Below are 55,922 nucleotides of genomic sequence, written 5' to 3'. Positions count from 1 at the left end.
GCCGTCAGGGATGCCGCATCTCCAGATGACCCATCCCTGACTGCCTATTGGGCCGAGCGTCGGAGACGTAAACCGCCGCCCCCGCTCAGCAAGACCGAGCTGGCGCTGGCGGCGAAGCAGAAGGGCCTGTGCCCTCTGTGCGATCAGCCCCTGATCTCGGGGGCTGAATACGAGCCAGACAGCGTCCGTGAATGGATCGACTGGTTCGACGCAGTGAGGAGAACGCTACACAAGCACCACTTCCTCACCTTCCGCCGGGACGGTGGCGGCAACGAACGAACCAACCTCCGCCTCGTACACGCCGATTGTCACCGCCGACTCCACGCAACAGAGGATGTCGGACGAGGACAGACCGCCGGGGGCCAATCAGCCACTGGCGACAACTCGAAGCCCTCGCGGCTTGCTTGAGCCGTGTGCCGTGACGAGCGGCACGCACGGTTCTGAGGGGGGTGCGGCGCAGCGATGCGCCGCACCTACCCAGAGGCCGTGAATGCATCAGTGATCAGCTCGGTCAACCGCTCGGTGAAGGTCGCTTCGGCGGCGTCGACCAACTGCAGGCCGCCGTCGGTCAGGGCGAGCAGCGACGACCGGCGGTCCGACGGGTTCGGCTGGCGTGCGACCCATCCCTGCCGTTCCAGGCGGTCGACGCCCTTGCTGGTGGCTCCGATACCGATGGCGAACTCCGCAGCCAGGTCCGCCACCCGAGCCCCGGGGTGGTCACGGAGGTGGCGCAGGAACTCGAACTGCGAGGTGACGATCCCGTGCCGCTCGCGAAGACGGTCATTGAGGGCGTTGTACAGACGTGTCTCGCAGCGGACGAGGTCGGCGAAGAAGTCCGAGAGATCGACAGACGAGTTAGATGCCATGGCATATAGAGCAGTGGAAGTTACTTTTGACAGGAGCACCCACGTGAGCAAGGAACAGCGGGCCAGGATCGACGCGCTGCTGCGGCAGCCCCGCCCTGAGGCCTCAGTCGGTCGAGGTGATCCGCGCCGGATTCAAGGCGCTGATGGCTCAGATGATCGTGCGGCGACGCCATCCGCACCACGCGGACCACGCGGACCACGCTGGGCAGCCGACCTGCACTGCATGTCGAGCCGGACAAGGGCCCGCGCAGCGGGACGATCCTGTACTTCCACGGCGGCGGCTGGGTGTTCGGATCTCCCGAGACCGCACTGTCGCTGACCGGGCAGCTCGTGGTCAGGACCGGCTTCAGGTCGTACTCGCTGGACTACCGGCTCGCTCCCGAGCACCCTTTCCCAGCCGCGATTGAAGACGCCCTGAGCGCCTACCGAGCCCTGCTCGACAGCGGTGAGGACCCTTCGGCCATCGCATTCGTCGGGGACTCTGCGGGCGGCGGCCTCACTGTCACCACCTGCCTCGCCGCCCGCGATGCCGGGCTGCCGATGCCCGCTGCGATCGTGGCGTTCTCCCCCGGCCTGGACGCCACCCGGTCGGGTGAGACCTTGGACACCAAGGCGGGCGTCGACCCGTTCTTCACCCGCGAGCGCCTGGAACACACCGGAGCCATGTACCTCGCCGGAGCCGACCCGCATCAGCCCATGCTCAGCCCGGCCGTCCTCGCCGACCTGACCGGCTTCCCGCCGATGCTGCTTCAGGCGGGCAGCAACGAAGTGCTCCTGGACGACTCCACCCGCATGGCCGCCCGTGCCCGCGCGGCCGGAGTGGACGTGATCCTCGACATCACCGCCGACGTGCCCCACGTGTTCCAGTCCTTCGCCGGCGTTCTCGATGAGGCCGACCAGGCGCTGGACCGCGCAGCTCTCTTTCTTGCCCAGCAGGTTCGCACCCCCGCCGCAGCGGCCGCATAGGCTCGTCACTATCCGCCCGCACAGCAGGTCGCGCAGCTTCGAGTACCGCCTCATCGCGACCGCCCGTCCCCGATCCAACCAGGTCAGCGGGTCAGTTGGCGGCCGTGGCCGGTGAATCCGCCGAGTGCGGACCAGATCAGCTGAAACGACTGCACCGCATCCGTTCGCAGCGGCCCGGACCGCCTTGTGTCACTAGATGATCAATTCCAAGGGGTCAGTCACCTGAGTCCAGTGCCCTCATAGCTGGCTGGCTCCTTCGGCAAGGGTGCGGCGAACGCCGACGTGCTTGGTCAGTGCGGTCGGAGTCCGTCGAAGACCACATTGAAGATTCGTTGCCGGGCCTCCGGGTTTGCTTCGAGATGCTCCATCGTCGTGCTGGTGCCGGCCAGCAGGGCGAGCAGTTCCGGCAGGCCGAAGTCCGTGCGGACGGCTCCGGAGCGCTGCGCCTGGCCCAGGAGTGCGGCAAGCTGGCCCTGGATCATCTCGGTGGAATCCTGTAGGGCCGCATGTGCGTCTACGCCTGCTGTGGCGAGTGCCTGGACGAACTCGTTCTTGCCGGCGGACTGTTCGACAATCAGCTGGAAGCAGGCGAAGAGGGCCTGGGAGGGTTTCGTCTCGGCGGCCAGACGTGCGGTCTGGGCGGCGATCTCCTCAAGCCTGCGCACCATCACGGCTTCCAGCAGCGCTTCCTTGGTCGGGAAATGTCGGAAGAGTGTGCCGACCCCGACCCCGGCGGTCCGGGCGATCTCCTCGGTCGGCACGCCGACGCCCCGGGTGGTGAACACCTCCGTGGCGACGTCCAGCAGCCTGGCCCGGTTACGGGCCGCGTCCGCCCGCAGCGGGCGCCCCTCGGCAGCACTCATCCCCTTCAACCTTCCTGCACCGGTTCGCGCAGCCTCGCTAGACAAGCGGAGTAGCCAGTCCGTATCGTCGAAGCGGACTCGCTAGTCCGATTCTAGCGACGGATCCCGCCGGAGGTTGACCATGCCCGAAACGCTGACGCCACGTGAGGTCTTCACCAAGCTGCTCGACAACATCGCCGCAGGCAGATACGCCAAACTGGCCGGGCTCTACGCCGCGGACGCCGTGGTGGAGACCGTCTTCGAACCGGTCGGCCCGCGCCGCACCGAGGGGCGGGCCGCACTCGAGGAGCGGTTCGCGCAGGTCGCCGCAGTCAGTCCGGTGGAGCTGACGCCCGCGAACGTGGTCATCCGGGAGACCGACGATCCGGAGGTGATCGTCGCCGAATGGGACTACCAGGTGCACCACCGGCCGACCGGGAAGACCTTCCAGTCCGCCAACATCCAGGTACTGAAGGTCCGCGACGGCCTGATCGTCCACAGCAGGGACTTCCACGACCACCTGGCCCTCATCGCAGCCACCGGCGCATTGCCGCAGCTGGTGGCCGCGCTGGACGGCAAGTAACGCAGTCAGTGATCGTAGGCGGTCAGCGAGCGCAGGACGGGTCGGCCGGTGTGGTGGTTGTGCCAGATGGCGGCGGTCATCGCGAGGATGCGCTGGAGCACGCGGACCATCACCCCACCAGGAGTGCGGGCACGGTGGCGCTCCAGGTCGAGCTGCCCCTTGAACGTCTCGTTGATCGACTCGATGACCTGCCGCAGCGGCTTGAACAGGCGTGCCCCGGCCCGCTCAGCCTCACCCTTGCGGGCCGGACGCAGTAGTTCAACGCCCAGCTCGGCCAGCTGAGTCTCGAAGTCGCGGCCGAAGTAGTTCTTGTCGCCGATCAGTGTCTGCCCGGGCCGTTCGGCTGTGAGCGTCGGCTCGGTGGCGAGGATGTCGAGCAGGGTCTCGCGCTCGTCGGCCTTCGCCCCGGTGAGCGCGTAGGCGATCGGCAGCCCGCCGAGGGTGCACACCAGGTGCAGCCGCAGTCCCCAGAAGTAGCGCGAATGGCTGGCGCAGTAGCCGTACTGGGCCCAGCCCGCGAGGTCGGACCGCTTGACGGTCTCGCGGGACCGGCCGCACTCGACCGGTGTGGAGTCCACAACCCACACGTCGTCGGTCCACAGCGCGGTGTCCATGGCCAGCACCCGGCTGGTGTGCCGGATGAGTCCGGCTGCCTTGCGCAGGCGCTTGTTGTAGCCGGGCTGTTTCGGCAGGTACGGGAACAGACGCCGCAGATGAGCGTGCGCATGACGCAGCCACCTGGCCTCGGAGGTGAAGCCCGCAACGCCTGCATCATCGCCAGCGTCACTAGCTCGGCATCGCTGAGCCGCGGCGATTTTCCGACCGCCGGACGCCTCGGGGCGAGCTGCGGCGATTCCTTCAACAGGTCGTCGGTCTTCACATAGAGTGCGGTCGCGAGGGAGTCCAAGTCTGGCGTCACATCCTGACCTTGGCCTCCCTCCTCTCACGTCCGCAGCCACCCCTTGGAATCGTTCATCTAGCCGTTGCTCTATCGAGCCTGGTGATCGTGAGTTCGAGCCTGCCGACTCGGTCGGGTGATCTTCTGGTCAGCTGGGCATGAAAATGGGCCTCCCGCACAGCTCGCGGGTGTCGAATCCAACCGAGCAACAGGAGGCTCTTGGTGCTGCAGTCTTCCGTGTCTGCGCCGTCGACGTCCACCTCGACCGCTCTGTCGTGTGATTGCCTCGCTCACCGATTCGGGAACGCCTGGAGCCGGCCGCACAGGCGTCCGAGGTACCCCTCCGACATGAGCGACGCGGAGTGGGCGGTGGTGCGCGACGCGATGCCCGTCCCCGCCTGGCTGGAGGGAAGGGCGGGCAGCCCGAGGGCTGCTGCCACCGGCAAATGGTCGATGCTGTGCACTACCTGATCGCGGGCGGCATCGCCCGGAGGGCGTTGCCCGCGGACGTCCCCGCGTGGGACCGCGTCTACGCCACTCCGACGCTGGCGCGACAACCTGACTTCCGCAGTTAGCAGGCATGCGGGAGCGTCGATTAGATGGTCTGATCTGCGGAAACGCCAAGAGCGCGACCGTGCGGGTGTGTGCCCACGCGGTCGCGTTCTGGCTGGTCAGGACGGTTCTGCGGCGGTGATCCTGGGTGGCGGCTTGATGCCGCAGTCGCGGTAGATGGCGGCCTGCTCGCCGGTGAGCGGGGTGGTCTGGATCAGCTGTCCGACGTCGCCGGTGAGTGTGACCTCGTGGACGCGGCCGAGCTCGGCGCTGATCCGGTTCCAGGTCTGGCCGGCGCGGCGTTCGGCGACGCGGATCAGCAACAGCGCGAGCCAGCACAGCAGCACGTGCGCGCGGATGCGGTGCTCGAGGCGGTGGAAGACCGGCCGCAGCTCCAGCACCGTCTTCAGGTCACGGAATCCGCGCTCGGCTTCCAGGAGAGCCTTATAGCCGACCGCGATCTCCTCGGCGGTCAGGTGCGGGTCGAAGCTGGTCAGCAGGTACTTGCCGTCCAGGCGTTCCTCGGCTTTCACCTTGGCACGGTCGATGGCCAGGCGCCCGTTCTTCGAAGTCCTCAACCACCTTTTCAGGGTGGGGTGTTCGATAAGTGCGCACTCGGCGCGCACGTGGGCGGCCTCCGCCTTCTCCCGCGCCTTGGCGGTGGTCGCGCGCTTGGCGTCGCGTTCGCGCTCGGCGCGGATCCGCTCGAGTTCGGCCTCGATCCTCTCCCCGGAGCTCGTCGCGATCGAGGCCCGCAAGGCACTCGCCGCGGCGGGCGGTCCGCCTCCCGTCGTCATCGCCCCGCCCGCGGCCACTGCGGACGACGGCGAGGACATCGTGGCGGCCCGGGTGCTCTCGCTGGCAGACAGACGTCCCACCCTCCCGCCGGACACTCGTCCGGCGCCGTCGCTGGCCGCCTACGGCCAGCTTCTGACACTTACCTCGAAAGGCTCAGCATGACGCAGAGCACTGCCCAGGCCCCCCGCCAGCAGGGGTCGTGGGCTCCCTCCGGGCTGCCCGGACAGCGGTCCCAGGACGCGGCCACGATCATCGACACCACCTGCCGCACCCTCGGCCTGACCACGATCCGTGGCCGCTGGGAGGGGATGGCCCAGCAGGCCCTGCGCGAGCACGCCTCCTACACCGACTTCCTCGCCGAGCTGCTGGAGAGCGAGTGCGAGGACCGCGACGAACGCCGCAAGGTCCGCCGGGTCAAGGAGGCGGGCTTCCCACGTCAGAAGCGCATCGAGGACTTCGACTTCTCGAAGAACCCGAACGTCCTGCCGGAGGTGGTGAACAGTCTGGCCACGACCGGCTGGGTGAACGCCGGGCAGCCGCTCTGCCTGATCGGCGACTCCGGCACCGGCAAGTCACACCTGCTGATCGGCATCGGCACCGCCGTCGCCGAGGCCGGCGGCAGGGTCCGTTACACGACGGCGGCGAACCTGGTCAACGAGCTTGCCGAGGCCGCCGACGACAAGCAGCTCGGACGCACCATCAAGAAGTACGGGCGCATCGACCTCCTCTGCCTGGACGAGCTGGGATACATCAAGCTCGACCGGCACGGAGCCGAGCTGCTGTTCCAGATTTTCACCGAGCGGGAGGAGCGGCACGCGATCGCGGTCGCCTCCAACCGGCCGTTCACCGAGTGGGACCAGACCTTCACCGACAAGCGCCTCTGCCAGGCGATCGTCGACCGCCTCACCTTTGAGGCCCACATCATCGAGACCGGCAGCGACTCCTTCCGCCTGGCCAGCACCACAGCCAAGCGCAAGGCCGCCGCATCGTGATCCGGGCGGTCCCCGCCGAACAGGCCGAACTCGCCGAGTTCCTCCGCGGCCTGGCCGTTTTCTTCACGGCAGCCGACGAGCACATCGACCATGCTCTGAACACCCACTACGGCTTCGACACCGCCGTCGACTGGGTCATCTGCTCGTTGGAGCTCCATGCCGACCAGTTGACCTGACGCACCGGCACACCCTCTCGGGCGGGTGCCATTCGGGCACCCGCCGCGATCCTGTGTCCGATCCCTAGGAGATGGCGGCTTTCCAGACCCACGAGGTGACGCGCGGGCGGTCGTCGAGCTCACCCCGGCCGGTGGACCAGAGAAGAACCTGGACAGGGTCACCAGGCGGAGCACCGGGGAACAGCCGACTGAGTACCTCGGCGCAGAGGTCCGCTGGGGGGCGCCACGCGATCCCCAGCCCCTGGGTGATGTCGTGCGTGTGAAGGAGGGTCTCAGCGACTCCCATCGCGGCGAATCCCGCCGGATCACACGGTCCCCAGTGCCAAGCGCGATCAGCGGGTGCGGCTGCGGCGACCGCAGTACTCAGGAGTCTTCCGCAGGCGGTTACGACCCTGAGCACCTCGCGCGCCGGTGCATCGGCGTTGACGGTGAGGTCAAAGGGCAGGTATGCGTCCGCCGGACGAGCCGCCAGCTGCCCCGCATAGGCGAGCAGGTCGTGCGCAACGTGGGCGGCGGTCTGCCAGCAGCTCCAGTCCAGCGACCCGGCTCGGGCCTGCCAGTCCTCGGAATCGTGCGGGCTGAGCACCCGAACCATCTCGTCTACGGCCTGGTCGACGTCTCGACTGTCGATGCGATGCATCCCGTGATCGTCGCAGCGTTAACGACCATCAACAAGTGCGATCCGACCGCAGACGAAAACCGCCCGGACGCATCCTGTCGGGGGCGCAGTCCGGGCGGGCTCACGACTGGACTTGCCGGCCGCACGCCACACGCTACCGGTCACACCCGCGCCACCGACGATGCCGCCGCTCCAATGCACGGCAGGCCGTGAAAGCTCACCCGATCGAGGGGTGGGGCCACACGAACCCGGAACTTTCCAGACCTCTCCCACCCCGTCACCCGGACAGAGCAGAAGTGGGGCCACCGAAACCCGGACAGGTGGGGCCAAAAGAACCCGTTAAAGACATCCCCGGCAAACCCGGGGAGGTACTCGGTGAGCGTGGTGCCGGCGGCACCCGACGCCCCAACCGCACGGCCCGGCGGCTCAGCGGGTCGGTGGGTGGGTCAGCAGGTCCGCGTGGCGGACCGTGAAGCCGCCCTGCAGGACCGGGGCGAACGGCGCGGGGCCATGCAGGTGCCGACCACCGGCTGCACGGGGTGGCCGTCAGCGTCCACGTCGAGGTTGGCGACACCCCAGGAGAAACCGAGGCGGTCCCCGCTGCGGCCAGGGGCGGCCTTGGTCGCGCCGTCGTAGACGCTCAATCCGATCCGCTTGCCCACATCGCCGACGTCGGACTTGGTGACCACGGCGGTCAGGGTGGCGACCCGGTCGCCGGTCACCAGGCAGTCCACCGCGGCCTCGGCGTAGTGCGTGCTACCAGTGGCGGCGTTGTGGTGCGAGAAGCGGACGGTGCCACGCGCGTCGGTGGGCAGACCGTCCTTGAGGACGGGATTGCCCGGGAAAATTGCGCCGGGTGTAGGGGGCCGCCTGGGCGTCGATGCTGAACCGGATCTCGTCATTAGTGGGCCCAGACGCCTTCGCCGACCCGGATCCCGACGGGGACGGCCTCGTCGTTGACGCCGATGCGGGCCGGGCGGGCGCCCGCCTCTCCCGCCGGCTGGCCTGCGCGATCTCCCGCTCGACCGCCCTGCACATGCTCATGCGCAGGGCGCCACCGCCGCTGCGCGTCCCGCGCGTGCTCGGCATCGACGACTTCGCCCTCAAGCGCCGGCACCGCTACGCCACCGTGATCATCGACACCCAGACCGGCAAGCGGATCGACGTCCTGCCCGACCGCACCGCCCAGACCCTGGTCGCGTGGCTGCGCGAGCATCCCGGCGCCCAGTACGTCTGCCGGGACGGAGCCGGCTCCTAACAGCGTCGCAGCGCCGGTTGCGCAGCGCTGCGCAACCGCCCTTGCGCATGCGCATCGCTGCCCTGCGCATGCGCATGCGGCGCTGCCACCGGCCGTTGCGCATGTGCAGCGGGCCGGGTCGCTGCGCAGCGAGCCCCAGTGGTGGCGTCGACGGCCGGGGCGGCGGGCCGCGCCGGAGGCCTGCGGCGGCCGCGCGTGCAACCCCGGTCGCACCGCCTCCGACCTGCCGCGGGGAGTTTTCCGCGGGGCGGAACTCACCAGAGCGCGGCGAAGCTCACCGGTCCGGCGAGCCGTCGCACTGTCGCGCCGCACCTCGCGGCCGAGCACTGCGACGGCCATCGCAATCGCAGCCCGCCCGGGCCCCGCCGGGTGCGATGGCCGTCGCCGTCGCACCCGAGGACCCGCGACGCGCTGCAACCGAGTGCAGCGGCCGACCCCGCTGCGCAGCAGCGGCTGGGGTGTAGCAAGGGTCGCCTTGCTACACCCCAGCAGCGGCGGTCCGCCGTGCAGCAAGGCGACCCTTGCCGCACGGCTTTACCCGTGACCGGTCGGGGCCGTAGCCGGTTGCACCGGTATGACGCTCTCCCAGCCGCCCACTCTGACGACGAGGCCGACGCCGACGACCGGGAGGAGCAGCGGCAGCGCGCAGCCCTGGTCCAGGCAGCCGGGGCCGGGGAGCGGGCGGCCTTGTGGGTGCGCCGTCTGGCGCTGCGTCAGCACGAACAGTGCCAGCGCCGGGCTCTGGACGCCTTCGCCGACACCGTGCAGCGGGCCATGGCCGAGATCGACACGGTCGGCGACGGCGAGGTGAGCACCGAGATCCGCCACCGCCTGGACGCCTACGTGCTCATCGGCGACGCCGGCGCTCGCGGTCGGCTCCATCGCCTGCACCGCGCCGGGCACCGTCCTGGGCGATCTCTCCGACCACCTGCTGGTGCTGTGCGGCGCCCTCGACGCGGCCCTCGCCTCCGCCCGACCCCGCCGACCGACCCGCTCGCACGCCCGAAACGGCCCCGCCCCGCTGAGCCGTCCCAGTTCCAGCCCCTCGACAGCTACCCGAAGCGGCCGAAACGGTCCCAGCCGGTCGAGCCCTTCGTGTTCCGCGAGCCACCTACACCGGCCCTGGCGGCCGACACCCCACCGAAGGCGTAGCCGAGCGCGGGCCGCGCCGCCGCCCGGCCTACGCTTCCTGACATGGCGCCAGAGCTGATCCGCAGCCGGGAGAATGGTCCGATGACCAGCCCGTCGCTGCCGCCTCGCGGCCTCAACTCCCTGATCCCCACCTCCCGGGCCGCCACGCCCAGCGAACGGGCCGCCGCCCAGCTGCTCCACCTGCGCGAGGCATCCCTGCCGGTGCCGGTCATCGCAGCCGCCGCCGAGCTGATCGCCGAGCGCCTGGACGACCCGGACCCTGTCGCCCGAGACGTCGCCGCCACCGTCCACGCCCGCCTGCTGGCCGCCCTGGACGATGGAGCCCCACGCCCGTGAACCTCGCGTCACAAGTGACCTTGACCGGTCGGAAGGACGCAAGCGGGTCAGACGGTGACTCCTCGCGGCTCACCTGAAAGTCGTCCGGCCGATCGCGGCGGAGCTCCTCGTACCGCGCTCCGAAGATGCAGGCCATCATCGAACCGGTCGGCCGACAGCAAGCCCCGCCGCGCATGGTCAAACCCTGCCCATCCCCGGCCGACTGCGCCCGTACCCACCGGCAGCGCCTCTTCCCTGGCGGGTGGTGAACTGTTACTGCTGCCCGGAGGGCACGGGCGGCACTGTGGGCACAGCGAGCATTGGTCCCCTGCCCGCCCGGCGGCGGGGATGTCCGGCTCCGGCCACAAGTCGGTCGGCGTGATCGATGAGGCGCAGTCGTGCGCGGGCTGCCGACGGCGCGGTTCGGAGAGTTCGGTGCCCGTCCGGGTTGTGGGTGCTTCCCTCCGGCCGGGCGGGATCCACGGCCCGCGCTTCGGGCGACCGCACTACGGCCTGGGTGCGGCCAGAGTGTCGAGGTGACGGTGGAGCACCGCGCGCAGCTCGTGCGGGCCGACCAGGTCGGGGTGCTGGACCGCCTGGAGGGTGAGGCCGTCCAACAGGGCGGAGAGGCGGCGGGTCTCGACGGCGAGGTCGAGGCCGGAAGTCAGGGTGCCGGAGCGTTCGGCCTCGATCAGGACGCGCCGGATCAGGTCGTCCAGCCCGGCTTGCATCTCGGCGGCCCGAGGCTGGAGTTCGGGTCGGGTGCGGGCAGCGGCGACGAAGGAGAGCCAGAGTGCGGATTCCTCTCGGCGCTCGGCGTCCAGCGGGAGGGTCTCGGCGAGTAGGCGTGCGGTCTGTTCGCGCCGGTCGGCGCCGGGAGCCGGGTCGAGCAGGGCGCGGGCGCGGGTGTGGATCCGCGCGTCGATCCGGCGGCCTAGCTCCTGCATCGCGAAGATCATCAGCTCGGAGCTGTCCGCGAGGTAGTGCCGCACCGAGCCGATGGCGAGTCCGGCCTCCTCGGCGACGTTGCGCAGCGAGGCGCGCTCCAGGCCCTCCCTGGCTGCGACGCGCAAGACGGCGTCGGCGACGGCCTGACGGCGTTCCACGGGGTCGACGATCTTCGGCACGTTGCCTTTATAGCACAGTTGAGCTAAGTTGCCGATTTAGCATAGTCGAGCTATAAAAAGCGGGAGCAGGGATGAACAACTGGGTTTACGTGGCACTGATCGCCGCCGTGGTCGTAGTGGTGGTTCGGCGGCTGCGCGGCGAACCGCTCAACGCCCGGGACCTCTTCGCGCCGCCGGTGGTGCTCACCGGGCTCGGTCTCTGGACGCTCTCGCAGCACCATGGCCTCGGCGCGGGCGACTACGCATGGGTGGCCGGGGGTGCCGCACTCGGTGCCACGCTCGGGGCGGTTCGCGGTGCCACGATCCGGCTCTACGAGCGGGAAGGGGTTCTGTGGCAGCGCTACACCGGCCGGACCTTCCTGGTGGCGCTCCTCTCACTGGTCGTCATGGCCGGCTTCACCCGGGCCGCCGAGCATTTCGGGCTCGATTCGGATGCCCGTCCGGTCCAGCTGTCGATTGGTGTCGGCTTCCTGGGGGAGGCGCTGGCGGTGGGCCGTCGCGCATTGTCCTCCAGTACCCCGTTCGCGCCCGAGCGGCGAGGCGTCGAGCCCTGGAACGACTCGGGCCGGCCCGGTCGGTAACGACGGTTGGCGGCATCAGCACCCTCGGGTACCCGACGCCGGGTCACAGCCCTGGTCTCGGACGGACCTGGGCCTGTCGGCCGTGATAGCCGGACCCGCTGCGCGCTGGAAACAACGCCCAGCAGCCCGCCCTCGCCCAGCAGGGCCGCACCCGACGCGTCGGCGCGGTCCATCAACCGCTCAACGACCTCGTCCACCAGCCGCTCATCGACCGGCTCGACGTCCGGGTTCGCCTTGTCCGTCATGACTCGTCCGTTCCGCCTGGCCAGAGAGCCCGTGGCCGAGCCCTCGGCCAGACTGTCACGGCACGGACTTACACGATCTTTCGGACACTCTCGACCGGGTCGGCGACAACGGATCCGGTTGAAGCTGGCGCGCTATGCAGGTCGGTCAGGCGGGCGGAGGCCTTGGCGGTGCGGCCACGCAGGCCGTGCTGGTAGTCAGGGCCCCGAGTGCCCAATCCCGCGCGGCCCGGTGGGCAGACCGCGCGGGCGGAGGCCGGTTACCTGCGCCCGGCGGGTGGGGGCGGGCAGCCTCGCATGTACTCGGTGACGGCCCAGGGGTAGCGGTAGTGAGCCTTGCTGAAGGGCCAGATCGTCCGCTGATCTGCAGTTTGGGGGCGGGGCGGCCCGACCGGGAGCGGGGCTTGGGTGGCTGGGGTGGGCGCAGTTTGCAGGTGTCGGCGAGGTCGAAGAGGTGGGGCAGGGAGTTGCCGGTGAAGGGGGCGGTGAACAGCGGGGTGTCGCCGGCTTCGGCGATGGCGTGCTGGTAGGCGGCGGCGAGGAGCAGGGGGCGTGCCCAGGGCGGCACGGAGTGGGAGAGGCAGCCGAAGCGCAGGCCGTCGGGATCGTGGAGGGCGATGGTGGCCGCGCCGTCGGTGAGGTCGGTGGGGCGGGCGGTGAGGAGCTGGGCGTCGGACGCGGCGGTGAAGATCGCGGTAGCGAGCTGGGCCGCGAGATGGGGGTGGGCGGTCGCGGTGTGGAGACGGCGGGCGACTTCGGTGGCGGTGGCGGGGGGCGTCTGGGGCGGGTGGAAGCCTCGGTCGTGGGCGAGCGGCGCAGTGCAGCGGCAGCGGCGCTGGGTACCGTCGCCGGAGCAGTAGGTGGTCAGGGCGGGCAGGTTGAGCCAGCGGTCATGGATCGGGACGGGGCGGGACGGGCGGCCCCGCGGGAGGTCGGCGTCGTCGGTGCCGGGCAGGCGGGCGGCCGCGTCGGCGAAACGGTGCTCCACCTGACGCAGGGCCTGTTCGAGAGCGGGGGTAGGACGGCGGCGGTGGCAGACCAGGACCAGGTGGACGCCAGTGCGCTCGCGCAGGGTGATCAGGTCGTGGATGCGGCGGCGGCCGAGCAGGTGGGCGCGCAGCAGGGTGAGGTGGGTGATGGAGTGGCGAGGATCCAGGCGGCGGTCATCGCCCAGGGCGGGTCGGGGTCGAGCTTCGGGGTAGCCGGTGACGGGGACGGGTTTACCGAGGGCGGCGAGGATGTCGTAGGCGAGGCAGATCGTGGAGTCGGTGCCGATGGTGGGGTGGACGGTGACCCGTCCTGTGGTGGGGTTGTGGGCGGCCTGCGCGGCGCGGGTGTGGGGCAGGTCGTCGTGGGGATCGAGGACGACTGTGACCGGCGGCGGGTCGGGGCAGGTCAGCATGGTGCGCCTGCCTGTCGTCGGCCGAGTTTTCTGTAGGCCCAGCGCACCAGGTCCTCGTCCACCCGGGTGCGCCCGGACTCCTTCATTCCGGCGGCGAGGTGGTGGGTGATCTTCGCCCAGGCCCCGTGGGCGGCCTCCCGGTCGCACAGGGCGATGAGTTCGGGGTCTGCGTCGGTCCAGATCGGGTGGAAGGCCGGGATGGTTTCCAGGACTTCCTCCAGCGTCAGGGGATCGATCTCCTGCCAGCAGTAGACCCTCGACTCGAGCATCGGCTCGCTTTGCAGCATCTCGAAGCAGCCGTTGCCGCCGGTGAAGACGATCGTCAGGTCGGTGCCGGTGTCGTCCCACAGGTAGCGCAGGTACTCGAAGCACAGTTTCGACAGCCATTGGGCTTCGTCGCAAACCAGCACCCGGGTTTCCTCGAGCACTCCACGCAGCATGCGGTCGAACTCGATCGCGTGGGAGGGCGGACGGCCGGGGAGCCCGAGGGCGTAGAACAGTTCGTGGCGCAGGTCCCGGGTTGAGGGGCGGGCGCGGAACTGGATGCGGTGGGTGATCTGGGGGGCGAGGTCGCGCAGCGAGGCGTTCACCGCGAACGACTTCCCGTGCCCGGTCCGGCCGTAGATGCAGATCATCGCTCTGGCCTCGATCGCGGCGCGGATGTTCTCCCGCACGGCCAACAGGGCCCGGGTACCGACCACTTGGGCGCCGCGCAGGCGCATGTAGTGGTCCTCGCGTTCGGCCGGCAGCCGGCCCAGTCGGTCCGCGGTCGTCACGGGCGTCCTCCCTCTTCCGCTTCTTCGTCCGCCCCGTCCACGGCGCCACCGCCGCAGCCCGGGGCGTGTGCCCCGTCTGGCGCCGGCGGGCCGGCGCCAGTGCCGGTACCGGCTGCCGCCGGGCGGGGACGGCGGATCGGGCGGGCCCACGAGGCGGGTGCCTCGCGCGGCGGGATCAGATCCGGCAGCGCCCGCTTTGCCATGGCGCTGCCAGCGGCCGCGGCGAGTTGTTCCTCGGCCTCGGCCGCGGTCAGCGCCGCCAGCGGCTCGGGCCGGGCCGGCTCGGTGACCGCGTCATAGCGGCCCAGCCGGCGGCGCTGGCGGTCCGCGGAGGCCAGCGCTCGCACCATCGTGCGCCGCTGGGCGTCCTTGGCCCGGCGCACCCCAGCCCGCTGGACCGCGGTAGCGGCGTTGGCGAGGTGCGCCGGCCCGAGGTGACTGCCGGTGGCGGCATCGAACACCTCGATCTCGTGGTCGTGGTGGGGGACGAACCGCACCCGCGCCCTGGTCCCGTCCATCCCGTGCATCCACGGACCGACGTAGTAACTCCCCCGCCAGTACACGCCCTTCGTGGACAGGACCCTGTCGCCTCCCGCGTCCTCGAGGGTGAAGGAGCGCAGCAGGGCGGGCGGGACGTCCTCGATCGGGGTGGGGTCGTCCTGCCACGCCTGGAGCGGTGTGCGGCCGCCAAGCGGCTGCGGGCGGTGCTCGGTGTTCCACCACCGCACCCATCCCAGAAGCCGTGCAGTGAACTCAGTGAGGGAACTGCAGCACGCTGAGGGCATCGGCTACCACGACGCGCTCAACCGGGTACGCAAAACCAAACAGCACGGGCCGGAGATCAACTCCAGCGTCGTCCTGACCGACTCCACCCTCATCGCCGTCGAAGCGGCCAACGGCGTGCGCTGCATGGCGTGCCACAAGAGCATGGGCTTCGACGAGTGGGGGCTGCACCTGGTCGACGTGAGCAGCCACGGATACTTCCAACCCGTCCTGCAACCCGTCCTGTGCGTTTCCTGCGCCAAGGCGATCGGCAACGCCGTGGCCCGCATCCCCGCGCTCCCCGCCCCAGACCCCGAGGACCCGGACACCATCCTCGTGTCGGCAGAGGCCGAGCGTGACCAGGTCGTGGCACACCTCTCGCAGGACCGCGTCCATCTGCTGTGCCGCCGCCATGCCCCCGAAGCCCCGATCAGCGACGATGACCGGTTCCAACCCGTATCCGCGGCAGAACTGGAAGCCCTCGGCCACGGGTTCCGCCCCGGCGGAGGCGGGCACCACTGCAGCATGTGCAACCGGTGCTAACCGTCTGACGGGACTGCGCAGGGCTTGACGGCCGGCACCAATAACCCATCTCAACGAAGTTTGGCCAGTCTCAACGAAGTTTGACCGGCCTCATAGCTCTGCGGGCAGCCCGGAGCCGGTGGCGGTCGACCAGCCTGGTTCGCGGGTGCTGACCGGTTCACTCCGGTACGGGCAGGCACTCGGCAAGCAGGTCGACGACGTCGCGCCAGGCTCGCTGCGCGTGCCGTGGGTGGTGACCGACGCCGGGGAGCACGGTGTGGTCGACCGGCGGGTGGTGGAAGGCGTGCAAGGCGCCGCCGTAGACAGCGAGGCGCCAGTCGACGCCGGCGGCCTGCATCTCGGCGGTGAACGCTTCCCGTTGTGCGGGCGGCATGATCGGGTCTTCCGATCCGACCCCGGCCCACACCGGGCAGCGGATGCGCGCCGCCTCGCCCGGTCGGCCCGTGGTCAGTGCGTTGACTGTCCCGATCGCCCGCAGGTCGACGCCGTCGCGCCCGAGTTCCAGCGCGATCGCGCCCCCGGTGCCGTAGCCGACGGCGGCGATCCGGTCGGGGTCGGTCCGCGGTTCGGCGCGGAGCACGTCGAGCGCAGCGTGGCCGATGCCCCGCATCCGGTCGGGGTCGGCGAGCAGCGGCATGCAACGGGCCAGCATCTCCTCGGGGTCGCCCAAATAGCGCCCGCCGTGGAGGTCGAAGGCCAGCGCTACGTATCCCAGCTCGGCGAGCGCATCGGCCCGGCGGCGCTCGACGTCGCTGAGCCCCAGGCCCTCTGGTCCGAGCAGCACCGCAGGCCGGCGGTCGACACCGGCCGGGAGCGCGAGGTGCCCGATCATTGTCAGGCCGTCGGCCGGATACTCGACCGTGCGTGCAGAAACCGTCGTCATGAGACGGGACTGTAGTGACCGTCGAGCCCGGTCGGGCCGGAGTTCACCGCTGGCAGAACAGCGCGGGTGTGCCTCTGAATCACGGCGCCGGCTCATAGCCCCGGCGTGGCAACGTCACTTGAGACCAGCCGTGAATCCAACAAGGTCACGTGTGTCCGTTCTGATCGAAGCCAGTCGCCGTCTCATCGAATCCAGTCGAGCTATTGCCGGTCAGGCGTGCGGTGGCAGGCCGTCGTCCACGGGGACGTTCTGGGCTTCCAGCCTGATGCCGGGTTCCTGGCTGCTCAAGGATCAAGGCGGCGAAGTCCTCCTCATGTGCCCTGCCCCGATGGCACCCTCGACCCTCGCCAGGGGGCTTGCGGTGTTCGCCTCCCGCCCGCTCGACCTCTTTCAGGTCGTCTGTCCCGGCCGCCGTCCCTGGGCCATACGGGTCGTCGAGTGCCGCCGTTCGACGGATGCGGCGGTCGGGTCCGATGCGGCTGTCGTCCGGCTGCCCGCGAGGGGCACCTGAACGTCCCCCACAAGCAGAAGGAGACCCTGTCCTTGGCGCGCCCGTGATGAGGACGACAGGATCAGACACGTCGAGGGCTGGTGCGGTTCTGTGCGTCACGTGGATGACGTTTCCTCTGGTCAGCGTGGTGCGGTTTCCTATGCGTCGGCGGGGTGTCCGTCTGTCGGACGCGCGAACCTTGTGGTCTCCGGCCGCCACGAGGACGTGGGGGAGCAGCTCGCCAGGGAACTGTCCGACCTCGGCGCCCCGGCCGAACTCCACCGCTGACGTGGACCGTTCGCGCGGCGCCGTGCAGATCAAGGCCTCGTTGGGTGTCAGGCATGGTCGGGGACCGGCGATCAAGGCTGCGACCTGCACGGATGGTCTATTGGCACCCGCATCGTCCGTCGGCGTCCTCCTCGGACGCCGCCTCAGTCATACGAGGCGGTAGGCGCCGAGGTACTGGGACGCGCCATCGCCCGCCCATGCGGCGGACTGCGGGGACACTCCCCCGGCCGAGCGGGGGGTGTCGCGCACGCCCGCCCCGCCTGTCCGACTCATGCCGAGGCTCGTGAGCCCGCCTTGCGGTCGGCGTTCGTGGACACGGTGTCGCGGTGGGATCTCGGCCGTCGATGGCTGTGGCGTTTCGCGACACCGTCCGGAGCGGCTGCGTCTTCCGGTACGTCACGGTGTTCACCTCGGGTGCGGGAAGGCGGCGGAGGTGAGCAGGGCACGCACGAGGTCGATGCTCGCGGTGCCGATTGCCGCCACCGTGGCAGCGTCGCCGAGGCTGTCGGCGTCTGCGGTGAGGCGGATCAGGTGGTCTCGTACCAGGTGGTAGACGGCGCTGTTGCGCAGGGCAGGGGCGGCGGTTCGCACCACACTCGCGGGGAGGCCGAGTACGTCGTGTGGGATGGTCAGGGCGCTCGCGGCGCTGGCCGAGGCGGTTGCGTACTCGTAGGGGCGGGTGAGGTCGGTGAGGACGAGGTCGCCTTCGGCGAGCGCGGCCTGGTGGTGGTGCTGGCTGAGGTGGGCCTGGCCGGCCAGCTGAATGCCGAGTGCGAGGAGGGCCGGGCCCTGTTGCCGCACGTGCTGCTCGGTGCGGACCATGCGCAGGCCCGAGGACTGGTTGCGCCAGATGGTGACCGGCCCGAACTCCCACAGGTCGATTCGCGCGCTGGGCCGTCCGACGGGGTCGTCGTGGATGATCTGGCAGGGTGCGGTGGTGGCCGCCATGGCTTGGCGGATCGCCTCTTCGCGTTCGGGCTCCGGCAGCTGCTCGGTGTCCAGGAGAAGGGCCATGGTTCCTCGGTTGCTTCGGGGCGGGCGTCGCGCGGGGGAGGTGAGCGACCTGGTGCCGAGCGCGGGCCGTGGGGCCCGCACCGCATGCTGTGCACGGTGCGGGCCCCACGTGTCTGTTGGCGACTCAGGCGTCGAGGAACTCGATGAGGTCCTTGGTGAACTCGGCCTCGTAGGCGCCGACGAGGCCGTGCGGGGCGCCCGGGTAGACCTTGAGGGTTCCCTGGGAGAGGAGCTTGACGGTCTTCTCGGCCGAGGCGGCGATCGGGACGATCTGGTCGTCGTCGCCGTGGGCGACCAGGACGGGGATGTCGATCTTCTTGAGGTCCTCGGTGAAGTCGGTCTCCGAGAACGCCTTGACGCAGTCGAGTGCGCCCTTGAGTCCGGCCTGCATGCCCTGGAGCCAGAACTCGCGGCGCTTGCCCTCCGACACCACGGCGCCGGGCCGGTTGAAGCCGTAGAACGCCTCGCTGAGGTCGTAGTAGAACTGGGACCGGTCGGCGGCGACTCCTGCGCGGATGCCGTCGAAGACCTCGATCCCGGTGCCCTCGGGGTTGGTGTCGGTCCTGAGCATCAGCGGCGGGACGGCGCCCAGCAGGACGGCCTTGCGCACCCGCGCGCTGCCGTGGCGGCTGAGGAAGCGGGCGACCTCGCCGCCGCCGGTGGAGTGGCCGACCAGGACGGCGTCGCTGAGGTCGAGCTGGTCGAGGAGCTCGGCCAGGTCGTCGGCGTACTGGTCCATGTGGTTGCCGTCCCAGGTCTGGGTGGAGCGGCCGTGGCCGCGCCGGTCGTGGGCGATGACCCGGTAGCCTGCGGAGGCGACGGCGAGAGCCTGGCCCTCCCAGGCGTCCGCGTTGAGCGGCCAGCCGTGGGAGAGGACGACCGGGCAGCCGGTGCCCCAGTCCTTGTAGTACTTCTGCGAACCGTCGGCGAGGGTGATGAAGGGCATGGTGGCCTTTCCTGCGATGATGCCCGGCCGGGGCCGGCCGTGCGTGCGGGGGCGGGAACTGGTCGTCGCGGCCGAGGATCTGCGGTGTGTCCGCGGCGGCTCAGCCACGGCAGGCGTTGAGGCGGTCTCGGTCATTGCTGCGGGTGTCGGTGGTGGATCTCGGCGATGTAGCCGCCAGGGAACCACACCAGCGCGGAGTCTCGGTCGGCTGTCGTCTGCGGGCCCCACAGCACCTGGGCTCCCGCCGCTCGGGCGCGGGCCAGTGTCGCGGTCAGGTCGTCGACCTGGTACCCCGTCAGTTCCCGGCCGAAGGGATAGGGCAAGTGTCCGTCGGTGACCAGCACGACGGTGTCCCCGAACGGGCTGGTGATCCTGATCCGATGGTAGGTGGTGCCGGCGGCCATGCCGAGTTCCTGTCCCGGCGCGTGGCGGTCGTCGGAAACCACCCGGCCGCCGGTGAAGCGCAGGTAGCTGCGCAGGAAGGCGCTGACGGAGCCGGCCGGGACGTACAGCCGGTTCTCCGGAACCGAGGCCAGCGGCGGGTAGGAGGGCGCGGTGGTGTGCCAGTAGAGCTGGGCGTCGATGCCGCCGGGGAACCGGACGACGGCGTCGCGTCCGATCGGGTCGGCGAACGGGACGACAACGACGTCGGCGCCGGCGGCCGCGGCCCGGCGCACGCCCCGGTCCAGGTCCTGGACCAGCCAACCGGTGCGCTCGGCCCCGAACGGGTAGGGCACGGGCGTCTGGTAGTCGAAGACAGAGAGAGTGCCGACCGGTGAGAGGACCAGTTCGGAGTACGTCCGGCTCGGGGTCGGCGTGACGTCGACGAGTGCCTTCTGGGTGTGGGTGCCGCCGAAGACGGCTTCCCAGCTGCTGACGAACGCCTCCAGCGAGCCGGGAGTCACGTAGACGTGGGTGGTGTCGTACTGGGTGCCCACCGCGACGCCCGTCTCGGCGACGGGGGCCGCTTGCGCGGCCAGGCCTGTCGAGGTCGAGCTGAGCGCGAGCAGTACGGCGCCGAGCACCGCGATCCGCGTCCGCGCGGACGAGCGTAAGCGCACGGGGTTCCTCCTGGAGATCGGCCGAGATCCGCCGGCGGGGGGACTGGATGCCGCCGACGCCGCCGCAACGGACCGTACCCCGGCTCCCACGGGCCCGGCTTGCCCCTGCACGCGCCGCCTTGTCCTGAGCGCGCAGGGCATGCGCGGGGCCGGATTCGCCGGCAGGCGCGCTGTGCACTCACAGTCAAATCCGCTGCGGTCTCAGGTCCGCGACCGTCCCGCCGCTGAACCTACGTTGGACTCCATCGTGAATTCGACCAGTGCGGACCGGAGGACACATGGGCGCGGCCGAGTTGTGGACCCACGCGGTGGGACGGGGGTGGAAGCGGTGAGCACGTACTCCGCCGAGCCGGCCGTCCCGACAACGAGCGATCCACCGGGCAGGTCGCCCCTGGAGCAGGAGGTGCTGTCATGGGCGCTGTCCTACGGCTTCCTGACCGACGTGCGGGACGTCCAGCGGTTTGCAGCGGCCGGATTCGGGCGGCTGGCGGAGCTGGTCTACCGACCCGGGCCGGAACTGCCGCTCCAGGCCAGGTGGATAGCGTGGCTGTTCGTTCTCGACGACTACTTCGACGAGGACGGCGGAACCGGCGCCGACACGGCCCGCGGCGTCCTGCGGTTCCTGCCACCGGACGCCGGCCGCCCCGCAGCGGTGCCCGCCTCGCCGTTCGCCGCCGCGCTGGCCGACCTGTGGCCGCAACTCGCCGACCGGATGCCCCGGCACCTGCGGCTGCGGTTCCGCCGCCACGTCGACGACTACGTGCGCTCCTACCACACCGATGTGGCCCGCACCCGGGACGGCCGGGCGCCCTCGCTCGACCGGTACATCGCACTGCGGCGCGCCAGCGGAGCGGTCGAGACCTGCCTGGACCTGCTGGAGCGCGCGCCACGTTCCTGCCTCACCCCGGCCCTGGCGTCCTCACCACCGGTCGTGGAGCTGCGCCGGGCGGCCAACGACGTCATCTGCTGGACCAACGACGTGCTGTCGGTGGACAAGGAGACCGGCCACGGCGAGCGGAACAACCTCGTCGCAGTACTGGAGGACGAGCACGACCTGCCCCGCTCGATGGCGCTGACCGCCGCCGAACAGATGATCGCCGACCGAACCGCAGAGTTCGACGCGCTGCACCACCAGGTCGCGGCCACCGACCCCGACACTCCGGCAGCCGCCTTCGCCGAAGGCGTGCGCCGCTGGATCACCGGCAGCCGCCGCTGGCACCAGGAGTCCGCCCGCTACCGAGGGAGCGCCACATGCCCGTAGTCCGAGCCCCGTACCGGCTCCCGCTCCTCGGCAACGCCCTGCCGTTGGCCTTCCGGCGCACCGTCTACCTGCAGTCGCTGCGCCCGTTGGGCGAGGTCGTCGAGGCAGCCGTCGGGCGCAGGCGGCTGCACGTGCTCAACTCGCCCCGGGCGATCCGGGAGGTCCTGGTGTCCCGGGGCGACCGCTTCGACAAGGGCCCGATGTTCGAGAACCTCGGTCCGTTCCTCGGCAACGGCCTGCTGACCTGCTCGAAGTCCGAGCACCGCGGGCAGCGCCGGATGCTGCAACCGGCCTTCCAGCACCAGGCGGTTGTCCGCTACGCGTCGCTGATCGCACGCAACGCCGCCCAGCTGACCGGCGGGTACCGCGAAGGGCAGGTGCTGGACGCACGCGAGGAACTGCGCCGGATCACCGTGCTGGTCATGGCCGGGATCATGTTCGCCGCCGACGGCACCGACGCGGTCGCGCAGGAGATGCACCGGTCGCTGCCGCTGCTGATTCGAGGCGTGATGCGACGCACCCTGATGCCAGCCGGCTTCCTCAACCGGATCCCCACCCCGGCCACCCGCCGGTACGACCGCGCCGCGGCCGACCTGCGTACCGCCGTGCGGCACACCGTCGAGCGGTACCGGCGAAGCGGTACCGTCCACGACGACCTCCTCTCCCAACTCCTGGCCGCCCGCGACGAGAGCGGGCACCCACCGTCCGACGAGCTGGTGGTCGATCAGGTCGTCACCTTGCTCCTGGCCGGCAGCGACAGCACAGCGGCGACGATGAGCTGGCTCCTCCACGCCCTCACCCAGGCGCCCGACGCCGAGACCGCGATCCGCGACGAGCTCGACCAGCAGCTCGCCGGCCGGCTGCCGACCGCCTCGGACCTCCCGCACCTCACCCAGCTCACACACGCCCTGTACGAGACGCTGCGGCTCCACCACCCGGTGTGGTTCCTGACCCGGCGCAGCACCGCCCCGGTCCGGGTCGCCGGCACCGACCACCCGGCCGGAACCGACTTCGCCTACAGCCTGGCCACGCTGCACCGCGATCCCGACCTGTTCCCGGACCCGCTGTCGTTCCGCCCCGAACGCTGGTCCGTCCTCAGCAGGCCGGGCCGCGGCGCGTGGCTGCCCTTCGGAGCGGGCGCGCGCAAGTGTATCGGCGACGACCTGGCCATGACCGAGATGCTGCTGATCCTGGCGGTGATCCTGCGGGAATGGAGCCTGCGCCCGGTGGATTCCCGGACCGTTCGCCCGGTGCCGATGGCCGTCATCCACCCGGACCGGCTGATCCTGCGGCTGTACCGTCCAAACCGCTCGGAGGGTTGAGGAGCTCCGCGGCGGGTGGCCGGCTCGGGCCGAGTCGGCGCCACTCGCTCGGACTGACGCCGTAGGCGGCACGGAAGCGTCGGGTGAAGTGCGCGTGGCTGCTGAACCCCCAGGCGCGGGCGACGGCCGCGATCGTCGGATGGCCGCGCCTGGGGGAGCACAGGGCCGCCCGGGCGCCTTCCAGCCGCTCGTTGATGATCCACTGCTCCAGGCTGATCCCGGCCCGCTGGAACACCTGGTAGAGGTGGCGGAGCGAGACCGCGTGCGCCTTGGCGATCCGCTCCGCCCCCAGGTCCGGTTCGGCCAGGTGCCGGCGGGCGTAGGCGAGGACCCGGCTGAGCAGGGTGTCGGACAGCACCTCGCGTGCGAGTACCCCCTGGTCCTGGGCGGCCGACACCACCAGTGCCCGGCACAGTTCGATCGTGGCGTTGGCCAGTGCGGGCGTGCCCGGGTCGGGCTCCAGCCGGTCGGGATCGGCCCACAGCGCGGCCAGGTGGCCAAGCACCAGGTCGTGCAGCGGGCTCGCCTTCAACCGGCAGGCGCCGCTTTGCAGTACGTCCATCGGCAGGGCGAGCCGGTCGAGGTCGACCAGCACGGCCTGCGACGACCCGTCACCGCTCCACCCGTACTCGCGCGGCACCATCTCGTTCGACAGGTGGATGTCGGTGGGGCCGCAGAGGCGCCGCCGGCCCTGGATCTCGCTGCGGCCCAGTCCGCGGTTCTGGATCGCGAAGGCGACGATCGGCCGGCTCTCCTGCCGCACGTGACGTGGGGTTCGGATCAGCCGGAAGCCCGAGTTGTGGGAGGTGAACAGGTCTATCGGGCCCAGCTGCCACAGCTGCATCCGGGCCCTGATGCCGGCCTGCGGCTCCTCGTGGATGATCCGGTTCGGCACCGAGGCCTGTGTCAACGCGTGATGGAACAGCTCGGCCCGCTCACTCGGCGGGACGGACTCGGTGTCCAGCAGCAGCATCGCGTAACCACCTCGTGTTCGGGCAAGCGCGGTCCGTGCCGGCTGGGCGGCCGGCGCCGCGGCTTGACCAGACACGCACAGCAGGGCAGCGCCTCATGATATGGCTCAACGTCAGAGACGAGGGGGCGGCGTAACAGTGGCCGAGCCGCCGGTCGGTGGTGGCGGGCCGCCACGGGAAGGGCCGGGGTGGTCCCTCGCTGCGGCGAGGGCTGCGGCGAGGGACCGAGCTCATCGTGGACCGGCGGGAGCCGTGGCGGCTGCCGGGAGCGAGCGATGGAGCAGGGCGCGAACGCCCAGTCCGCTGCCCCCGCCGAGCAGCAGGGTGAGCACCGCCCACCAGGCCTGCCAGGGTGTCAGGCCGAGCGCTTGGTCGACGGAGTAGCGGCCGGGGCCGGTGAGGGTGAGGGAGGTGGCGGCGACGATGAGGACGAGCGGGTACTCGTAGCCGTCGTTCTGCACCCACAGTCCGTTGGGCCACTTCACGGTCAGGGCGACGGTCATGACCCCGACCGCACCGGCCGCCGCGAGCGGAGTGAGCACGCCGCCGGCGAGCAGCAGTCCGGATCCGATCTGGCCGGCCCCGGCGCCCAGGGCGGTGAGCGCCCCGCCGCGGAAGCCGTCGTGCCGGAACTCCTCGGTCCCGCCCGCCAGGCCGTTGCCGCCGAGTCGGAAGCTGATCTTCTGGACTCCGTGGCCGGCGAACAGCAGGCCCACCACCAGGCGCAGGATCAGCAGACCGGTGTCCATCTGCCGCCCCCTCAGCCCGCTGCGTGCGGGTCGATCATGGCCTGGGCGTAGACCACGCCGAGGCCGTAGGCGCCAGCGTGCTCCTTGACCACCTCCAGGGTGGCGGCGTAGGTCTCGGAGCGGGCCCAGTCGCGCTGGAGTTCCAGCAGGATCTGGAGCCAGGTGACCGGGACGGCTCCGGCGGCGGTCATCCGCCGGAGCGCGTGTTCGTGGGCGGCCGGGGTGACGCCGGCGGAGGCGTCGGTGACGACGTAGACCTCGTAGCCCTGGTTGAGGGCGGACAGGGCGGGCAGCACGAGGCAGACCTCGGTCCACAGGCCGGACAGGACGATCTTGCTGCGGCCGGTGGCCTTGACGGCGTCCACCAGCACCTGGTCCTCCCAGGCGTTCATGCTGGTGCGGTCCACGAGGTCGTGCTCAGGGAAGACCTCGCGCAGCTGCGGCAGGATCGGGCCGGAGAAGGACTCGGCCGCCACTGTGGACAGCACCACCGGCACGTCGAAGACGCGGGCGGCCTTGGCCAGGCCGATGGTGGCGTTGATGACGCCGGCCCGGTCGGCACTGCCCGCGCCGAAGAACATCTGTGGCTGGTGGTCGACGAACAGCATCATCGCGTTGTCGGGAGATATCAGGTCCGGGCTGGGCTGGGCCTTGACGTTGGCCAGGTCGAGGACGAAGTCGTTCACAAGGTTCTCCTCATCGGGGATCGTCGGTACTGCTGGATCGGGCGGGCATACGGTGGGTGAGGGGACGACCGGGCCGCCGCGCACGGGGTCGCCTCCAGAGCCGGTCGGCCGGTCGCTGGGGTTGACGGTCCGTCATGCTCCGTAGCAGGGATCCAGCGAACTGGAGGGCGCGTCGGTTGCCAGGCCACGCGTGGTCCTCCACTGGTGGTGCTCCTGTGAGGCCGCCACCGCCTCGGCCAGGTCGTCGGCCTGCCGCACGCCGCTGTGCGGCTCCGTGGCCTGGTAGCCGCCGAAGCGGGCGACCGGGCTCCAGGCGGGTGTGACGGGCGGCAGGGCTTCGTCCAGCCCCTCGTACTCACCCGCCGCGTAGACGATCCGGCCGCCCACCACGGTCAACAGGGACTCTGTGTGGGGGATGTCCTCGGCGGGCACGGTGAAGAAGTCCTGGGACAGCACCGCGAAGTCCGCCAGGAAGCCCTCCTTCAGGGATCCCTTCACCGTCTCCTCGCCGGTGATGCGGGCGCCGCCGCGGGTGTAGAGCTCCAGCGCGGTCTCCCGGTCGAGCAGTCGCTCGGGCGGGTAGAGGGCCCGCCCACCAACAGTTCGTCCGGTCACCAGCCAGTGCAGGGACACCCACGGGTTGTAGGAGGAGACCCTGGTGGCATCGGTGCCCGCCGCCACCGGCAGTCCCAGCGCCAGCATGTCGCTGACGGGCGGGGTCCTGGAGGCGGCGTCGGCGCCGTAGCGGTCGACGAATGCCGTGCCCTGGAAGGACATCCGGTTCTGTACGCTGATCGCGCCGCCGAGCGCGGCGATGCGCTCCAGACTGCGCGGCGAGGCGGTCTCGGCGTGGTCGAAGAGCCAGCGGCTGCCTGCCGGGAAGAGCCCCTCGGCTGCAAGCTTCTCGAAGACCGCGAGGTCGCGGCGGATGGTCTCGTCGTAGGTGGCATGGAGCCTGAAGCCCCACCCGTTCTCCATCAGCAGCCGGACCGCCTGCTCGAACCGTGTCTCGTACCCGGTCTCCAGTTCGGGCCTGGGCTCGGTGAAGTTCTCGAAGTCGGCCGCGGCCCAGGTCAGGTTCTCCCCCGCGCCGTTCAGCCGCAGCCACTCGTCGCCGTCCTGCGGGCTCACCGTCGCGATCCACCGCTTCAGGTCCTCGAGTTCCTGGCCTGCCGTCTGCGGGAAGAGGTGATATCCGATCCGCAGGCTCAACTGCCCTTCGCGGGCGAGCTCGATCACGGTGGCGTAGTTCTCGGGGAAGCTCTGGAACCCGCCGGCCGCGTCCACGGCCGAGGTGAGGCCGAAGCGGTTGAGCTCGCGCAGGAAGTGGCGGGTGGACGCCTTCTTGTCCGACCCGTCCAGCGCGGGCGCCTTCGCCAGTGTCGAGTACAGGATCAGGGCGCCCGGGGCGGCCAGCAGGACGCCGTTGGGCTCACCGGCACGGTCCCGGACGATCTGCCCGCCGCGCGGATCCGGGGTGTCACGGGTGAAGCCGGCCGCCCGCACAGCTGCCCGGTTCAGGATCGCACTCTGGTACAGGTGCAGCACGAACACCGGCGTGTCCGGGGCGGCCGCGTTCAGCTCGGCCGGTGTCGGGAGCCTCCGTTCTGCGAACTGCTCGGCCGTCCAGCCGCCGACCACCCGAATCCACTGGCCCTTCGGGGTGCGGCCGGCCTGCTCACGCAGCATCGCGAGCGCCTGACGCAGCGAGCGCAACCCGTCCCAGCGCAGCTCCAGCACGTAGTTCAGCCCGCCCCGGATGACGTGCAGGTGGGAGTCGTTGAGCCCGGGCACGGTCCGGCGCCCCAGCGCGTCCACCACCCGGGTGCCCACCCCGACGTGGGAGGCGACGTCCCCGTCGTCGCCCAGCGCCACGATGCGGCCGCCGCGAACAGCCAGAGCGGAGGCGGCGGGCCGGGCCGGGTCGCCGGTGTGGATCCGGGCGTTGCGCAGGACCAGGTCCGCGACCTCCCGGGGCGCCCCGCCGACGGGGGTGATCCCGCCGACGGGCATGGATATGCTCATGATCGTCACCTTCGTGGAGGAGTTCAGAGGGTGCGGCGGACGCCGGCCTGCCGTTCGAGGTCGCGCAGCTGGACGCTCAGATCGCCCTCCACCGCGTGGTGGGCGGGGCCGCTGCGGCCAATCGGCAGGACCTCCTCGCCGCGCATGTCCTCCAGCATCAGCGCGAACGCCGTGTAGAGGGCGACCGCTGCCAGCAGCAGGCCGAGCGCCCCGGAGGCCGTGCCCCACCAGGAGACTCCGGTCAGGCTGGCGACCGCGGCGACCGCGAAGCGGGGGACCGCGGTGCACAGCACCAGCCACAGGGCCCGCTTGCGACCCGCGACCGCCGCCATCATCAGGGCGAAAGCCGCGAACGTCGCGTTCAGCACGCCGAGTACCCGGGTGCCGCCCGGCGGATCCAGCACCAGCACGAGCGCGCTGGCCAGCCACAGGCCCGAGAAGCAGGCCATCAAGGTAGCCGCCAGCACGTCCCTCGCGCCGAGCGCGAAGACCGCGACCACCAGCTGCAGCACGAAGGCCGGCAGGATCACCAAGCCCACCGCCCGTCGGGCGTCGTCCTCGAAGACTCCCAGCTGGAAGCAGCCGACCATCACCGAGGCGATCCCCACCGTGTAGAAGCCGAGCGGCATCGGCGAGGCGATCGGCCGCAGGTTGATCCGCGTCATCCCGCGCAGGTCCGGCTCGAAGGAACGCCCGCCCGAGACACCGCTTACCGGTCCCTCACTGATCGTCATGATGTCCACCCCGAGGACGTTCGAAGAAACGAGCAAGGCCAGGGCTCCCGGGCATCCAACGGCCGCCCGGAACCGCCCCTCAACGCTAAATGCCTGACCCGACCCCTCAACGCACCGTCCTTCGCCCTGCCTGCACGGCGTGCCACAGCGGCCCCGTGGGGAGAGCCGGATCGGCACGCCCGCCGCGCGCGGACTGTCGCACCGTCAGAAAAGGACCGTGCACTCACCGCGAAGCCCCCGCGGACTCGCACCGGTACCGTCGGTGGCGTGGCTCGGCACCAGCCGGCTCCGGCCCCGGACTCGACGCCTGCCACGGGCGCCGCCCGGGGAACCCGTCGCCGTCGCGCTGATGCACGCACCGCCGTGCCACCGTTTCCTCGGTCAGCCGGCCCAGCCCTAAGCCGGGTCGGCTGCCACCCGCAGCGCCATTTCCCCCGGCCGACCGCCCAGGCAGCACCTCCCCGGGGGCCAGGTCCGCACCGGCCCCACCGCACCCGGCGAGGCCCCGAACAAAGGAACCAGATGAGCCCGATGCCCGCGTCCCGACGCGCCCCCCGTGTCGGAGCCCTCGCGCTGAGCGCCGCGTGCCTGCTCGGACTGTCCAGCTCCATCACGCCGGCCGCTGCAGACACTCCCTACGGCCAGGTCACCCACGTCTACATGAACCTCGGCGGCTCAGCGAGCGCCTCGCAGCAGACCCAGTACGGAGAGCTGATCAGCAGTCTGCGTCAGGCCGCCGGCCACCTCGACCGCCCTGCGGACTTGGCCTTCGAGGTCGCGCATGATGGGGGTGTTGGCGTACTGGTGCATCGTCACGAAGTTGCGGGGGTCCTTGTTGGAGCCGCCGAGCTTCGCGCCGAGGAGGTGGGCTCGGTTGTAGCCCTTGCCGGTGACCCAGCCGACCGGGTCGTACTGCGGGTTGGTCTTGCCGCCCATCATGGTGGAGTCGAGGATGGCAAAGACGCCCTTGGCGCGGCCGAGGTGGTCCGTGGGCTGGTAGGTGACGTGTCCGCCCCAGGTGACGTCGTTCTCGTCGACGGCGGCGAGGCCGAGCGGGTCGCTGACGCTGTGGGGGTTGGTGACGTAGGTGTCGGGGTTGGGGGCGGGGGCTAGGAGCGTGTCTCAGTAACGTGGCACCCGCCTGCGTCTCGTGATCTTTCGTGCGGGATGATCCCGATATGCGTGGCGAGGATGGGCTGTTCGAGATCGAGCCGGTCGAGGTGAAGCGGACGCCGGGTCGTACGGCAGCGGTGGACAAGACGTTCCGGACGTTCGATCCGCATCAGATCCTGCTGCTGCCGCCGTCTCTGGACGACTGGCTGCCCGAGGGCCACCTCGCCCGGTTCGTGGCGGACCTGGTCGACGAGGTACTCGACCTCTCCCCGATCCTGGCCGACTACACCGAGAAGCGGGGCTACCCGCCGTATGACCCCAGGCTGATGATGCGCCTGCTGATCTACGGCTACACCACCGGCGTCCGCTCCTCGCGGGCGATCGAGCGCAAGTGCTCCGACGACGTCGCGTTCCGGTTCCTGGCCGCCGGCCAGGCCCCGGACTTCCGCTCGATCGCCCGGTTCCGCCGCCGCCACCTCGACGCCCTGGCCGACCTGCTCACCCAGTCGCTGCGCCTCGCGACCAAGCTCGGCATGGTCAAGATGGGCCGCGTCGCCCTGGACGGCACCAAGCTCGAAGCGAACGCCTCCAAGCACAAGGCGATGAGCTACGGCCGCCTCGTCGACAAGGAATAGCAGGTCGAGGCCGAGATTACCGACCCCGACTCACGGATCATGAAGAACAGCGACGGCGCCTACATCCAGGCCTACAACGCCCAGGACGTCGTGGACGAGCCCCACCAGGTCATCACCGCCGCCGACGTGATGACCAACGCCTCCGACGCGCTGAACTACACCACGATGCTCGACCAGTCCGCGCAGAACACCGGCCGCCACCCCAAGCAGGCCCTCGTCGACGCCGGCTACTGCCCGAGACCAACCTCGAAGCCGCACGGGAGCGCCAACTGGCCTGCGGCACCGACACGTTCATGGCCATCGGCCGACTCGGCCACGACGAACAGGTCCGCACTACTGGCGCCTGGAGCTCGACCCCGCCCCGCGCCTCTACCTCGGCCACCTGGAGCACGGCATCTACGTCGACCGGCTCGTCCAGGTCGGCGAGACCACCGCACTCACCGAGCCGTTCCCCCTCGACATCGACCCCGCGGCGCTGCGCCGGTAACCGGCGCGAGGAACCGCGACGGGAGCCCGAGGCCGCGCGCGCCCGCCCTTCTGGCATGTGTGGACGCCAAAGCGGCCCGGTTCGGACTTCGGAGCACCAGGCCATTGCCCCCAGGCGGAGGCGCTTCTCCAGGAGCTTCCCCCGGTGTGCGGGAGGTACTGATCAGCTGGCCAGAATGGGTTGACGGGGTTTCAGGTTCACTTGGTTCCTCGCCTGGCCGACCCCGAGCAGGTCGCGGGCCTCTGCGAAGGTGACCTCGATCGACCACCGCCACGCGTACCTGTTGACCAACTGCGGGGCGGGAGTGTGCAGGTCGGTGGTGACCAGGGCCAGGTCGTAGCTGCTGGTGGTGTCCTCGTCCCGCAGGAGGATCACGCGGACGGTGCGGGTGTGGAAGGAGCCGTACCACAGGCAGGTGGTCTCGGCCAGGTGCACGGTCTCGGTGCGCTGGTAGCGCGTGACCTGGCACGCTCGGAAGACGGCCCGCTCGGCCAGTTCCTTGGCCGTGCCCAGCCGCGCGCCCTTCAGGGCGGGCCGACCACGGCGGCCGGTTGGGGGCGGGGCGAGGTCGTACAGCACCGCCGATGCCGGCAACCGGGTGGTGAACGTGCAGGTGGCGGGAAGATCACGCAATGCCCCGCCGTGGTAGGCGGCGTCCGCGACCACGTGGATGCGCCGCCGGTAGTGACAGGCGGCCAGCAGAGCGACCATGGACGCGGCCAGGTCGACCTTGGACTTCTCCTGCCCGGGCCGCCACAGCCGGGCCATCACCGGCAGGCACACCGGCCGGGCCAGGAACGGAAGTTGGACCACGATGCCGACCACGACGAAGCAGGTTCCCCGACCAACCGGCTTGAGGCCCTTCGCGGCGCCGTCGTGCTGCCACGCGGCACCGAAGACCTTCTTCCCGCGCCGCTTGAACAGCGTGTCGTCCACAGCGACAATCAGCACCGCATCCTCGGGCAGCAGCAGGCGGGCGATCACCTGGGACAGCGAGATGCCCAGGACTTCCGGGTTCCAGCGGGCTCGCGCGAAGAACGCGTGCGCCCGGTCGTGCGACCACGCCCGCGTCAACCCCGCACCGGTGAGCATCCCGGTCACCGTGCACCGTCCGGTCCGCGCGATCAAGCCCGTGACCAGCGCCGCGAAGGTCCGGAACGTCGGGATGGTGAAGCTGCCCCGCACCAGCGCCAACACGGCGAGCAGTGAAGCGGTTACTGTCCCGTCTGGAAGCATCGGAGGGTCCCTCCCCGAGGAGACATAAGCACCTCCGATGCTTCTTCGCTGTCACGGCCATCCGCGGCCTGATGACGCCACATCACCCGCCCGAGCTCGCGAACAGCACTGGGGCTGGCATCGGCTTTACCCGATGGGCTACGTTGTGCAGCTATGACTACCGGGACGGCATTGCGCCACACACGGATTGGTGACCCGGTGCTCTTCTGAGCGCCGTACGGGCCGGTGCTGGCCCGCTGTTGGATCGAGGATCTCGCGCTGCTGCTCGGGCTCCGCCTCCGTCGTGTTGATCACAGGCTCGACACGTCAACCACGACAGGAGAATTCATGCCCACCAAGATGCTGCAGATTCCCACCGCGGACGGCCAGGCCGACGCGTTCACCGCCTTCCCCGACGGTGGCGGGCGGCACCCAGGGGTGCTGATGTACGCGGACGGCTTCGGGATCCGGCCCGTGCTGCGGGAGATGGCCCGCGAACTGGCCGGACACGGGTACTACGTGCTCGTCCCCAACCTCTTCTACCGGCACGGCCCGGCACCGGTGATCGAGCTTCCCGAGCACATTGGAGAAGAGCTCCGGCCCGCGGTCTTCGCCCAGGTGATGCCCTTGATCGAGGCGCACACCCCCGAACGTGTCCTGAGTGACGCCGACGCCTACCTAAGGTTCCTCACCACTCGGCCCGAGGTCAGTGCCGGACCGGTCGCGGTGACCGGCTACTGCATAGGCGGCCTCCTGGCGATGCGCACCGCCGCGGCCCACCCCGGCCGGGTGGCCGCCGTCGCCGGATTCCACGGCCCCGTAGGCGCCGACGGGCCCGACCTCCTCTCCAAGCTCACCGCCCAGGTCTACCTCGGCCACGCCGAAGGTGACATGTCACCCGAGGCCCTCGGCGAGCTCAACCAGGCCCTGGATGCCGCAGGTGTCAGCTACACCTCCGAGATCTACCCCGGCACCATTCACGGCTTCACCATGTCCGACACCGATGCCTTCAACCCCGCCGCACTGCAGCGCCACTGGGACTGCCTGCTGCCCCTTCTCGGCCGCACCCTGGCCAACGGCTGAGGCTCCGGCCCGGAAATCAACCCCGCGTCAACCCCGCGTCAACCCCGCACCGGTGAGCATCCCGGTCACCGTGCACCGTCCGGTCCGCGCGATCAAGCCCGTGACCAGCGCCGCGAAGGTCCGGAACGTCGGGATGGTGAAGCTGCCCCGCACCAGCGCCAACACGGCAAGCGGTGAAGCGGGTACTGTCCCGTCTGGAAGCATCGGAGGGTCCCTCCCCGAGGAGACATAAGCACCTCCGATGCTTCTTCGCTGTCACGGCCATCCGCGGCCTGATGACGCCACATCACCCGCCCGAGCGACCCACACCCCGGCCTGCGAAAACGTCGAAAGTCGAGCGCCCAGCGGCCAGCGGTTTTACCCAAGGGGCTGCCGAGCGGTGATCGCTAGGAGCGTGGGTCAGTAAGCGGTACTCATGGGTTTCGTGATCGCTCGTGCGGGATGATCTCGGTGTGCGTGGTGAGGACGGCCTGTTCGAGTCCGAGTCGGTCGAGACGAAGTTCTTCGCTGTCTTCGCCGGGGTCGGCATCTCGCGCAGGTCCCCTACAGCTCGTCTCATAAGCTGATCCACGCCCATGTCCTGGACAGGAAGCGTGAGATGACAGACGACGTAAGAGCCATCGCACAGCGCATGTATGAGGCATTCAACGCCCGTGACCTCATCGCGGCAAAGACGATCTTCTCCGCCGACTTCGTGAGCCACCCGTTGGGCACCGTTGGCGTCGACAGCGTTGTGAAGGCGTGGAGCGGGCTCCACGCCATGTTCCCGGACATCCAGGTCATCGTCGAGGACATGCTCGTGGATGCGGACAAAGCCGCGGTCCGTACGAGCCTGCACGGCATCCCGGCGGGAGTTGAGGAACAGGCTCTCCCCTCGATGATGGAGATCTTCCGGGTACAGGACGGCCGCATCGCCGAGCTGTGGGGCCTATCCTCACTCAGCCGCCCCGGGCGCTGAACTCAGCGTTCAGCCCCCCCGGTTCACGCGTTGAGCCGAGAACCGGGGCCTTCGCTGTTCGGCGGACAGCAGAGCGGCCGTGGGCGATCAGGTGCGGGATAATCTCGGCATGCGTGGTGGGGAGGGTCTGTTCGAGGTCGAGCCGGTCGAGCCGAAGCAGCCGCAGGGCCGTTCGGCGGCGGTGGACAAGCGTTTCAGGGCGTTCGACCCGCACCAGTTCCTGCTGGTGCCCCCGTCGCTGGACGACTGGCTGCCCCAGGACCATCTCGCCCGGTTCGTCGCGGACCTGGTGGACGAGGTGCTGGACCTCGGGCCGGTCCTGGCCGACTACACCGAGAAGCGCGGCTACCCGCCCCGACCCGCGGCTGATGCTGCGTCTGCTGATCTACAGCTACACCACCGGGGTGCGCTCCTCGCGGGCGATCGAGCGCAAGTGCGCCGACGACGTCGCGTTCCGCTTCCTGGCCGCCGACCAGGCCCCGGACTTCCGCTCCGTCTCGCGGTTCCGCCGCCGCCACCTGGACGCCCTGGCCGACCTGTTCACCCAGTCGCTGCACCTCGCGCAGAAGCTCGGCATGGTCAAGATGGGCCGCGTCGCCCTGGACGGCACGAAGCTGGAGGCGAACGCCTCCAAGCACAAGGCGATGAGCTACGGCCGCCTGGTCGACAAGGAAGAGCGGATCGAAGCCGAGATCGCCGCCCTGGAGGCCTAGGCCGCAGCCCTGCTGGCCGACGCCGAGGCCACCGACACCGCCGAGGACCAGAGGTTCGGTATCGAGGGCAAGGACACCGACCTGCCCGCCGAACTGGACCGGCGCGAGAAGCGCCTGGCCAGGCTGCAGTCCGCCCGCGCGCAGATCGAGGCCGAAGCAGCCGACAAGGCACGCGAGCACGCCGAGGAGATCGAGCGCCGCCGCCAGCAGCGCGCCGGCACCAGCGACGAGCAGGCCGTCACCGACGCCGGCGAGAAGGCCGCCGCGAAGTCCCGTCCCAAGCCCAAGGCGCAGGCCAACTTCACCGACCCCGACTCGCGGATCATGAAGAACAGCGACGGCGCCTACATCCAGGCCTACAACGCCCAGGCCGTCGTGGACGCCGAACACCAGGTCATCACCGCCGCCGACGTGACGACCAACGCCTCGGACGCGCTGAACTACACCACGTTGCTCGACCAGTCCGCGGCGAACACCGGCGCCCACCCCAAGCAGGCACTGGTCGACGCCGGCTACTGCTCCGAGACCAACCTCGAGGCCACAAGAGACCGCCAACTGTCCCGCGGCACCGACACGTTCATGGCCACCGGCCGCCTGGCCCACGACGAGCAGATCCCGCCCGCACCACGCGGACGCATCCCGGCGAACGCCACGCTCAAGGAACGGATGGCCCGCAATCTCATTCCCTGCATCGGCTCCTCCGGTGGGGCTGGCCGAGCACCCACCCGCGGCCACCGCATCCGGGACACCAGCCGAGGCCGTCGCACTCGTAGCAGAGGACGTAAGGGGTGGACGACGACGACCTCGGGCAGGCCGTGCCGGCCGGGCAAGGTGACCGCGTAGCGCGACGGGGTGTCCATGGGGCTGCTCCTCACCCGACGTACCGGGCGTTCGCCAGGGCCGCGTGCACGCTGGGGTGGATGGTGAAGGCCGCGTCGGTGCCGGTGATCTCCAGCAACCGCATGGTCTGGGGCGGCGGGGCGGCCAGCATCATCTCCACGCCTGCGGCGTTTGCGTCAAGGCGGGCGGCGAGCAGGGCGTTGAGGCACACGGAGTAGCAGAAGGTCTGGCCGGCAAGGTCGATGACCAGCCGGGGTGGGCGGTCCTGGAGAGCACGGGATAGGGCGTTGTCCAGCCTGCGGCGGTCTTCCTGGTCTGCTTCGCCGTCGAGGCGGACGATCACGGCCGTCCCGGGGAGCTTCGTGGTGGTGATCCGCAGGCGCGGGGTGAGAACTCGCGAAGGTTCAGGGCAGTTGTGGCGGGCGGATCCGAGGGGGTTGGGCACCGGACTCACCGCCTCACCGGGAGGGGGCGGTGGCCGGGCGGCCGGGATGCGCACAGGGTGCGGCGGGGTGCGGGAGATGGGTTGGCGCGGGTTCACAGACGCTCATCATGATGATCACCGCTGGTGGTCGCGGGCTGGTGGCCGGAGTCGGGGGCGGGATCGGCGAACAGGGCCAGCAGTCCAGCGATCTCGTGGTGGCCCTCGGCGGGATGACGGAAGTACGTGCCGCGGACCACGTGGTAGCGGTTGCGGCGTCCATGCCGGGTGTGGGTCAGGTAGCCGGCCTTCTCCAGGTCCACGACGATCGCCCGCGCGGCCCGTTCGGTCATACCGCACATCGCGGCCACGTCCCGCAAGCGCATGTCCGCGTCCCGCGAGATCATCAACAGCACACGCGCGTGCTGTGTCAGGAACGTCCAGCTCGTCCGCGGCTCCCGCTCATCCGACATACCACAAGTATGAACCCGGATTCCGCTTTCGCAATGCCTAACCCGAGGATCCGCTGACGGGCCGCACCGGACCGTGGAACAGTGGGTCGGGTTTGCGCCCGCGAATCCGGGCTTCAGTGGCCCGAGCCACCGTGAGAGCGATCAGTCCCGCTGGGCTTCGCGGGGCGGCGACTGTCCCTTGCGGCGGGATGTGCGTCTGATGCGCCTGGTCATGATGGTAATCGCTGCCCAGGTGATCAGCGATTCGGAGTGCTGGATGAGCCGTTCGTAGTCGCGGGCGTGGCGGCGGGCGTGCATGATCCAGGCACGCGAGGCGAGGTGCCTGCCCGTGGCAGGTCCTTTCCCGCGCGGCCTCCCTACGCCCGGGGTCTGGCCGAGTACCTGCTGATCTGTGAGCAAGACGGCGTCGACCCGGCGACCGCGGGCCGGCTGCACGTGGCCGCTTTCGGGTGCCCCGCCTCGGCCCGCTCGACCGCCGCTTGGATCTGCACTCCGGCGAGGACGGTCAAGGTGACCGCGACTCCCCCGGCTGCCTTGGCCGCCCTGACCGCTCGCCCGTCGCGTGGGTGGAGCCTGCGTGTCTGGGCGGCCGACCGTTTCGGCGCGGACGCTGTGTGGGAGGGTGCCTGCTGTGCGGCCGTGGCGGCGAACGCGACCAGGTGCTGTGAGGCGGCAAGGTGCGGTGGCGGAAGCAGTAGCGGGAGGCCGGCGAGCAGTCCCTCGACCGGTGCCAGAGTGTGCTGGTGCTCGGCGCAGTGCGGACAGTTCCGGATGTGCCTGGCGATGCGCTTGCGCCACGGTACGGCGGGCGTCCCGTCCCAGGCCGTGGTGAGCGCCGACAGTTCGGCGCACGGCGGGTCGGCGGCGAGTGCTCGCACCACCTGGCGGCCGACCTCCGGTTGTTCCTTCATCCGCTGAACGCGTACGGCGGCGTGCTGCGGTGTGAGGCCGAGGGCCGCCGCCAGTTCGGCCCTGGTGAGCTCGCCGCCGGTCTCCAGCCACCGGAGGGAGAGCAGGTCGCGCTCGCGCTCGTCCAGCCAGCGGGTGGCTTCGGAGACCTCCCTGCGCTGGCCGGTCAGGCCGAGTCGCAGGATGGTCAGGTCCACGAAGTCGGCGGCCGGATCGACGACCTGTGTCAGCTCCTGCAGCCCCGGAACGGGGGCCGCCTTCCGGGCCGTCCAGCGTCGACGGACCTCGTTCATCGCCACCGCCGCCAGCCAGGACCGGAAGGATGACGGCTCGCGCAGCGATTCCAGGGAGTTGACGACGCGGAGCATGGTCTCCTGCACCACGTCGGCATGGCCGTCCAGCACGCGGCCGACGCCAGCTGAACCAAGTCCTCGGCCCGGCAAACGGACCCGCGGCCGCGCGATACAGCCGGTGGCGGCGGCTGCGTTGTGTCCCGCTCACGGCCGACCGGCCGGCTGGATCGAGGAGTACGACGTCCAGTGCGGCACCTGGACCGCCCTGATCGACAGCAGCATCGTCGCCGACGCCGCCAGCGGCGAGCCCCAGTGCTGCCCGGCCGCCGACGCGGCCCCGCCCTGCTGCGCCGGGCGCTGGGGGAGCACCTCACCCGCTGGTAGAACGGGCCGGCCGCTGCGGCCGAACGTTGTCCCGCGCGCGCCGACTGGGGCCGCGCGCTTCCCCTAAGGACCGTAGTCCTGCTCGGCGGCAAGGCTGCCGTGGATCTGCTCGTCCACCCTCCGGGCGGCGGCCTCGCCCCGGGCCGCCCGCACCGCCGGCGCCGACCTGCAGATCACCGGCGCGTTCACCGACCCGCTGGAGTTCCCGGCCGCGGCCTCCGCCGGACTCCTGCAGCTGTGCATGTCGATTCGCAGCAGACCGCGACGAAGCCCTGGTCCGCAACCGGCTCCTGGCGTCTGAGCCGTACCTCGGGTCGGCCCCGGAGGATCGTGGCCTCGCCGGACGGTCGACTCGTCAGCATGTCCCGGCGAATGGCGTGGTCGGCTCCGGGCAGGGGTGGGAAAGTGGGAACCCACTGCGTATGACTCGTCGACACAACGCCGCCCACACACCCGCCCCGGCGCCCGCGCCCTGCCACGCTGTCTCGCATGGCCAAGCCCGGACAGCGATGGCCGTGTCGTGGCCGGGCGTGTGAGCGCGGCAAGTGCCCGTCCAGAGCCGGAAGGCGGAGGAAGGTTGAGAAGAGCCGCTGAAACCGCGCCCCTTTCCCTGGTCGTCATCGGTGGAGGAGCCGCCGGACTCAGTCTCGCCAACCGGCTGGTCACACACGAGCGAGAGGGACACCGGCACGGCCCCTGGTTCGACCTGACCGTCGTCGAGGCACCCGAAGGTCCGCTGCGCCCGGCGCCGCGGACGTGGTGTTTCTGGGACGACGGGCCGGGGGAGTACGAGCAGGCCGTCGCGGCGCAGTGGTCCCGGCTGCGGATCACCAGCCCTGACGGGAACGTCATCGAGGTGGAGACCGCCCCGCTGCGCTACCGGATGCTGCGCTCCACCGCCTTCGAGGACCTGGTCCACGACCGGCTCTCCGCTCACCCCGGGGCCAGGATCGTGCGGGCCACGGTCCACGCGGTGCGGACGCGGCCGGACGGACGCCCCGGCGCCCGCGTGGTCGGCGCCGACCCGGCGGGCCGGCCGCTCACCCTCGACGCCCGGTACGTGTTCGACTCCAGGCCGCCCGAGCGGGCGCCTCTGGCCCGCACGACCCTCCTGCAGCACTTCCGCGGCTGGTTCGTGCACACCGACCGCCAGCGCTTCGACCCCCGTGCGGCGCACCTGATGGACTTCCGCGTCCCGCAGCCCGCACACGGCCTCGGCTTCGGCTACGTCCTGCCGCTGGCCCCCGACCGCGCCCTCGTGGAGTACACCGAGTTCTCCCGGCGCACCCTGACCACCGCCGGCTACGAGCAGGCGCTCCACGACTACACCCGCGGCATCCTGGGCCTGGGCGCATTCACCGTGGAGGACGTCGAGCAGGGCGTCATCCCCATGACGGACGCCCGGTTCCCGCGCCGCGCCGGGCCCGCACATGTGCGCATCGGCACCGCCGGCGGCGCCACCCGCCCCGCCACCGGCTACACCTTCGCCGCCATCCAGCGGCAGAGCCGGACCATCGTCTGCGCCCTCGGCCGGCAGCCGGCAGCCGACGGGAAAGCACCGGCGCCCGCACCCCACCGCCGACGGGCACTGTTCATGGACGCCGTCCTGCTGCGCGCCCTGGACACCGGCCGGATCGACGGCCCCCGCTTCTTCACCGACCTGTTCCGCCGCACCCCCGCCGAACAGGTACTGCGTTTCCTCGACGGCAGGAGCACGCCCGCCGAGGAACTGCGCATCGGCCTGCGCTGCCGCATCGGCCCGATGCTGCGCTGCGCCGCCGAACTTCCCCTGCTGCCCCGCTCCCCGCTCGGCACCACCCCTGAACCCGCCCCCGACGCTCGTGAGGACGACCGTTGACGACACTCCTGCGCGACCACGACCTCGCCCGTGCCTTCGACCACGCCGCACCGGCCTACGACCTGCTGACCGCACTCAACCCGGGCCACCTCGGCGCGCTGCGCCGCTCGGCCCGCCGCCTGTGCCTGCCCGACGGCGGGGCCGGTCTGCGCGTGCTGGACCTCGGCTGCGGCACCGGGGCCTCGACCCGGGCGTTGCTCGAAACCGTGCCGCACGCCCGGATCACCGCCGTCGACGCCTCAGCCGGCATGCTGGCGCAGGCGGCCGCCAAGTCCTGGCCGCAGAACGTGTCGTTCCTGCACCGCACCGCCGAACACCTGCTGGACACCGCCACCGCTTCCCGTGCCGGGCAGACCTACGACGCGGTGTTCGCCGCGTACCTGTTGCGCAACACCACCAACCCCGACGCCGTCCTCGCTGACGTGTACACGCTGCTGCGACCGGGCGGGCGGCTCGCCGTCCACGAGTACAGTCTCGCCGGCTCGGCGGCCCACCGGGTGCTGTGGAACGCCGTCTGCCGGGGGATCATCGAACCCTTGGGAGCGCTCACCGGCGACCGCGACCTCTACCGTCACCTGCGCCGCAGCGTCCTGGACTTCGACACCGCCCCGAACTTCGCCGCCCGCCTGGCACGGGCCGGCTTCGCAGCGGTGCGCACCCTGCCGGTCGCCGGTTGGCAGACCGGCATCGTCCACACCTTCCTCGCCGCCCGCCCCAGCCCGTCACCCGCCCCGCCCGGTGCCGCAGCGAGCCCGGACACTGCCCGCCTGGAGGCGCACGCGTGAGGAACACGATGCCGCCCGCCGCCCGGCGCGGTCGCGACCGCCGGGCCGAAGTGGTGCCGGCCGCGCCGGGCCACGCCCGCTTGCCCGGAACCGAACCGCCCCGGGTGGCCGTCGTCGGCGGTGGGATCGCCGGCCTGGCCGCCGCCACCGCGCTCGCGGAACGCGGCATCGCGGTGACCCTCCACGAACGGGAACCCGTGCTGGGCGGACGCATTGCCGGCTGGCCCACCCGGCTCGCCGACGGCTCGGCTGCCACCATGAGCCGAGGCTTCCACGCCTTCTTCCGCCAGTACTACAACCTGCGCGGCCTGCTACGGCGCACCGACCCGGGGCTCACCCGGCTGGTCGGCCTGCCCGACTATCCGCTGCGCCACCGCTGCGGGCTGACCGACAGCTTCGCCCGGGTACCGCGCACCCCTCCGCTCAGTGCGGCCGGCTTCGTCGTCCTCAGCCCCACCTTCGGTCTGCGGGACCTGGCCGCCCTGGACGCACGGGCGGCCCTGCCGCTACTCGACGTCCGCGTCCCGGAGGTCTTCGAGCGGTACGACGACACCAGCGCACACGACTTCCTGGCGGAAATCAACTTTCCCCCAGCCGCCCACCACCTCGCCTTCGAGGTGTTCTCCCGCAGCTTCTTCACCGACCCGCGCCACCTGTCCGCCGCCGAACTGCTGCTGATGTTCCACATCTACTTCCTCGGATCCTCCGAGGGCCTGCTGTTCGACGTCCCCACGGACCCCTACCCCCAGGCCCTGTGGCAGCCGCTGGCCCGGTACCTGAATGCCCTCGGCGCCGACCTGCACACCGCGTCCGCCGTCGACTCGATCCGGCCCCTGCCCGACGGCGACATCGAGGTGACGGCCCCGGGACGAGGAGCCGAGCGCCACCAGGGCGTCGTCCTCGCCCTCGACGCCAACGGCCTGCAACGCCTGGTCGCCGCCTCGGACCAGCTGGGCGATGAGCGGTGGCGCGCCGACATCGCCGCCCTGCGCACGGCGCCGCCCTTCCTGGTCTCCCGGCTCTGGCTGGACCGCCCGGTAGCCCCGGACCGGCCCGGCTTCCTCGGCACCAGCGGCTACGACGGACTGGACAACATCAGCGTGCTCGACCGCTGGGAGGGGGAAGCGGCCCGCTGGTCCGCCCGCACCGGCGGATCGGTGGTCGAACTGCACGCCTACGCCGTGGACGAGGACGCCGAACACAAGGACGTCCAGGAGCGGATGACGGCCCGACTGCACGAGGTCTACCCGGAGACCCGCGATGCCCGCCCGGTGGACGTCCGCCACGAATGGCGCAGCGACTGCCCGGCGTTCCCGGTGGGCGGATGGGCGCGCCGCCCCGGCATCACCACCCCGCACCCCGCCGTCGTCCTCGCCGGGGACCTAGTCCGCACCGACCTGCCAGTCGCCCTGATGGAACGCGCAGCCACCACCGGCTTCCAAGCGGCCAACGCCCTGCTCGCCCGCTGGGGCGTCGCCGGCCACACCCTGTGGTCCGTCCCCCGCGCCGGCCGCTCCCGCCTGCTGCGCGCCCTGGCCCACCGCGCGGCCCTCTGACCGGCGGGCCGCAGGGCAGGCAGCCGCTCCCCGGCCCGTACTCAGCCGGGGAAGCGGCCGGTGCTGCGCAGGGCCCAGCGGCGCTCTGCGTAGGCCAGGTCGTCGTGCCACAGCCGACCGGCGGCGTGGCGAAGCACGGGGCGTAGGAGGGGAGCGAGCGCCCGGGCCGCGGCGAAGCCGCGCCGCCCGGACGCGGCGAGGACCGCCTCCACCACCGCCGTGCGCGGGCCGGGCGTGCAGGGGGCGGTGAGCGGAGTGGCATGGGTCTCCACCACCGACCCGGCCCCCTCGCCCTCGGTGATGTGCATCACGACGGTGCGGGGCTCGGGTGCGGTGAACACCGCGCGCACGGGCACGACCAGCCGCGCGGCCACCCGGAACGACACGTCGACAACGAACCCCTCCTCCTCGTCCCCGGCGCCGTTCGGTGCCTCCACCACCCTGAGATCCACGAAGGAGTGGGGATGGAACCAGGAGCCGTGCCACGGGTCCAGCCGATTGGCCACCACGTCCTCGGGCTCGCACCGGCCCAGCCCGGTGTACACCGCCGCGACGGCCCCTGCCAGGGTCGGCCGCCGCGGCACCACCGGCCGCTCGGTGGGCTCCTCACCGCCGACGGAGTCCAGCCGCACCCACGCGAGGACCCCGTCCTCGTACACCGGGTAGGGCTCCCACCCGGCGGCCCGGCCGCCGTCCAGAGCCAGGCCGTGCCAGTGGCAGACCAGCGTGCCGCACACCACCCGGCTGTCCTTCAGCGGGGCCCCCAGGTGCGGGCAGATGCCCGGCCCGGCCCGCAGCGCCCCCGCGCCGTCCCGCCACAGCACCACCTCGGTACCGCCGACCAGGCGCCCGCACGGCCGGCCGTCGGCCGCGATGCTCCCGGCGGAGCCGACGACGAACCAGTTCCCCGAGGGCCGGGCCGCCGCCCGTTCAAGGGCGGACACGATCAGCGCGGGCTTCGCCGCCCGCCACGACGGCTCCTGCCGCGCCCAGGGCGGGCCTTGGCGCAGTCGCAGGGGCGGTGTCCAGCGTCGCCGGGCGAACGCGTTCACCGCGCTGCCCTCCGCCCCACCAGGCGGCCCTTCGAACGGCGGCGCGGCGCACCGCCAAGGAAACCTCCCAGTGCCGCGGCCCGCACCCGAGCGGCCAGGAGGTGTGCCAGCCCCGACGCCGCGACCGCCACCCGCCGGCGCAGGCGCACAGCCGAACGCCGGTGCAGCACCGCGTATCCGTCCTCGGCGATCGCGTCCAGGATCCCTCCGTAGAGCACGAACGCGGTCCGGATGCAGGGCCGCACTCGGGGCTCCAGCATCGCGATGCCCGGCTCCGCGTCCCGGTAGACGCCGCGGGCCAGCCCGGCGGCGTCGACCAGGGCGGCCCGGATCCGGGGGTCGTCCCGGCCGGTGCGCCGACTCCATTCCAGCAGCGGCCGGTCCACCCCGTGGACCGCCAGCAGGTCGCCCGGCAGGTAGACCCGGCCGCGGTCCAGGTCCTCGCCCACGTCCCGCAGGAAGTTGGTCAACTGGAACGCCACCCCGAGGGCCGCCGCGTACGGCTCGGCCTCCGCGCGGTCCGTCACCGTCCCGAGGACGGGCAGCATCTGCAGGCCGATCACCGCAGCCGAGCCGTGCATGTAGCGGTACAGGTCCTGGTACGTCGGATAGTCGGTGACGGTGAGGTCGGCACGCATCGAGGCCATGAAGTCGGTGAACAGCAGCGGGTCGATGCCGTACCGGCCGGCGGTGTCCGCGACCGCCCGCACCACCGGCTCGTCCGTGCCCCCGCCCCGCAGGCCCTCTGCCAGGTCCTCCTCCAGCGACTTCAGCAGCAGGTCCCGCTCGGCGGGCGTCTCGCGGTCCAGCCCGTCGACGATGTCGTCCGCCCAGCGGGCGAAGCCGTACAGGGCGTGGACCGCGCACCGGCGGTCCACCGGCAGCAGCCGGGTGGCCAGGAAGTAGGTGCGGCCGTGCCGCGCGTTGAGCTCACGGCAGGCGGTGTACGCCGCGCGCAGGACCGGCGCGGTGATGCCCGCGGCGTCCAGTTCACGGGCCGTCATTCACGGCTCCCCCGGTCGAGAAGGGGACCGGGGCCGCCGCACCGGGGCAAGGTGGCCTGCAAGGCACCGGTGCGCGGCGGGGCGGACGGATCCGGCGCGGCGTGCCGGTGATGCGGTCGGCGGCGAGCTTCCCGCTGATCAGCACCGTGGGTACGCCGACGCCGGGGGTGGTGCCGCAGCCGGCCAGCACCGCGTTCTCCAGGCCGGGCACCAGGTTGCGCGGCCGGAATGGGCCGGTCTGGGCGAAGGTGTGGGCGGCGGAGAACGGCGTGCCCGCCGCGTGCCCGTGGGCCGCCCAGTCGGCCGGGGTCACCAGGCACTCCTCCTCGACGGCCCCGCCGATCCCGGTGAGCCCGCGCTGGTCCAGGGTGTCGAGCAAGTGACGGCGGTAGCCCGGCGCCAGGTCGCCCCAGGCCGCGGCGTCCGGACCGATGGCGGTGTTGGGTACCGGCGCGAGAACGTAGTGCGTGTGCCGACCGGCAGGGGCGAGCGACGGATCGGTGCCGGTCGCGCGGGTGATCAGCAGCGAAGGGTCCGTCATCAAACGGCCGGTGCGCGTCAGTTCGTCAAAAGTCCGCTCCCAGGCATGGCCGAAGGACAGGGTGTGGTGGGCCAACTGGGGCCAGGTGCGGTCCGTGCCCAGGTGCAGGACGACGGCCGACGGCGAGAAGCGCAAGGGCACCGCCCGGCGGGGCACCCGCCCCAGCAGCCGGTACGCCGCGGGTAGGTCGGGCGTGAGGACGACCGCGTCGCAGGGGATGCGCTCACGATCCGTGACGACGGCAGTGACCCTGCTCCCGGACCGCTCCAGGCCCACGACCGCGCTCCCGTAGCGGAACCCGGCGCCCGCCGCCGCGGCGGCATCGGCCATGGCCCGGGGCAGGGCGTGCATGCCGCCGCGGGGGAACCATACTCCGGCCACGGTGTCCATGTAGGCGATGACCGCATAGGCGGCCAGCGCCCGGGCCGGCGCCACACCCGCGTAGAGGGCCTGGAACGAGAAGACGCGACGCAGCCGCTCGTCGCGCAGGTGGCGGCCGATCTGCGGGCCGAGGCGGCCGAACCCGCCCAGGGCGGCCAGCCTGGCCAGGTCCACGTTGAGCAACTGCCAGGGCGAGTCGAAGTTGGTGTCGATGAAGCGCCGCATCTGCGCGTGGTAGAGCCGGGTGAGCCAATGGCGCAGCTCCCGGTAGCCCGCCGCCTCCCGCGGACCGGCGAAGCGTTCCACCTCGGCCTCCATCACCTGTGCGTCCGTGTGCACGTCCAGCGCGCTGCCGTCCGCGAACCGGGCCCGGTAGGCCGGATGCAGCGGCAGCAGTTCGACGTGGTCGCGCAGCGAGCTGCCGACGGCCCGCAACGCCTCGTCAGCGAGATGGGGCATGGTCAGTACGGTGGGTCCGGTGTCGAAGAGGTAGCCGCCGCGCCGGATGCGTCCAGCCCGCCCACCGGGCGCGTCGTCCCGCTCGACGACGGTGACGCGCCGTCCCGCGCCGACCAGGTGGCAGGCGGCCGACAGCCCGGCAAGGCCGGCGCCGACGACGACCACGTGGTCGGCCGCCGGCACGGCGCGGCTCATGCGGTGCCCCCGCCACTGCGGTGGACCGGAGCATGCGTCAGCCCCGCCGTCGCCCTCAACAGGGCCGCCAGGCGCTCGGCGCCCGGAGTGTCGTCCAGCCGGGCCTGTTCCAGGTACCCCATGCTGCGCTCGGACAGGCGCTCGATGCGGGCCTGGACCACCGCTCGGCCACCGGTGGCGACCAGCACCTCCCGGACCTCCGTCAAGGCGGCGTCATCCAGGTCCGCATCGCCCAGATGGCGGCGCAGCACGCTCAAGGACGCGCTGTCGTGGCGCGCGACGGCCCGGGTGTACGCCACCGCAACGAGAAAGGTGGGCTTGGCCGCCCGGACGTCGTCGCCACACGGCTTGCCGGTGTGCGCGGGATCCCCGAAAACGCCGTCGAGATCGTCCCTGAGCTGGAAGGCGATGCCCGCGCAGCGGCCTGCCCGGCGCAGGGCCCGCACCTGCTCCGGGCGGGCGCCGGCCAGCGCGGCACCCAGGTGGACTGGCCGCTCCACCGAGTACATCGCGCTCTTCAGCCACGCGATCCGCATCGCCCGCCCTGGCGAACGGGACGAGGTCACCTGACCGTGGACGTCCAGGTACTGACCGGCGACCATCTCCAACCGCAGGTCCGACCAGATCTCCCACAGCTGCTGCCGGTGCTGCGGCCGCAGGTCCGCCAGCGCGGCGACGGCGAGATCGTCGGCCCAGGCGAGAGCGAGGTCCCCGGCGAGGACGCCCGCGCACGCGCCCAGGTCCGCCGCCCGCCGGACACCGGCACCGGGCGCGTACTGGGCGGCCACGTCCACGTGCAGGGCACGGCTGCCGCGACGCGTGACGGAGCCGTCCATGACGTCGTCCTGGACGAGCGCACAGGTCTGCAACAGCTCCAACGCGGCGGCCATGGTCAGCGCCGCGCCGCCCGGCACGTCGCCGGACCCGCACGCGCGCATCGCCCACCACAGGAACTGCGCCCGCATGCGCTTGCCACCGCGCAGGGTGAAGTCCGCTACCCGGCAGGCGACATCGGCAGCGAACGTTCCGTCGGTGGCACCGGCCCGTGCGACCCAGCGGGCGAAGTGCTCGTCGAGAACCCGACCGACTGCGGCCGGCACGTCGCGGTCCACCCTCTGCACCGAGAACGGCGCCCCCGCACCGGGCGGCATCCCCGATCCGCCGGGAGAGCGGTCGGACCGGGGCGCCGGGTGAGCGGCGTCGGAGCGACCGGGCTCGGGGACGCCGACTCCGTTCTCCGAGGAGGCCGGCACTGCCGACGACGATAGACAGGACATCGGGCTCGCTTTCCACGTCACGTTCCGGTGCCCGAACCCGTGCGGGTGCCGCAGGAAGCAGCGCAGCAGTGGGGTAGGAGGCTTCCTTCGTCTATCCCCGAGCCCAGCGATTCAGTCGTTCGCGGGGAACGATTCCTCCTCTCCGGTGTGTGCAGACCCTCCATCGGCGGCACATCGACCGCACATCCGTCCGTTCGGCCGCCTGCGCCGGCTCCACGGCCGGAGCGGCGCCCGCCGTTCGGCGGGGCAGCCACCACGCAACGGGCGACGGGGCTCGCACGGTGCCCCACACCCAGGAGACGGCGTTCGAAGGGGAGCCGCTCGGCCGGTGGGTACGGGCGCAGCGGGCCGGCTGGGCCGAGCTCGACCACGAGCAACGGGACCTGCTCGCGGCACTCGGGATCGAGGAGGACCAGGAGCTGGCCGCCGCGCGGCGGCCGCGGCAAAGCCTCGGGTATCGCGCACGGACCGGTTCCAGCAGGGCCTCGCGGCCCTCGCGGCGTTCGTCGAGTGGCCCGTCACTGGCCCTGGACCGAGACGATCACCACCGCGTTCGAGCGCCTCCAAGCCCTCCCGAACCCCGGCTGAGCAGCAACGACGTCCTGTCCCGACGAGTCATCCTTCGGCCGGAGCCGTGGAACCCGGCGCTCACCCGACGCGACAGCCGGGCCGCAGGCCTGCCCGCCACCAGCCCGGGCAGCCGAAACGGCCCGCCGAATGAACCGACGGACCGTCACGAAAGATCGAGGCTAGGAACCGAGAACGACACTCCCAGGCCAAGCGATAGGCCCAGGGTGGCCATTTCCTATTGTGGCTGTTACACGATCACTCATGGCCATCACGCGAGTGCCACCAGAAGGCCGTTGCTCGTGGGCGGTCTCCGAGCTGGAGCCCTTTCCAGAACAGCAGGTCGAGCTTCGCGGTACCCGGCCGGGCGACCGCTCCCCCGAGGCGGTCGCCCAGCCGGACGCCTTACCCGGCAGGCCGGTTGGCGGTCAGCGGAGGAACGACTCCGGCCCCAAGCGCCCCCACGCCACGAACGCGGCCAGCAGGATGTAGACCGCGTCCACCGCGACGAGCTTGTACTCCTGCCGCCGGATCCGCACCGCTGCGGCCCCAGCCATCAGCAGCACCAGCCCGAGCGCGGCCAGCGGCACGAACACCGGCGCGATGCCGAGCACGGAGGGCAGGATCAGCCCGACGGCGGCCGCCACCTCGACGGCGCCGATCGCCTTCACCCCGCCGGCGCTGAAGTCCTCGACCCAGCGCCCGCTCTGCCCGGCGGCGGCGATCCTCTCCTTCGGGGTGACCACCTTGAAGGCGCCGCCGAGCAGGTAGGCGGTGGCCAGCAGTCCGGCGACGATCCACAGCGCGAGGTTCACGGCGTTCTCCTTACATGCCTGGTACGGGTATCAGAGGGTGTGGCGCTGCCCGGCCCGATAGCTTCCGGCGGGCTGGCGGGTCAGCACGTTGCCGCGGTTGAAGGCGTTGATCACCGCGATCAGGCTCACCAGGGCGGCGAGCTGCTCCTCGTCGTAGTGCTTGGCGGCGTTCTCCCACACCTCGTCGCCGACCCCGCCCGCCGCGTCCGCGAGCCGCGTGCCCTCCTCGGCCAGCTCCAGGGCGGCTCGCTCGGCCTCGGTGAACACGGTGGCCTCCCGCCACACCGCCACCAGGTTCAGCCGGGTTGCCTCCTCGCCAGCATGCACGGCGTCCTTGAAGTGCATGTCGACGCAGTACCCGCAGCCATTGATCTGACTGGCGCGCAGCTTGACCAGTTCCTGGACGGCGGCCGGCAGGGTCGACTCCAGCAGGATCTGGTTGGCGGCAACGAGGTGCTTGAAGACCTTGCCCATGACGGGGCTGGCAAAGGGGTTCAGGCGGGCTTCCATGATGTGCTCCTCGGTACATTGTCCGCTGGTCGTCCTTTAAGACAGGGCAGCCGGGCGTCCTGTGACAGGTGCCGACGTGACGCGCGCCACCCCGGGGCCGGGGCGGTGCTGAAAGGGAGGGATTCCATGACGGGGTCGGCGGATGTGGTGGCAGACGCGGTCGGGTACCGGCCGCTGCTGTTCTCCATCGCCTACGGCATGACGGGCTCAGTGGGCGACGCCGAGGATCTCGTCCAGGACGCCTTCCTCAACCTGACCCGCGTCGAGCAGGCAGGTACGTCCATCACCAACCTGAAGGCGTATCTGACCACTTCGGTCACCCGGCTCAGCATCAACCACCTCGGCTCGGCGCGGGTGCGGCGCGAGACCTACGTCGGCGAGTGGCTGCCCGAGCCGGTCGTCGCCTTCGCCGACCGCCCCGGCGGCCCGGCAGAGCACGCCGAGCTGACCGACGCGCTGTCGATGGCGTTCCTGGTGATGCTGGAGACCCTCTCCCCCGTGGAGCGCGCGGTGTTCATGCTGCGCGAGGCCTTCGGCTACGGCTATCCGGAGGTCGCGGAGCTGACCGGCAAGTCCGAGGCGAACTGCCGTCAGGTCTTCGCCCGGGCCAAGAAGCGCCTGGCGGTGAGCATGGACGCCCCGCTGCCGTCGGCTCGGGGGACGGCGGGCGACGAACTCGCCCGCCGCTTCTTCGAGGTGGCCGCCGGCGGGAACCCGGAGGAGCTGCTCGGCATGCTCGCCCCCGACGTCGTCCTGCACGGCGACGGCGGCGGCAAGGCACAGGCGATCGGCCGCTCGGTCGACAACCCTCGCCAGGTCGCCCAGTTGCTCGTCAGCGGCGTGCGCCGGAGCGCCCAGCTCGGCGCGAGCCTGGTGCCGGCCCGGATCAACGGCCGCCCCGGCGTGGTCGCTTACGACGCCGAGGGGCGAGTGCTCAACGTGGTAGCACTCGACATCGTCGACGGCGCGGTCCGCGAGATCCACGCGGTCGCCAACCCGGACAAGCTCGGCCACCTGGGCGAGGTGTCCGACCTTGGACTGCGCAAGGCCCGGCAGCGGTAGGCCGTGTCTGATGATTCGCGGGCTGCATCAACAAGATCCGGGCAGGGCGGAGCCCGGCCACGCGCTACGGCAAGACGCCCGCGAGCTACACGGTGGGGCTCCAACTACGCGCGCGACGGCCTTCAGGATTCGAAGTAGACGGTGGATTGCCCAGTGTGGCGGGCGGTCGCGGCTGCGCGCAGGTTGCGGGTGTTGTACGGCTCCATCACGCCAGGCTTGCAGGCCGCGTCGATGTCCCACCACCGCCAGGCGAGTAGTTCGCGCTCGGGTAACCGGGCGCACCTGGTGGCACCGCCGCCGCTTCTAGCGAGGCAGGCATCGATGGAGGCGATGGCTGCGCCGGTCTCGGCACGAATCCTCGACCTGGTCGAGCTGGTGCTGGATTCGCTGCCAGCGTTGTTCGGCAGTCGCGTCAGGTGCGTCGCTGGTGGCTGTCATGGCAGGCGCCGGTCGGCGTAGGTGGTCAGAGCATCGGCCAGGTGGTGGGGCCCGCCGGGTGCCGTCGGCGGAGAGCGCGCCGGTTGGCCTCACGCATCGACGTCATCCTTTGGAGGACTGGATAACTTGTCATCGGATGGATGACAGACGGATCCAGTGAAGCGCACCGGCACCCCTTTGAGCCGCTGGAGGTGTTTCGCGATGCTGATGCGCACTGACCCGTTCCGCGAGCTGGAACGCCATGCACACCCTTCACACGGCAGCCGCCCTGGTGACCGCCAGCGGCGACCTCGACCTCGACACCGCCCCCGAACTTCGCCGGAGCCTGAGCAGCAGGTCGACGGTGTGCCGGCGGTGGTGCCGTCGGTGACGGCGGCGCGGGTGGCCGCCACTGTTCAGCTGGCCGTGGCCCACTGGAGGGCTTGTGCGCGCAGCGGGGATACGACGGCGGCGTAGCAGTTTCCGGGAAGATCGGCGACCCAGTCGAAGGTGTCGAGGGTGAGGCCGTGCTGGGCCGCTGCTTGGAGCATGTCGGCCAAGAGCGCGGTCGCGGCGGCTTTCTGCTCCTCGGTACCGGGGGTGGTGCGGCGCTGAGCGGCCTCATTGATGCGGTCGGCCAGGGTACGGTGCCTGACGACGGCGCGGTAGCACGTGCCGGGCAGGTCGGTGACCCAGTCGAAGGTGTCGAGAGTGATGCCGTGCTGGGCCGCTGCTTGGAGCATGTCGGCCAGCAGCGCGGTCGCGGCGGCCTTGTCCTGCTCGGTGCCATGGTCCGGGTGGCGCTCGGCGGCGGCGTTGACGCGGTCGGCCAGGGTGCGGCTCTTGCGGTCGGTGTACTCGTACACGCGCGGATGTCCTTGGTCGGTCGGGTGGCTGTCGGCGGTGGCCGGCTTCCGTCTCTGGCTGCCGAAGCGGGTGCTGGGAGCGGTGCAGCGGGGTGCGCTCCTGCCGAGGTGGTGCGCCTTCGGTCCGCCAGGGCGGGGCTCGGGCCTGGCGGACGGAAGGGGACTCGCGTACACGTCCTGGGCCGTTCCTGTGCGGTGTGCGCCTGCCGGCCCGGCTGTTCTGGCGAAGTGGCGCGGGAGTGCGGCCGGCCGGGCACCGCCGACCGCGGCCAGCCGCACCCGCTGGGGGTTACAGGTTGTGGGCGAGGCGGACGGTCAGGAGACGGGTGAAGCGGGCCGGGTCGGGCAGGTCGCCGCCTTCGGCGAGCAGAGCGCTGCCGTGGACGAGTTCGGCGATCTCCGCGAGTGCGGGGTCGTCGGCGTTCGTCTCGTGCGCCTGGTGCAGGGCGGTGATGAGGGGGTGGGTGGGGTTGAGTTCGAGGATGCGCTTGACCTGGGGGAGTTCTTGGCCCATGGCCCGGTACATCTTCTCCAGGGTGGGGGTCAGGTCGTGAGCGTCGCCGACCAGGCACGCGGCGGAGGTGGTGAGGCGGGTGGAGAGGCGGACCTGCTTGACGTGTTCGGCCAGGATGGTCTGGAGCCAGGCGAGGAGGGCGGCGTAGTCCTGTTCGCGCTGGGCCTTCTCCGCCTTCGCCTCGTCGTTGCTGCCGTCGTCGGTGTCGTTGTCGAGGTCGACCTGGCCCTTGGCGATGGACTGGAAGCGGTGGCCGTCGAAGGCGGGAATCTGGTCGGTCCAGACCTCGTCGACGGGGTCGGTGAGGATCAGGACCTCGTAGCCCTTGGCGGTGAAGGCCTCCATGTGCGGGGAGTTTTCCACCATCGCGCGGTTCTCGCCGGTCAGATAGTAGATGGTGTCCTGGCCGTCCTTCATCCGCGCGACGTACTCGCGCAGCGTGGTCGTCTTCTCCGGGTCATTGGTGGACTGGGCGGAGACCAGCTCCAGCAGGGTGTCGGTGTTGTCGCGGTCCTCGAACAGACCTTCCTTCAGGACCCGGCCGAACTGTGCCCACAGCGTGGTGTAGGCCTCGGTGTTCGTGGCCTGCATGTCCTTGACGGCGGAGAGGACCTTCTTGACGAGGCGCCGGCGCACTGCGGTGATCTGGCGGTCGTGCTGCAGGATCTCGCGGGAGATGTTGAGCGAGAGGTCGTGGGCGTCGACGACGCCCTTGACGAACCGCAGGTAGTTCGGCATGAGCGCGTCGCAGTCGTCCATGATGAACACGCGCTTGACGTACAGTTGCACACCGCGCTTGGCATCGCGGGAGAACAGGTCGAACGGGGCGTGGGCGGGGATGAACAGCAGCGCCTCGTACTCGAAGGTGCCCTCGGCGCGCATGTGGATGGTCTCGGCCGGGGCCTGCCAGTCGTGGCTGATCTGCTGGTAGAACTCGCTGTACTCGGCCTCGGTCACCTCGCTGCGCGGGCGGGCCCACAGCGCCTTCATCGAGTTCAGCGTCTCCGGCTCGCGCGCGGCACCGTCCCCGGTGGCGGACTCGGTGCCGTCCTCGGCGGTGGCCTCGGTATCGCTCGCGGTGCTGGCGGATTCGGTGGCCATGCGGATGGGCCAGCGGATGAAGTCCGAGTACTGCTTGACGATCTGGCGGATCTTCCACGCGGCCAGGTAGTCGCCCAGCCCGTCCTCGCCGTCCTCGGCCTTGAGGTGCAGCGTCACCGACGTGCCCACCGGCAGGCCGTCGGCCTGCGCGATGGTGTAGGTGCCCTCACCGTCCGACTCCCACCGGGTGCCCTGCTCGGTGCCGGCCCGGCGGGTGTGCAGGGTGACCTTGTCGGCGACCATGAACGCCGAGTAGAAGCCGACGCCGAACTGACCGATCAGGCTCTGTGCCGCGTCCGCGTCCTTGGCCTCCTTGATCTTGGCCAGCAGGCTGGCGGTGCCGGACTTGGCGATGGTGCCGATCAGGTCGACGACGTCGTCGCGGGTCATGCCGATGCCGTTGTCCCGCACCGTCAAGGTGCGGGCCTCTTTGTTGACTTCCAGCGTGATGTGCAGGTCGGAGGTGTCGACAGCGAGGTCGGTGTCGGTGAGGGATTCCAGGCGGAGCTTGTCGAGGGCGTCGGAGGCGTTGGAGATCAGCTCGCGCAGGAAGATGTCCTTGTTCGAGTAGATCGAGTGGATCACCAGCTGCAGCAGTTGGCGGGTCTCTGCCTGGAACTCCAGCGTCTCGGTCGGGCTGGCCACGGGAGGTGTCTCCTTCGGGTGCAAGGGTGGAAAGGGTACGGGTCGGGTCGAAGTGCCGAAGCCGGGCGGCGAACCGCGCGGCCGGCTTCGGAGGTGTTCAGATGTGGCTGAGGGGCTGGTAGGGCTGCTCGGGGCGGGTGCGGCCGGGGCGGGCGGTGCCGTAGCGGGAGAGGAAGAGCTTCCAGCCGTCGCGGCATTCCAGCGTGGTGCCGTAGTGGACCGCGGGCGGGTTGGGGCGGGTGCTGTACCGATCGACACGCACGACCCCACCGGACGGCTCATCGGCCACGGCTACGGCCACCAGCGCTTGCTCGACCTGGGCCACCGGAACCGACGAGCCCGTCAGGTCCCGCACCTCCACGGATTCGGCGTCGTCGCCGGTGGGGGTGAGGACGGGGCCGCGGGCGCCGGTGATTGTCCACCACACCTGGTCGCCGCCTTCGAGGGTCACGGTCAGTCCGTGGGCTGTCGTCGTCACGCCTCTCGGCGGCGACGATGCCCGGTATGTCGGGGGCGCGCGTGATCAGCAGCGGCTGCAGGTCGGCTGGGGTCATGGGCTGGTGGGGGGTGTGCGGCGTTGCCGGTCGCTGTCGGCGCGCAGCTGGTCGGTTCGGGCGGTGAGCTGATCGAGGCGGTCGGCGATCTTCGGGTGGGCCGCTTCCAGGAGGGACCGGGTCTCGGCGAGCGGGGCGAGCAGGCGGGCGGGATCGTTGTGGCCGAGCGCGTCCAGCAGGCGTTCGATGGCGGGGGCTGCTTTGGGGGTGGCGAGGTCGTCCAGGGCGCCGATCTGTCCGGCGAGGCGGCGCAGGTCGGCGGCGTTGTCGCGGGCCCAGGTGGTCACCGCGCGGTCGGCGGCGCGCTGGTCGCGTGTGGCCTGGACGCGCTGCTCGCCGGTGCTGCCCGCCTCGGTGCCGGCGTCGCTGTCGGGGCGCATGCGCAGGTAGCGGCGCTCGGCGGCCTGGCGGCTCTGGACACCCATCGGTTCGGCGAGGTCGGCCCAGGTGGCACCGGCGCCGCGGGCGGTCTCGATCAGGCCGGTCTCCCAGCCGGCGAGTTCCTCGCGAAGGTGGCGCAGCATCAGGAGCGCGGACAGGGCCTGCTGCGGGTCGCTCTGGCCCGCGTCGTCCGGGGGTGCGTGGCGGGCGGTGCGGGCGGCGGCGTCCATCATGCCCAGCGCGGCGGCGGCGGCCAGGAACGAACTCGGCCCCACCCCGGCCGCGCCGGTGTCCTGCGTATCCATGTCGTCACTCTTTCGCTGACTGGGTGTTTGTCATCCTCTGGACGACATGTTACAACGGTTCGTGTCGCGCCGCACCGGTGCGAGCCCTCGAAGACCTTCTGGACCGGAGGTGTCCGACGATGTCCATGCGCACTGTGGTGACCCACCAGGCGACCCCTGGGTCCTGGTCGCGGCCGGCCCCGATTCCGATGGACGCCTGGCGCGAGGACGGCCGTTTCGTGATCGCGCTCGACCTGCCCGGCATCCCGCTGGAGGCGATCGAGGTCGAAGTACTGGGCCGGATGGTGACCGTGAAAGCCGAACGCCGTCCCGCCCCGCGTGGCGAGGGTGCGCGCATCCGGCTCGCCGAGCGGGCCCACGGGGTGTTCGAGCGTCGGATCCAGCTGGCCGACAGCCTCGAGGCGGGTCGTATCGCGGCCCACCTGCAGGACGGCGTCCTGACCCTCACCGTCCCCATCACCCCGGCCTCCCAGCCCCGCAAGATCACCGTCCAGACCGGTGAGGCCGACCGGTCGCCCACGGAGAGCCGCCAGGCCGTTCCCGCGGCGGCGTGAGCCCGCGCCAGCCCGACGCCCGCCAAGAGTCTGCACCGGCTGCGGACACGGCGTTGGTCCGTGGCGTAGGCCGGCTCGACCCGGCCGCGCCCGCGGTTGCGGGCAGGACGGAGTGGTGTTCGACCTGTCTCAGGGTGACGTGCGCCGACTGCGGGGCGCTCGGCGCACCGATCACCGCCCCCAATCGCGCTGCGGGACCGGCTGCCCGTTCCCGCCGCCCGAACCCCGGCACCGGCGGGCCTGGCCACTGAAGCCGCCTGTTCCCCACGCGCTCGACCACCCGCTCAGTCATCCATTCGGCGACATGTCCAGTAGTCACCAAGACGGTGACGTGCTATGACGGATTCGTGAGCGCGCCGAAGTTGCCCGTTGATTCGACGAGGAGATGCTCGACGATGTTGATGCGCACTGACCCCTTCCGCGAGCTGGACCGGATCACCCAGCAGGTGTTCGGCACGACCGGCACGTGGTCGCGCCCGTCCGCGATGCCGATGGACGCCTGGCGCGACGGCGACACCTTCTACGTCCAGTTCGACCTTCCCGGTATCAGCCCGGACGCGATCGACCTGGACGTCGAGCAGAACGTGCTGACCGTCAAGGCCGAGCGCCGCCCCACCCAGCGCGGCGACAACGCCGAGGTCCAGCTCTCCGAACGCCCCCTCGGGGTGTTCTCCCGGCAGCTGTTCCTCGGCGACGCCCTCGACACCGAGCACATCACCGCCGCCTACGAGGCCGGCGTGCTCACCCTCACCATCCCGGTCGCCGAGACCGCCAAGCCTCGCAAGATCCAGATCAGCGGCGGCAGCGACCGCAAGGAACTCCAGGCATAACCCCGTCGGGCCTGGCGCCCCCAAGGAAACGGTGCCGCACGGGCGGACCACCCTCCCCGGCCGCCCGCGCGGCACCCCGACCGAAACCCTGCGCCGGCTGCGCAGGCCACGAACTCCAGGCCCGACCTTGGCCCTCGGGCCTGGACCGCAAGGAAAAACGAAAGGGTCGGGTGGCGGGGGGGGGGGGGGGGGGGGCCCCCCCCCCCCCCCCCCCCCCCCCCCACAACATTGTGCTCCCTCCCCCCCGCCCCACCACCACCACGCAGACGCCGCTTCGCCGCTCCGCCGC

Annotated in this window: 52 protein-coding genes and 7 pseudogenes (1 of these 59 only partly in view); 21 read left to right on the top strand and 38 right to left on the bottom strand. The window is 71.2% G+C overall.

Translation table 11 applies throughout. The features are described 5' to 3' along the window. A protein-coding gene (locus ACZ5ON_RS18815) for a group II intron maturase-specific domain-containing protein (RefSeq protein WP_465593363.1) crosses the window boundary here: on the top strand, positions 1-408 show its 3' portion. The gene continues 339 nt to the left of window position 1, outside the view; the window shows 408 of its 747 coding nt (coding positions 340-747); its start codon lies beyond the left edge, outside the window; its stop codon occupies positions 406-408. Positions 409-473: 65 nt separating this feature from the next. On the opposite strand, the gene ACZ5ON_RS18810 is transcribed toward ACZ5ON_RS18815, so the two are convergent. Next, positions 474-866, bottom strand: coding sequence for a MarR family winged helix-turn-helix transcriptional regulator (locus tag ACZ5ON_RS18810; protein ID WP_465593360.1), 393 nt, complete (start codon positions 864-866; stop codon positions 474-476). Between the two features lie 285 nt (positions 867-1,151). Between ACZ5ON_RS18810 and ACZ5ON_RS18805 the strand changes: the two genes are divergently transcribed. Beyond that, positions 1,152-1,832: an alpha/beta hydrolase gene (locus tag ACZ5ON_RS18805; RefSeq protein WP_465593357.1), complete on the top strand. Its 681-nt coding sequence runs from the start codon at positions 1,152-1,154 to the stop codon at positions 1,830-1,832. 290 nt (positions 1,833-2,122) lie between these two features. On the opposite strand, the gene ACZ5ON_RS18800 is transcribed toward ACZ5ON_RS18805, so the two are convergent. Then, complete coding sequence (locus ACZ5ON_RS18800) at positions 2,123-2,695, bottom strand: TetR/AcrR family transcriptional regulator (protein ID WP_030557857.1); 573 nt, start codon at positions 2,693-2,695, stop codon at positions 2,123-2,125. 121 nt (positions 2,696-2,816) lie between these two features. On the opposite strand from ACZ5ON_RS18800, the gene ACZ5ON_RS18795 reads away from it, so the two are divergent. Further along, a complete protein-coding gene (locus tag ACZ5ON_RS18795) occupies positions 2,817-3,257 on the top strand; it encodes a nuclear transport factor 2 family protein (protein WP_465593353.1) in 441 nt (146 codons plus the stop codon). A 5-nt stretch (positions 3,258-3,262) separates the two neighbouring features. On the opposite strand, the pseudogene ACZ5ON_RS18790 reads toward ACZ5ON_RS18795, so the two are convergent. Both ACZ5ON_RS18790 and ACZ5ON_RS18785 read right to left on the bottom strand, forming a co-directional pair. Then, positions 3,263-4,176, bottom strand: a pseudogene (locus tag ACZ5ON_RS18790) (IS982 family transposase). 650 nt (positions 4,177-4,826) lie between these two features. Further along, positions 4,827-5,435, bottom strand: a pseudogene (locus ACZ5ON_RS18785) (IS1634 family transposase); the annotation flags it as partial. Between the two features lie 228 nt (positions 5,436-5,663). Between ACZ5ON_RS18785 and istB the strand changes: the two are divergent. Together istB and ACZ5ON_RS18775 are read left to right on the top strand one after the other, a co-directional pair. Beyond that, a complete protein-coding gene (istB, locus tag ACZ5ON_RS18780; protein ID WP_465593350.1) occupies positions 5,664-6,497 on the top strand; it encodes an IS21-like element helper ATPase IstB in 834 nt (277 codons plus the stop codon). After that, on the top strand, positions 6,494-6,673 hold the full coding sequence (locus tag ACZ5ON_RS18775) for a hypothetical protein (protein ID WP_465593347.1): 180 nt from the start codon (positions 6,494-6,496) through the stop codon (positions 6,671-6,673). The genes istB and ACZ5ON_RS18775 overlap by 4 nt, the downstream gene beginning before the upstream one ends. 64 nt (positions 6,674-6,737) lie before the next feature. Here ACZ5ON_RS18775 and ACZ5ON_RS18770 read toward each other — a convergent pair whose 3' ends face one another. Next, the gene (locus ACZ5ON_RS18770; RefSeq protein ID WP_465593344.1) at positions 6,738-7,313 is read right to left on the bottom strand and encodes a maleylpyruvate isomerase N-terminal domain-containing protein; all 576 of its coding nucleotides are present in this window, start codon (positions 7,311-7,313) and stop codon (positions 6,738-6,740) included. Between the two features lie 425 nt (positions 7,314-7,738). Then, on the bottom strand, positions 7,739-8,194 hold the full coding sequence (locus tag ACZ5ON_RS18765; RefSeq protein WP_465593341.1) for a hypothetical protein: 456 nt from the start codon (positions 8,192-8,194) through the stop codon (positions 7,739-7,741). Positions 8,195-8,244: 50 nt separating this feature from the next. Between ACZ5ON_RS18765 and ACZ5ON_RS18760 the strand changes: the two are divergent. After that, positions 8,245-8,547, top strand: a pseudogene (locus ACZ5ON_RS18760) (transposase); the annotation flags it as partial. 537 nt (positions 8,548-9,084) lie between these two features. Here the strand turns inward: ACZ5ON_RS18760 and ACZ5ON_RS18755 are convergent. Then, positions 9,085-9,432: a hypothetical protein gene (locus ACZ5ON_RS18755; protein ID WP_465593338.1), complete on the bottom strand. Its 348-nt coding sequence runs from the start codon at positions 9,430-9,432 to the stop codon at positions 9,085-9,087. Positions 9,433-9,744: 312 nt separating this feature from the next. On the opposite strand from ACZ5ON_RS18755, the gene ACZ5ON_RS18750 reads away from it, so the two are divergent. Beyond that, positions 9,745-10,038, top strand: a complete 294-nt coding sequence (locus tag ACZ5ON_RS18750; RefSeq protein WP_465593335.1) for a hypothetical protein — start codon at positions 9,745-9,747, stop codon at positions 10,036-10,038. Positions 10,039-10,523: 485 nt separating this feature from the next. On the opposite strand, the gene ACZ5ON_RS18745 is transcribed toward ACZ5ON_RS18750, so the two are convergent. Then, positions 10,524-11,144 (bottom strand): TetR/AcrR family transcriptional regulator, encoded by a 621-nt coding sequence (locus ACZ5ON_RS18745; RefSeq protein WP_465593332.1) that lies wholly within the window; start codon positions 11,142-11,144, stop codon positions 10,524-10,526. A gap of 71 nt (positions 11,145-11,215) precedes the next feature. Here ACZ5ON_RS18745 and ACZ5ON_RS18740 point away from each other — a divergent pair, with 71 nt between their 5' ends. Continuing rightward, positions 11,216-11,725 carry a DUF1453 domain-containing protein gene (locus ACZ5ON_RS18740; protein WP_465593329.1) on the top strand — a complete coding sequence of 170 codons (510 nt, stop codon included), beginning with the start codon at positions 11,216-11,218 and terminating at the stop codon, positions 11,723-11,725. Between the two features lie 390 nt (positions 11,726-12,115). On the opposite strand, the gene ACZ5ON_RS18735 is transcribed toward ACZ5ON_RS18740, so the two are convergent. Genes ACZ5ON_RS18735 through ACZ5ON_RS18725 form a run of 3 tightly spaced genes read right to left on the bottom strand, consistent with a single transcriptional unit; the run spans position 12,116 to position 14,873 of the window. Next, positions 12,116-13,369 (bottom strand): hypothetical protein, encoded by a 1,254-nt coding sequence (locus ACZ5ON_RS18735; RefSeq protein WP_465593327.1) that lies wholly within the window; start codon positions 13,367-13,369, stop codon positions 12,116-12,118. Further along, complete coding sequence (locus tag ACZ5ON_RS18730) at positions 13,363-14,145, bottom strand: AAA family ATPase (protein WP_465593324.1); 783 nt, start codon at positions 14,143-14,145, stop codon at positions 13,363-13,365. Before ACZ5ON_RS18730 ends, ACZ5ON_RS18735 begins: the two co-directional genes overlap by 7 nt. Beyond that, positions 14,142-14,873 carry a Mu transposase C-terminal domain-containing protein gene (locus tag ACZ5ON_RS18725; RefSeq protein WP_465593321.1) on the bottom strand — a complete coding sequence of 244 codons (732 nt, stop codon included), beginning with the start codon at positions 14,871-14,873 and terminating at the stop codon, positions 14,142-14,144. Before ACZ5ON_RS18725 ends, ACZ5ON_RS18730 begins: the two co-directional genes overlap by 4 nt. 19 nt (positions 14,874-14,892) lie before the next feature. Between ACZ5ON_RS18725 and ACZ5ON_RS18720 the strand changes: the two genes are divergently transcribed. Next, a complete protein-coding gene (locus ACZ5ON_RS18720; protein WP_465593318.1) occupies positions 14,893-15,450 on the top strand; it encodes a hypothetical protein in 558 nt (185 codons plus the stop codon). Between the two features lie 157 nt (positions 15,451-15,607). On the opposite strand, the gene ACZ5ON_RS18715 is transcribed toward ACZ5ON_RS18720, so the two are convergent. From ACZ5ON_RS18715 to ACZ5ON_RS18700, 4 genes are all read right to left on the bottom strand, one after another. Continuing rightward, a complete protein-coding gene (locus ACZ5ON_RS18715; protein ID WP_465593315.1) occupies positions 15,608-16,333 on the bottom strand; it encodes a dienelactone hydrolase family protein in 726 nt (241 codons plus the stop codon). Between the two features lie 1,183 nt (positions 16,334-17,516). After that, a complete protein-coding gene (locus tag ACZ5ON_RS18710; RefSeq protein WP_465593312.1) occupies positions 17,517-18,125 on the bottom strand; it encodes an AraC-like ligand-binding domain-containing protein in 609 nt (202 codons plus the stop codon). Between the two features lie 124 nt (positions 18,126-18,249). Further along, positions 18,250-19,071 (bottom strand): alpha/beta fold hydrolase, encoded by an 822-nt coding sequence (locus tag ACZ5ON_RS18705; protein ID WP_465593309.1) that lies wholly within the window; start codon positions 19,069-19,071, stop codon positions 18,250-18,252. A 131-nt stretch (positions 19,072-19,202) separates the two neighbouring features. Next, positions 19,203-20,132 carry a glyoxalase gene (locus ACZ5ON_RS18700; RefSeq protein WP_465593306.1) on the bottom strand — a complete coding sequence of 310 codons (930 nt, stop codon included), beginning with the start codon at positions 20,130-20,132 and terminating at the stop codon, positions 19,203-19,205. Positions 20,133-20,460: 328 nt separating this feature from the next. Between ACZ5ON_RS18700 and ACZ5ON_RS18695 the strand changes: the two genes are divergently transcribed. Together ACZ5ON_RS18695 and ACZ5ON_RS18690 are read left to right on the top strand one after the other, a co-directional pair. After that, a complete protein-coding gene (locus ACZ5ON_RS18695) occupies positions 20,461-21,393 on the top strand; it encodes a terpene synthase family protein (RefSeq protein WP_465593303.1) in 933 nt (310 codons plus the stop codon). Beyond that, complete coding sequence (locus ACZ5ON_RS18690; RefSeq protein WP_465593300.1) at positions 21,384-22,715, top strand: cytochrome P450; 1,332 nt, start codon at positions 21,384-21,386, stop codon at positions 22,713-22,715. Before ACZ5ON_RS18695 ends, ACZ5ON_RS18690 begins: the two co-directional genes overlap by 10 nt. On the opposite strand, the gene ACZ5ON_RS18685 is transcribed toward ACZ5ON_RS18690, so the two are convergent. The 6 genes and pseudogenes from ACZ5ON_RS18685 to ACZ5ON_RS18660 all read right to left on the bottom strand — a co-directional run. Further along, positions 22,657-23,688, bottom strand: a complete 1,032-nt coding sequence (locus tag ACZ5ON_RS18685; protein ID WP_465593298.1) for a helix-turn-helix domain-containing protein — start codon at positions 23,686-23,688, stop codon at positions 22,657-22,659. The genes ACZ5ON_RS18690 and ACZ5ON_RS18685 overlap by 59 nt on opposite strands. 228 nt (positions 23,689-23,916) lie before the next feature. Further along, a complete protein-coding gene (locus ACZ5ON_RS18680; RefSeq protein WP_465593295.1) occupies positions 23,917-24,435 on the bottom strand; it encodes a DoxX family protein in 519 nt (172 codons plus the stop codon). An 11-nt stretch (positions 24,436-24,446) separates the two neighbouring features. Further along, complete coding sequence (locus ACZ5ON_RS18675; RefSeq protein ID WP_465593292.1) at positions 24,447-25,121, bottom strand: hydrolase; 675 nt, start codon at positions 25,119-25,121, stop codon at positions 24,447-24,449. Positions 25,122-25,253: 132 nt separating this feature from the next. Continuing rightward, positions 25,254-27,146, bottom strand: coding sequence for an amidohydrolase (locus tag ACZ5ON_RS18670; RefSeq protein WP_465593290.1), 1,893 nt, complete (start codon positions 27,144-27,146; stop codon positions 25,254-25,256). A 23-nt stretch (positions 27,147-27,169) separates the two neighbouring features. Next, positions 27,170-27,880, bottom strand: coding sequence for a GPR1/FUN34/YaaH family transporter (locus tag ACZ5ON_RS18665; protein WP_465593287.1), 711 nt, complete (start codon positions 27,878-27,880; stop codon positions 27,170-27,172). Between the two features lie 675 nt (positions 27,881-28,555). After that, positions 28,556-28,885, bottom strand: a pseudogene (locus ACZ5ON_RS18660) (DNA/RNA non-specific endonuclease); the annotation flags it as partial. A 245-nt stretch (positions 28,886-29,130) separates the two neighbouring features. Here ACZ5ON_RS18660 and ACZ5ON_RS18655 point away from each other — a divergent pair. After that, a pseudogene (locus tag ACZ5ON_RS18655) lies at positions 29,131-30,078 on the top strand (transposase); the annotation flags it as partial. Between the two features lie 199 nt (positions 30,079-30,277). Here the strand turns inward: ACZ5ON_RS18655 and ACZ5ON_RS18650 are convergent. Further along, positions 30,278-31,351 (bottom strand): IS701 family transposase, encoded by a 1,074-nt coding sequence (locus ACZ5ON_RS18650; RefSeq protein WP_465593284.1) that lies wholly within the window; start codon positions 31,349-31,351, stop codon positions 30,278-30,280. 327 nt (positions 31,352-31,678) lie between these two features. Between ACZ5ON_RS18650 and ACZ5ON_RS18645 the strand changes: the two genes are divergently transcribed. The 3 genes and pseudogenes from ACZ5ON_RS18645 to ACZ5ON_RS18635 all read left to right on the top strand — a co-directional run. Beyond that, positions 31,679-32,413, top strand: a complete 735-nt coding sequence (locus tag ACZ5ON_RS18645) for a dienelactone hydrolase family protein (RefSeq protein ID WP_465593281.1) — start codon at positions 31,679-31,681, stop codon at positions 32,411-32,413. A gap of 598 nt (positions 32,414-33,011) precedes the next feature. After that, entirely contained in the window at positions 33,012-33,371 is a 360-nt protein-coding gene (locus ACZ5ON_RS18640; RefSeq protein ID WP_465593278.1) for an ester cyclase, read from the top strand. 181 nt (positions 33,372-33,552) lie between these two features. Beyond that, positions 33,553-34,765 (top strand): annotated as a pseudogene (locus ACZ5ON_RS18635) (IS1182 family transposase); the annotation flags it as partial. Positions 34,766-34,955: 190 nt separating this feature from the next. Here ACZ5ON_RS18635 and ACZ5ON_RS18630 read toward each other — a convergent pair. The 6 genes and pseudogenes from ACZ5ON_RS18630 to ACZ5ON_RS18605 all read right to left on the bottom strand — a co-directional run bounded on the left by ACZ5ON_RS18630 (position 34,956) and on the right by ACZ5ON_RS18605 (position 37,647). Next, the gene (locus ACZ5ON_RS18630) at positions 34,956-35,369 is read right to left on the bottom strand and encodes an STAS domain-containing protein (RefSeq protein WP_465593275.1); all 414 of its coding nucleotides are present in this window, start codon (positions 35,367-35,369) and stop codon (positions 34,956-34,958) included. A gap of 92 nt (positions 35,370-35,461) precedes the next feature. Then, positions 35,462-35,818 (bottom strand): AsnC family transcriptional regulator, encoded by a 357-nt coding sequence (locus ACZ5ON_RS18625; RefSeq protein ID WP_465593272.1) that lies wholly within the window; start codon positions 35,816-35,818, stop codon positions 35,462-35,464. A gap of 159 nt (positions 35,819-35,977) precedes the next feature. After that, positions 35,978-36,130 (bottom strand): annotated as a pseudogene (locus ACZ5ON_RS18620) (IS5-like element IS4811 family transposase); the annotation flags it as partial. A gap of 44 nt (positions 36,131-36,174) precedes the next feature. Beyond that, complete coding sequence (locus tag ACZ5ON_RS18615) at positions 36,175-37,131, bottom strand: sigma-70 family RNA polymerase sigma factor (protein WP_465593269.1); 957 nt, start codon at positions 37,129-37,131, stop codon at positions 36,175-36,177. A 93-nt stretch (positions 37,132-37,224) separates the two neighbouring features. Then, positions 37,225-37,389: a hypothetical protein gene (locus tag ACZ5ON_RS18610; RefSeq protein ID WP_465593266.1), complete on the bottom strand. Its 165-nt coding sequence runs from the start codon at positions 37,387-37,389 to the stop codon at positions 37,225-37,227. A 78-nt stretch (positions 37,390-37,467) separates the two neighbouring features. Further along, positions 37,468-37,647 carry a hypothetical protein gene (locus tag ACZ5ON_RS18605; RefSeq protein ID WP_465593263.1) on the bottom strand — a complete coding sequence of 60 codons (180 nt, stop codon included), beginning with the start codon at positions 37,645-37,647 and terminating at the stop codon, positions 37,468-37,470. Positions 37,648-37,981: 334 nt separating this feature from the next. Here ACZ5ON_RS18605 and ACZ5ON_RS18600 point away from each other — a divergent pair, with 334 nt between their 5' ends. The 3 genes from ACZ5ON_RS18600 to ACZ5ON_RS18590 are packed head-to-tail and all read left to right on the top strand — an operon-like array spanning position 37,982 to position 41,603. Next, complete coding sequence (locus ACZ5ON_RS18600) at positions 37,982-39,262, top strand: lycopene cyclase family protein (RefSeq protein WP_465593260.1); 1,281 nt, start codon at positions 37,982-37,984, stop codon at positions 39,260-39,262. Next, positions 39,259-40,047, top strand: a complete 789-nt coding sequence (locus ACZ5ON_RS18595) for a class I SAM-dependent methyltransferase (RefSeq protein ID WP_465593257.1) — start codon at positions 39,259-39,261, stop codon at positions 40,045-40,047. Before ACZ5ON_RS18600 ends, ACZ5ON_RS18595 begins: the two co-directional genes overlap by 4 nt. Positions 40,048-40,055: 8 nt before the next feature. After that, entirely contained in the window at positions 40,056-41,603 is a 1,548-nt protein-coding gene (locus ACZ5ON_RS18590) for an FAD-dependent oxidoreductase (protein ID WP_465593465.1), read from the top strand. Between the two features lie 41 nt (positions 41,604-41,644). Here ACZ5ON_RS18590 and ACZ5ON_RS18585 read toward each other — a convergent pair whose 3' ends face one another. The 6 genes from ACZ5ON_RS18585 to ACZ5ON_RS18560 form a co-directional block, all read right to left on the bottom strand. Then, on the bottom strand, positions 41,645-42,655 hold the full coding sequence (locus ACZ5ON_RS18585; protein ID WP_465593254.1) for a DUF5914 domain-containing protein: 1,011 nt from the start codon (positions 42,653-42,655) through the stop codon (positions 41,645-41,647). Further along, entirely contained in the window at positions 42,652-43,659 is a 1,008-nt protein-coding gene (locus ACZ5ON_RS18580) for a phytoene/squalene synthase family protein (protein WP_465593251.1), read from the bottom strand. The genes ACZ5ON_RS18585 and ACZ5ON_RS18580 overlap by 4 nt, the downstream gene beginning before the upstream one ends. Then, the gene (gene crtI / locus ACZ5ON_RS18575) at positions 43,646-45,235 is read right to left on the bottom strand and encodes a phytoene desaturase family protein (protein ID WP_465593248.1); all 1,590 of its coding nucleotides are present in this window, start codon (positions 45,233-45,235) and stop codon (positions 43,646-43,648) included. Before crtI ends, ACZ5ON_RS18580 begins: the two co-directional genes overlap by 14 nt. Beyond that, positions 45,232-46,335, bottom strand: coding sequence for a polyprenyl synthetase family protein (locus tag ACZ5ON_RS18570; RefSeq protein ID WP_465593245.1), 1,104 nt, complete (start codon positions 46,333-46,335; stop codon positions 45,232-45,234). Before ACZ5ON_RS18570 ends, crtI begins: the two co-directional genes overlap by 4 nt. Positions 46,336-47,507: 1,172 nt before the next feature. Beyond that, a complete protein-coding gene (locus tag ACZ5ON_RS18565; RefSeq protein ID WP_465593242.1) occupies positions 47,508-47,894 on the bottom strand; it encodes a DoxX family protein in 387 nt (128 codons plus the stop codon). A 30-nt stretch (positions 47,895-47,924) separates the two neighbouring features. Then, positions 47,925-48,404, bottom strand: coding sequence for a carboxymuconolactone decarboxylase family protein (locus ACZ5ON_RS18560; RefSeq protein ID WP_465593239.1), 480 nt, complete (start codon positions 48,402-48,404; stop codon positions 47,925-47,927). Positions 48,405-48,530: 126 nt separating this feature from the next. On the opposite strand from ACZ5ON_RS18560, the gene sigJ reads away from it, so the two are divergent. After that, positions 48,531-49,466, top strand: coding sequence for an RNA polymerase sigma factor SigJ (gene sigJ, locus ACZ5ON_RS18555; protein ID WP_465593236.1), 936 nt, complete (start codon positions 48,531-48,533; stop codon positions 49,464-49,466). Between the two features lie 833 nt (positions 49,467-50,299). On the opposite strand, the gene ACZ5ON_RS18550 is transcribed toward sigJ, so the two are convergent. From ACZ5ON_RS18550 to ACZ5ON_RS18535, 4 genes are all read right to left on the bottom strand, one after another. Next, entirely contained in the window at positions 50,300-50,749 is a 450-nt protein-coding gene (locus ACZ5ON_RS18550; protein ID WP_465593233.1) for a hypothetical protein, read from the bottom strand. Between the two features lie 289 nt (positions 50,750-51,038). Then, complete coding sequence (gene htpG, locus ACZ5ON_RS18545) at positions 51,039-53,009, bottom strand: molecular chaperone HtpG (protein WP_465593230.1); 1,971 nt, start codon at positions 53,007-53,009, stop codon at positions 51,039-51,041. A 97-nt stretch (positions 53,010-53,106) separates the two neighbouring features. Further along, entirely contained in the window at positions 53,107-53,487 is a 381-nt protein-coding gene (locus ACZ5ON_RS18540; protein ID WP_465593227.1) for a hypothetical protein, read from the bottom strand. A gap of 72 nt (positions 53,488-53,559) precedes the next feature. After that, entirely contained in the window at positions 53,560-54,249 is a 690-nt protein-coding gene (locus tag ACZ5ON_RS18535; protein WP_465593224.1) for a type III effector protein, read from the bottom strand. Positions 54,250-54,368: 119 nt separating this feature from the next. On the opposite strand from ACZ5ON_RS18535, the gene ACZ5ON_RS18530 reads away from it, so the two are divergent. After that, the gene (locus ACZ5ON_RS18530) at positions 54,369-54,803 is read left to right on the top strand and encodes an Hsp20/alpha crystallin family protein (RefSeq protein ID WP_465593221.1); all 435 of its coding nucleotides are present in this window, start codon (positions 54,369-54,371) and stop codon (positions 54,801-54,803) included. A 395-nt stretch (positions 54,804-55,198) separates the two neighbouring features. Beyond that, entirely contained in the window at positions 55,199-55,633 is a 435-nt protein-coding gene (locus ACZ5ON_RS18525; RefSeq protein WP_465593218.1) for an Hsp20/alpha crystallin family protein, read from the top strand. Positions 55,634-55,922 lie beyond the last annotated feature (289 nt).

The sequence above is a fragment of the Kitasatospora sp. NPDC032150 genome (assembly GCF_055579945.1).
This window is presented reverse-complemented; position numbering and strand designations above follow the sequence as displayed.

Bases quoted from the DNA above. Each gene is read 5' to 3' on its own strand.
- ACZ5ON_RS18810 (WP_465593360.1), bottom strand. From the start codon at position 866: ATGGCATCTAACTCGTCTGTCGATCTCTCGGACTTCTTCGCCGACCTC.
- ACZ5ON_RS18800 (WP_030557857.1), bottom strand. From the start codon at position 2,695: ATGAGTGCTGCCGAGGGGCGCCCGCTGCGGGCGGACGCGGCCCGTAAC.
- ACZ5ON_RS18795 (WP_465593353.1), top strand. From the start codon at position 2,817: ATGCCCGAAACGCTGACGCCACGTGAGGTCTTCACCAAGCTGCTCGAC.
- istB (WP_465593350.1), top strand. From the start codon at position 5,664: ATGACGCAGAGCACTGCCCAGGCCCCCCGCCAGCAGGGGTCGTGGGCT.
- ACZ5ON_RS18770 (WP_465593344.1), bottom strand. From the start codon at position 7,313: ATGCATCGCATCGACAGTCGAGACGTCGACCAGGCCGTAGACGAGATG.
- ACZ5ON_RS18765 (WP_465593341.1), bottom strand. From the start codon at position 8,194: ATGACGAGATCCGGTTCAGCATCGACGCCCAGGCGGCCCCCTACACCC.
- ACZ5ON_RS18755 (WP_465593338.1), bottom strand. From the start codon at position 9,432: ATGGAGCCGACCGCGAGCGCCGGCGTCGCCGATGAGCACGTAGGCGTC.
- ACZ5ON_RS18750 (WP_465593335.1), top strand. From the start codon at position 9,745: ATGGCGCCAGAGCTGATCCGCAGCCGGGAGAATGGTCCGATGACCAGC.
- ACZ5ON_RS18740 (WP_465593329.1), top strand. From the start codon at position 11,216: ATGAACAACTGGGTTTACGTGGCACTGATCGCCGCCGTGGTCGTAGTG.
- ACZ5ON_RS18735 (WP_465593327.1), bottom strand. From the start codon at position 13,369: ATGCTGACCTGCCCCGACCCGCCGCCGGTCACAGTCGTCCTCGATCCC.
- ACZ5ON_RS18715 (WP_465593315.1), bottom strand. From the start codon at position 16,333: ATGACGACGGTTTCTGCACGCACGGTCGAGTATCCGGCCGACGGCCTG.
- ACZ5ON_RS18710 (WP_465593312.1), bottom strand. From the start codon at position 18,125: ATGGCCCTTCTCCTGGACACCGAGCAGCTGCCGGAGCCCGAACGCGAA.
- ACZ5ON_RS18705 (WP_465593309.1), bottom strand. From the start codon at position 19,071: ATGCCCTTCATCACCCTCGCCGACGGTTCGCAGAAGTACTACAAGGAC.
- ACZ5ON_RS18690 (WP_465593300.1), top strand. From the start codon at position 21,384: ATGCCCGTAGTCCGAGCCCCGTACCGGCTCCCGCTCCTCGGCAACGCC.
- ACZ5ON_RS18685 (WP_465593298.1), bottom strand. From the start codon at position 23,688: ATGCTGCTGCTGGACACCGAGTCCGTCCCGCCGAGTGAGCGGGCCGAG.
- ACZ5ON_RS18680 (WP_465593295.1), bottom strand. From the start codon at position 24,435: ATGGACACCGGTCTGCTGATCCTGCGCCTGGTGGTGGGCCTGCTGTTC.
- ACZ5ON_RS18670 (WP_465593290.1), bottom strand. From the start codon at position 27,146: ATGAGCATATCCATGCCCGTCGGCGGGATCACCCCCGTCGGCGGGGCG.
- ACZ5ON_RS18665 (WP_465593287.1), bottom strand. From the start codon at position 27,880: ATGACGATCAGTGAGGGACCGGTAAGCGGTGTCTCGGGCGGGCGTTCC.
- ACZ5ON_RS18650 (WP_465593284.1), bottom strand. From the start codon at position 31,351: ATGCTTCCAGACGGGACAGTAACCGCTTCACTGCTCGCCGTGTTGGCG.
- ACZ5ON_RS18645 (WP_465593281.1), top strand. From the start codon at position 31,679: ATGCCCACCAAGATGCTGCAGATTCCCACCGCGGACGGCCAGGCCGAC.
- ACZ5ON_RS18640 (WP_465593278.1), top strand. From the start codon at position 33,012: ATGACAGACGACGTAAGAGCCATCGCACAGCGCATGTATGAGGCATTC.
- ACZ5ON_RS18625 (WP_465593272.1), bottom strand. From the start codon at position 35,818: ATGTCGGATGAGCGGGAGCCGCGGACGAGCTGGACGTTCCTGACACAG.
- ACZ5ON_RS18605 (WP_465593263.1), bottom strand. From the start codon at position 37,647: ATGCACAGCTGCAGGAGTCCGGCGGAGGCCGCGGCCGGGAACTCCAGC.
- ACZ5ON_RS18590 (WP_465593465.1), top strand. From the start codon at position 40,056: ATGCCGCCCGCCGCCCGGCGCGGTCGCGACCGCCGGGCCGAAGTGGTG.
- ACZ5ON_RS18580 (WP_465593251.1), bottom strand. From the start codon at position 43,659: ATGACGGCCCGTGAACTGGACGCCGCGGGCATCACCGCGCCGGTCCTG.
- crtI (WP_465593248.1), bottom strand. From the start codon at position 45,235: ATGAGCCGCGCCGTGCCGGCGGCCGACCACGTGGTCGTCGTCGGCGCC.
- ACZ5ON_RS18560 (WP_465593239.1), bottom strand. From the start codon at position 48,404: ATGGAAGCCCGCCTGAACCCCTTTGCCAGCCCCGTCATGGGCAAGGTC.
- sigJ (WP_465593236.1), top strand. From the start codon at position 48,531: ATGACGGGGTCGGCGGATGTGGTGGCAGACGCGGTCGGGTACCGGCCG.
- ACZ5ON_RS18535 (WP_465593224.1), bottom strand. From the start codon at position 54,249: ATGGATACGCAGGACACCGGCGCGGCCGGGGTGGGGCCGAGTTCGTTC.
- ACZ5ON_RS18530 (WP_465593221.1), top strand. From the start codon at position 54,369: ATGTCCATGCGCACTGTGGTGACCCACCAGGCGACCCCTGGGTCCTGG.
- ACZ5ON_RS18525 (WP_465593218.1), top strand. From the start codon at position 55,199: ATGTTGATGCGCACTGACCCCTTCCGCGAGCTGGACCGGATCACCCAG.